Below are 53911 nucleotides of genomic sequence, written 5' to 3'. Positions count from 1 at the left end.
CCGGTCGGCGCGGTCTGGGTGATGCGCACGCGCGAGATCGCGGCGTATCCGTAGCAGGCATTCACCCGCTCGCGGATCTTCTCCTTCTGCATCTCCAGCATCGGCGCCTGCGCCCCGGTGGTCAGCAGCGACAGCGTCGCGCCGAAGCCGCCTCGGCCATAGCTCACGTTGGCCGGGCGGCTGATCCCGGCGACGTCGGGGCCGACGATCTCGGCCCAGTGGGTCAGCAGCCGGGTGACGGCGAAGCCGCGCTGCTCGCCCGCCTCGCGGATGCGGGACTGGAGCAGCGCCGAGGCACTCTGGAATCCCTTGATGCCGCGGCGGGGTGCGGGTGTCTTTCGCTGAACCATGGTCTATATCCGGCGCTGGACGGTGTTGCAGAGCTTAGGCTGGCCGGCACCGCTTACCAACGGCAAAGCCCCTGACGAAAGCATAAAGATTGCGTGAGAGCCGCCTGAGCCGAGAGCTGCTGGACTGGTACGACCGGAACGCGCGGGCGATGCCCTGGCGCACCGGCCCGGCCGAGCGTGCCGCGGGCGTGCGCCCCGACCCCTACCGCGTCTGGCTGTCGGAGGTGATGCTCCAGCAGACGACGGTGGCGGCGGTCCGGGACTATTTCCACCGCTTCACCGCGCGCTGGCCCACCGTCGCCGACCTGGCGGCAGCGGACGACGGGGACGTGATGGGGGAATGGGCCGGCCTCGGCTACTATGCCCGCGCGCGGAACCTGCTGAAATGCGCGCGGGTGGTGACGGGCGAGCACGGCGGGGTGTTCCCGGACGATCCCGCGGCGCTGCGGGCGCTGCCGGGGATCGGGCCGTATACGGCGGCAGCGGTCTCGGCCATCGCGTTCGACCTGCCCGAGGTGGTGGTGGACGGCAACGTGGAGCGGGTGATGTCCCGGCTCTTCGCCGTCGAGACGCCCCTTCCCGATGCGAAGGCCGAACTGACGGCGCTGGCCGCGCGGCTGACGCCGCCGGAGCGACCCGGAGACCACGCGCAGGCGGTGATGGACCTCGGTGCGACGATCTGCACCCCGAAGTCGCCCGCCTGCGGGATCTGCCCTTGGATGACCGACTGCGCGGCGCGGGCCGCCGGGATCCAGACGGACCTGCCGCGCAAGCGCGCGAAGGCGGCGAAGCCCGTGCGCCGCGGCATCGCCTATCTCGCGCGGCGCAGCGACGGCGCCTGGCTGCTGGAGCGGCGGCCGGAGTCGGGGCTTCTGGGCGGGATGCTGGGCTGGCCCGGCGCGCCCTGGGGCGAGGTTGCACAGGAGGCGCCGCCGCTGGAGGCCGACTGGCGCGATCCCGGAGTCGAGGTGCGCCACACCTTCACCCATTTCCACCTGATCCTCGCGCTCCGCGTGGCCGAGGTCGACGCCGAAGCGACGCCGGAGCGCGGTGACTTCCTGCCCCGCGCCGCCTTCCGCCCCTCGGACCTGCCGACGGCGATGCGAAAGGCCCATGACGTGGCGTCCGCGACGCTCGGTCCTTTGTGACTTCGCGCCGGTGCCATTATGGTGCCCGAAAGACCTGAGACAGCTGCGGCCATGACCGACACCACGCCCTCTTTCGCCCCCGCCGCGGGACTGGCCCGCGCCCTGCCCTTCTGGCTGTCGCTGCTGCTGGTGCCGCTGGCCATCGCCGCCGCGGGAACCGGCGGCTGGGCGGTGCTCTTGATGCCGCTCTGCACCTGGGTGCTGTTCTCGGTCGTCGACGCCTTCGCCGGGCTGAACGAGGGCAACGCCGACCCCGGAACGCCGGATGCGCAGCTGTTCTGGTACCGCGCGATCACCCTGGTCTGGTGGCCGCTGCAATTCCTGCTGACCTTCGGGCTGATCTGGTATGCGGTGCGGGCCGACCACCTGGGCGGCTGGGAGAAGGTCGGCCTGTTCTTCGGCGTCGGCGTCATCAACGGCACCATCGGCATCAACTATTCCCACGAGCTGATGCACCAGAAGAACCGGGTCGAGCGCTGGCTGGGCGACCTGCTGCTGGCGATGGTCTTCTATTCGCACTTCCGGAGCGAGCATCTGCTGGTCCACCACCGCTATGTCGCCACCCCGCGCGATCCGGTCACGGCGCGCTACAACGAGGGCTTCCACCGCTTCTTTCCGCGGGTGCTGTGGCAGTGCCTGCGTTCGTCCTTCCGGGCCGAGGCGGCGATGCTGGCGCGCCGGTCCCTGCCCGCCTGGCACCGGAGCAACCCGTTCTGGCGGTATCTGGCGCTACAGGCCGGATACGTCGCGCTGGCGCTGCTGCTTGGCGGCTGGGAGGGGCTGGCGCTGCTGCTCTATTCCGCGCTCGTCGCGGTCTGGCAGCTGGAGCTCGTGAACTATGTCGAGCACTACGGGCTGACGCGCAAGCACCTCGGCGACGGCAAGTACGAGCATGTGAAGCCGCGCCATTCGTGGAACGCGGCGCACAGGGCGTCGAACTGGCTGCTGATCAACCTCCAGCGCCACTCCGACCACCACTACAAGCCCGACCGCCGCTTCCCGCTGCTCCAGACCTATGGCGCGGACGAGGCGCCGCAGCTGCCCTACGGCTATCCGGTGATGACCGTCGCCGCGATGGTGCCGCCCCTGTGGCGGCGGGTGATGAACCCGAGGGTCCGGGCCTGGCGGCGGACCTATTACCCCGAGATCACGGACTGGGCGCCCTACAGGGCGGCGACGAACCCCTGGCCGCGCTGATGCGGCGGCGGTCTGCGGGCGGAGGGTGCGGATGCCTCCGGCGGGAGTATTTGGGCAAAGAAGAAGCCCGGCTTGTGCTTCTTCTTTGCAAAAATACTCAAAATCCGAAATGTCCCATGGGCGCAGTTGCCCGGGGCGGCGTGCCCGTGGCACCATGGCCAGGGGAGGACGCGGCGTGGGCCAAGGACTGGACGGGCGGAAGGAGCTGACATCGGCCGAGATCGGGGCCGTGGCGCATCTCTATCGCGGCGAAGTGTACCGTTCGACGATATGGCGCACCCGGCTCGACACGACGACGAACTGGTCGGTGGTGACGCTGGGGATCGCGCTGTCGCTCTCCTATTCCTCGCCCGCCGCCTCGGCCCTGCCGTTGCTGCTGGTCGGGATCCTGATCATCTTCTTCCTGATGCTGGAGGCGCGGCGGTACCGGTATTTCAACGTCTGGCGGGCGCGGTGCCGGTGGATGGAGAAGCATTTCTTCGCGCCGATGCTGCATGACGGCGACATCCACCTGGAGGAAGGCTGGCAGCGGCGGCTGGCCGAGGATTACTGGCATCCGCGCTATCACGTCTCGACCAAGGTGGCGCTGGGGCGGCGGATCCGGCGGAACTATCTCTGGATCCTGCTGATCCAGACGCTGGCCTACGGCGGCAAGCTGGCGGTGCATCCGAGCCCGATCGAGCACGCGTGGCAGCTTCCGCAGCGGGCGGCGGTGGGGCCGGTGCAGGGGTGGGTGGTGCTGAGCGTCGGCGCGATTTATTGCCTCAGCTGGAGCGCCATCGCGCTCTGGAGCTGGCGCGACGACGCCCGTCGCGCCGCGCTTCGGCACGACGCGAGCGGGATGGGCTGACGCCGCTCAGGGGTCGGGGCCGACGCGCACCAGCTGCTTGCCGAAGTTGCCGCCCTTCAGCATCTCGATGAAGGCTTCGGGCGCGTTGTCGAGGCCGTCGGCGACGGTTTCGCGGTAGGTGAGCCTGCCGTCGCGGATCAGCGCGCCGACCTCCTTCTCGAAATCGGGGCGACGGTCGGCGTGGTCGAACACCAGCATGCCCTGGATCGTCAACCGCTTGGTCAGGACCGTGCGCCAGACCTTCGGCAGCGGCAGCGCCTGGTCGAGGTTCTGGCCGTTGTACCAGGCGATCATGCCGATCACCGGGATCCGGCCGTTCTGGTTCATCAGCGGGATCACCGCTGACAGGGTCTTGCCGCCAACGTGTTCGATGTAGACGTCGATGCCATCGGGGACGGCGGCGGCGAGCTGCTCGGCGAAGTCCTCGGCGTGGTGGTCGATGCAGGCGTCGTAGCCGAGTTCATCGACCGCATAGGCGCATTTCTCGGCCCCGCCGGCGACCCCGACCGCGCGCAGGCCGCGCGCCTTGGCGAGCTGGCCCGCGACGGTGCCGACGGCGCCCGTGGCGGCGGAGACCACGATGGTCTCGCCCTTCTGCGCCTTGCCCACCGTGTCGACGCCGACGAAGGCGGTGAGGCCGGGCATCCCGAGAACGCCGAGGGCAGTCTGGATCGGGGCGATGGAGGGGTCGACCTTGCGCAGGCCCTCGCCCTTCACGACGGCGGCGGAGGCCCAGCCGGTACGGGCGGCAACGATATCGCCCTTGGCGAAGCCTTCGTGCCGCGACTCGATCACCTCGGCCACGCCCTCGCCTTCCATGACACCGCCCAGCGGCACGGGATCGGCATAGGATTTCGCGTCGTCCATGCGGCCGCGCATGTAGGGGTCGAGGGATAGCCAGATGGTGCGGACCAGAACCTCGCCCTCGGAAGGCTCGGGCAGGTCGACCGTCTCGCGGCCGAAATCGTCGGGCGTCGGTTCGCCTTTCGGTCGGCGGGCGAGCGTGATGCGGTGGGCTTCATGGGGCATGGGAAGAGTCCTTCGGTCTGTTCTCCCCCTGATCTAGGCGTCGAAGCGGGGACTGCGAGGGGGAGCGGACGGGTTCCGGACCACGCCGCGGCGTCACCGTGCCGGGCAAAAAAAAGCCCCGCCGAAAGGCGGGGCAAGGTAGGGCCCGCCGATCGAGGGCGATCGGGGGCACCGGCGGTAACTTTTTGGTATTCGGGGGGCTGGCCTCAGGTCATCTCGGCGCGGATCTGCTGGCGCAGGATGTCGATGGGGACCGTCTTGCCGTCGCGCTTGAAGCTCCAGTAGGTCCAGCCGTTGCACGACGGCGCGCCCTCCAGCGCGGCGCCGACCTGGTGGATCGATCCCTTGACCTGGTCGGCGATCAGCGTGCCGTCGGCGCGCACCTTGGCCATCTGGCCGCGGGGGTTCAGCAGCATCTCGCCGGGGCGGAGCAGCCCGCGCTCGACCAGCACGCCGAAGGCGACGCGGGGTTCGGCGCGCTTCGATCCGGTGACGGTCAGCGCCTCGCGGTCGTACTTCCTGACCTTGGCGAGCCGTTTCTCGGCGGCAGCGCGGTAGGCTTCCTCACGCTCGATCCCGATGAAGTCGCGGCCCAGCATCTTGGCCACGGCGCCGGTGGTGCCGGTGCCGAAGAACGGGTCGAGCACCACGTCGCCGGGGTTGGTCGTGCCGAGGATCACGCGGTGCAGCAGCGACTCGGGCTTCTGGGTCGGGTGGGCCTTCTCGCCCGCCTCGTCCTTCAGCCGCTCGTGGCCGGTGCAGATCGGCAGCACCCAGTCCGAGCGCATCTGCACGCCCTCGTTCAGCTGCTTCAGCGCCTCGTAGTTGAAGGTGTACTTGCTGGCCTCCTCGCGCGAGGCCCAGATCAGCGTCTCGTGGGCGTTGGTCAGCCGCTTGCCGCGGAAGTTCGGCATCGGGTTCGACTTGCGCCAGACCACGTCGTTCAGGATCCAGTAGCCCGCGTTCTGGAGCGCGGCGCCGACGCGGAAGATGTTGTGATAGCTGCCGATCACCCAGATCGCGCCGTGGGGCTTCAGCACCCGGCGGGCGGCCTTCAGCCAGGCCTCGGTGAAGGCGTCGTAGCTGTCGAAGCTGGCGAAGCGGTCCCAGGCGTCATCCACCGCGTCGACGCGGGAGTTGTCGGGACGGTGCAGCTCGGACTTCAGCTGGAGGTTGTAGGGCGGATCGGCGAACACCAGGTCCACCGACGCGGCCGGAAGCGCGTTCATCGCGTCGATGCAGTCGCCGGCCAGGATCTGGTTCAGCGGCAGGGCCGGCGTCATGGGATCGGGCGCAGGTTGGGCCTGCGGTGTCTTGGTTTTCATTCTCTGCCTCGTGCCGGCGCCTTTGTTGGCGTCCGTTTGTATTGCAGGCAGGATGAGTCATCGGGGATTCGCGGTCAATTTCTTTTTGAATCAGGCACTTGGATAAATTGTTTGATACAAGATATTGTGGACCGGTTTGAACGAACGCCTATGGTGTGGGGTGACACCGAGGGATTTCAACGCCGCAAGGTGCGCCGCGGTGCCGTATCCCACGTTGGTTTCCCATCCATAGCCCGCGTGCTGTTGCGCGAGGGTCACCATGCCCTGATCCCGCCACGTCTTCGCGACGATCGACGCCGCCGCGATCGAGAGGCAGAGCGTGTCGCCCTTCACCACCGGTTGAGCGCCGCAGGACAGCACCGGCAGGAGATGGCCGTCCACCAGCGCGAAGTCGGGCGGCGCCGAGAGGCCCGCGACGGCGCGCTGCATGGCAAGGTGGCTGGCCCGCAGGATGTTGAGGCGGTCGATCTCCTCGACGCTGGCCTCGCCGATCGACACCTCGTGGTGGGCATGGAGCACGTCGGCCAGACGCCGGCGGGTCTTCGCGCTGAGCTTCTTCGAGTCGTTCAGCCCCTCGGGGATGCGGCCCGGGTCCAGAACCACGGCGGCGGCGGTGACGGGACCGGCCAGGGGGCCGCGCCCGACCTCGTCGATGCCGACGATGCGCAGGTGGCCCCGGGCGCTCAGCCCCTGTTCAAGGATGTAGGTCGGTGCGTCCATGGCGGGCTTATAGCGGCCGACAGGTCGCCCGAACAGCCTAGGGCAGGTAGGGCAGATCGACCCGCGCGTCGCCCGCCTCGGTCAGGCGGCGCCATTCCGACATCAGGTTCCGGTGATCCTCGGCCGGGCGATAGCGCAGCCCGCCGTTCAGCGCGGCCGCGATGTTGTCCTGGATCGCCCGGAACCGCAGCGCCTCGCTGATCGCGACGACGAAGAAACCCAGCGACCGGCGCAGCTCGTCCGGGCGCGTCCCGTCGTAGTGGCGCAGCTGGTCGATCTTGAAGCGGGTGGCATCGGTGAACAGCGTCGTGGCGTCCGGGGTCATCAGCCCCGCGTGCTGTCCGGTGAAGGGCATACCGACCGACCCCGCCCAGGGCAGCGCGTCGCTGAAGCGATAGCTGGGCCCGCCGGGGCGCGTGGTGAAGCCTTCGATGTAGAGGTTGTGCCGGTTCAGCCGCAGCTCGACCAGGTCGCGCTCGCCCTCCTGCGTCCAGAGCGCCACCGGCGTGAAGCCGTTCCTGTTGCGCCGCAGGAGGTTGCGCAGGATGTCCATGGTCTGGACGTAGAGCTCGGGGGTGTAGAACAGGACGACTTCCATGGGGCACCGCCTTGGAAAAGGACCCGGGCGCAGCGGCCCGGGCCAGTCCAACAGGGAGGATCGCACCCGGGCGCCGGTGCGAAGGCGTGTGGCCCGACGGCGACGACGTCCTGGGGAGGGACATCAAGGATGACTGGCGCCGCCGCCGTCCACACCATGAACATGCCGCGAGTGCGCGCACCTTGCCAGTCGGGAAAACCTGACCCTGCGTCAGGCCCACGAAACTAAGAGGCCCTGACACGAATGTCAGGGCCAGGAGGGGGAGTGCGTGTCTATGAACCCGGCACGCAGGGGGGCCACACGGTTTGAAGCCTCGGGACCGGGAGGCCGATCAGGCCACCAGACGGTATCCGCCGCTTTCCGTGACAAGCAAACGCGCGTTGGAGGGATCCGGTTCAATTTTTTGTCGCAGCCGGTAGATATGGGTTTCCAGCGTGTGCGTCGTGACCCCGGCATTGTAGCCCCAGACCTCGTGCAGCAGCACGTCGCGCGCCACGACGCCGTCGGTCGCGCGGTAGAGGAACTTCAGGATGTTCGTCTCTTTCTCGGTCAGGCGGATCTTCTTGTCGGACTCGTCCACCAGCAGCTTCTGGGCCGGGCGGAAGGAATAGGGCCCGAGCTGGAAGACCGCGTCCTCGGACTGTTCGTGCTGGCGCAGCTGGGCACGGATCCGGGCCAGCAGGACGGGGAACCGGAACGGCTTCGTCACATAGTCGTTGGCGCCGGCGTCGAGGCCGAGGATCGTGTCGCTGTCGCTGTCGTGCCCGGTCAGCATGATGATCGGACACTTGACGCCCTGCTTGCGCATCCGGCGGCACAGCTCGCGCCCGTCGGTATCGGGCAGGCCCACGTCCAGGATCACCAGGTCGTAGAGACCGCCCTTCGCCTTGTCCATGGCGTCGGCGCCGTTCTCGGCCTCGAACACGTCGAAGTCCTCGGTCATCACCAGTTGTTCGCTGAGCGCCTCGCGCAGGTCCTCGTCGTCATCGACCAGAAGAATCTTCTTCAGTGTGGTCATGCTCTGGTGCTCCTTGCTTCGGTAAAGCAGATGTGAAGCAGTAACGTTTCGCGCAAGAATTCCGTCGGTGCGATCACGCGGTCGTGTTCTGCGCGATACGAATGTTTCATAAACCGGGCCGGTGGCTTACATCGACCGCTCAGATGCAGGAAAGACGACGATGTCCTTTTCCCCAAGCCCTGCCGAGCGGCTGTCGCGCGCCCGTTTCGACCTGAGGATCGGTCTGCCGGTGATGGTCACGGACGGTGCGGTGTGCTGGCTTGCCGCATCCCCCGAGGTGCTGACCGAAGCGCGGTTCGCCGCGCTGGTGGCAGGCGGCGACGCGGTGCTGGCGATCACCCACTGGCGGGCCGAGACGCTGAAGACGCCGGTCTACGACGGCGACGTGACGCGGATCGCCGTGCCGCCGTCGATGGACCTGGCGCGGGTGCGGGCGGTGGCCGATCCGGCCGACGATCTGCGCGCGCCGCTGAAGGGGCCGTTCCGCCCGGTGCGCGAGGGCGACGCGGGGATCGCGCGGGCGGCGGTGGCGCTGGCGAAATCGGCGCGGCTGCTGCCTGCGGTGCTGCTCTGCCCCCTCGCCGGGGACACGGGCGAATTGTCGGTGCTCGACCTGCGCGACCCCGGCGTGCATCTGGGCGAGGACAGCCCGGTGCACCGCGTCGTCTCGGCCCGCCTGCCGATGGCGGCCGCCACGGCGGGGCGGCTGCACATCTTCCGCCCCGAGGACGGCGGCGACGAGCATTACGCCATCGAGATCGGCCAGCCCGACCGGTCGGCGCCGGTGCTGACGCGGTTGCACTCTGCCTGCTTCACCGGCGACGTGCTGGGCTCGCTCAAGTGCGATTGCGGGCCGCAGCTGAACGGGGCGCTGGCGCAGATGGCCTCGGCCGGGGGCGGGATCCTGCTGTACCTGAACCAGGAGGGGCGCGGGATCGGGCTGGCGAACAAGATGCGGGCCTATTCGCTCCAGGACCAGGGATTCGACACGGTGGAGGCCAATCACCGGCTGGGGTTCGAGGACGACGAGCGGGATTTCCGCACCGGGGCTCGGATCCTCGGGCGGATGGGCGTGGGGCGTGTCCGGCTGATGACCAACAATCCGCGCAAGGTGGAGCGGCTCGTCTCCTGCGGGATCGAGGTGGTCGAACGGGTGCCGCTGGCGGTGGGAGAGAACCCGCTGAACGCGGCCTATCTCGCCACCAAGGCGGCGAAGTCGGGGCATCTGCTGTGACGGTGCGCGCGACGGACATGGTGGTGACGCCGCGGGGGCTGAGGTTCCGCGGGCGGCTGTTTCCCTGCGTGCCGGGGCGCGGCGGAATCTCGGCGGCGAAGCGCGAGGGGGACGGGGCGACGCCGGTGGGCGTGCACCGGATCGTCGGCATGCTCTATCGCCCCGATCGGATGGCGCGGCCCGCCGACTGGGCGGTGCCGATCCGGCCCGGCGACCTCTGGTCCGACGACGTCCGCGATCCCGACTACAACCTGATGGTCCGGGCGCCGCACGGATTCGGGCACGAGCGGCTGAGGCGGGCCGACCGGCTTTACGATCTCGTGCTGCTGACGGACTGGAACTGGCCCGAGGGGGTTCCGGGCAAGGGGTCCGCGATCTTCGTGCACCGCTGGCGGGCACCGGGATACCCGACGGCGGGCTGCGTGGGGCTGAGGCCCCGTGATCTGAGGTGGATCGCGGAGCGCATCGGATACGAGACGCGGCTGGTGGTGCCGGAGACACTGGCGGGGCGGTGAATGACAGGATGTGCGGCTGTCCGACTGCACCAAATGCGGTGAAAGCTTCGGCACGGCCTTTACACGCGGACTGCCGGACGTCGTCCCTCTCCGGAACCCTACCCCGTCACGCGCTCCCCGAAGATGGCCGAGCCGACGCGGACATGGGTGGCGCCGAAGGACACCGCCTTCTCGAAATCCGAGGACATGCCCATGGACAGTCCCCTGAGCCCGTTCCGTTCGGCCATCTTCGCCAGAAGGGCGAAGTGCAGGCTCGGCTCCTCGTCAACGGGGGGGATGCACATCAGGCCGAGGATCGGCAGGTCCATGCCCCGGCACTCGGCGACGAAGGCATCGACCTCGGCGGGCAGGACGCCGGCCTTCTGATCCTCCTCGCCGGTGTTGACCTGGATGAAGAGGTCGGGGCAGGCGCCGGTCTCCTGCGCGATGCGGGCCAGCGCCCCGGCCAGCTTCGGACGGTCGACGGAGTGGATCACGTCGAACAGCTCCATTGCCGCGCGGGTCTTGTTGGATTGCAGCGGACCGACGAGGTGCAGCTCGCATTTGCCGAACCGCTCCTGGAAGGCGGGCCACTTGCCCTGGGCCTCCTGCACCTTGTTCTCGCCGAAGACGCGGTGGCCCTGCTCCAGCACCGCCTCGATTCGCTCGGGCGGCTGGACCTTGGAGATCGCGATGAGCGTCGTGCTGCCTTCCGGGCGGTCCGCGACGGCTTCGGCGGCGTGCAGGCGGGTGGTGATTTCGGTCAGGCTCATGGCGCGGGCTCCCTTGGTCGGCACCAGTTACGCCATCGGGGCCGCGGTGGAAAAGGGGGCCCCACAAAAGAAAAGAGCGGGCGCAGGGCCCGCTCTTTCCGTTCCGAATGATCCTTGTGGGATCAGAAGGAGAACTTCACACCAAGCGAAGCCTGGATGTCTTCGTTGTTGTCGCGGGCCACGTGGCCGGCCAGGGTCGCGCCGCCGAGGTCGTAGTCGGCACCGATGCCGTACACGGTGTCGGTCGGGTTGACGCCGATCGAGTCGTAGTTGGCGACGTAAGCGCGGGCGGTGATCGCACCGAACTTGTAGTTGCCGTACAGGGTCACGGTCGTCTCGTCGCCGGGGGCGCCGAAGTCGGTGTAGTTCACGTGCAGGCCGACAGCGCCGACGTCGTTGAAGGCGTACTCACCGCCCAGGAAGTAGACGTCGTTGTTGTCGATGCCGCTGCCGTTCAGAGCGAAGGCACCCGCCAGGGTGATCGCGCCGAAGGTGTAGTCGGCGGCCATCGAGAACTCTTCGTTCCGGCCGACGGGCAGCGTCGAGGCAGCCTGGTCGGGGGTGATGTACGACATCTTCAGGTTCGCACCGGCGAACGAGTAGGCGGCGTAGACGCCCATGCGGTTCTGCTCACCCGGGCCGTAGGGGTTGGTCGCGAACGAGTAGTAGGACTGGTTGTTGTACGAGCCGAAGGTCTGGCCGATGTAGCCGATTTCCGAGTTGTACAGCAGGGCGACGGAGTCGAACGCGGTGTTGGCGTTACCGACTTCGACGCGCAGACCGGCGTACTCGGCATAGACGTAGGCGGCGGACAGACGGGCGCCCGAGGACACCGGCTGGACACCGGCCGTCGGCGGGATGCCGGCCAGGCCGTTGTAGTTGGAGTCGTACTGCATGCGGATACGACCACCGAAGACCACGCCGCTGTCGGTCTCTTTGCGGGCGTCGAAGTTGAACCGCAGGCGGTTGTTCACCTGGGTGTCGTTCTGGCCCACACCGCGGTTCTCCTGGTACAGAAGACCCACGCGGCCGGTGCCGGAGATGGTCACGTTTTGTGCAGCCGCAGCGCCGGCCGTAAGAACGATTGCGGTGGTCGCAAACAGAACTTTTTTCATTTGAGTTTCCCTTGTGTCTCTAAGCAGGTGTATCAAACCGTGTGGCCGGATTGACTGGATGCTGTTTCGCTCCGCAGGCGGCCATTTGCAACGGAAGTGAGACCGGGCCGATCACCCTGCATCGAAATGGTGCGCGATTGCCACAGTGGCTTCCGGGGCCGCCACGGGCCCCGCCGGGGCCGCATTTGAAAGGGCGCTTGCGACGGAAGGCCCTTGTCCCATTGGACCGCGCTGGCTAGAAAACCCGAAAGGCCCGGGTCCGTCGCACGGTTCGGGCCCCATGGCGCGAGCGGAGGCGGGAATATGTCGGTGATTCAAGGCAGACGGGCCTGGGTGGTTCTGTCGGCGGTTCTCGCCTTCTCCGCCTGCGGCCTGCTTCCGCAGAACGATGCCAAGCCCACGTCGGGGCCGCAGCGCGACGACGGCGCGTCGATCTTCGATCTGTTCGGCAACAAGGACGACCCGAACACGACGATCGAGGTCAACAAGTACATCTGGAACGCGGCCCAGCAGATCCTCGACTTCATGCCCATCGAATCGGCCGACCCGTTCTCGGGCGTGCTGGTCTACGGCTATGGCCGCCCCCCGGGCGGCGGGCGCGCCTATCGGGCGACCGTCTACGTGCAGGACCCGGCGCTCGACGCGCGGTCGCTGAACGTGGCGCTGTCCACCTCTTCGGGGCCGGCCAGCCCCGACACCGTGCGCGCGATCGAGGATGCGATCCTGACCCGCGCCCGCCAGCTTCGCATCCGCGACGGGCGGCTGTAACGGAGTCTCCGGGCGCCGCTCAGTCCCGGCGCACCGCCGACAGGGCCTCGACCCACTCGAACTGCTTCGGCAGGCAGACCTTCGCCAGGTCGTACTCCTCCAGGATCTTGCGGCGCGCCGCCTGCCCCAGCTCGCGCCGCCGCTCGGGATCGCGGCACAGCGCGTCGACCCGTTCGACCATGGCCCGGCCGTCGAAGAAGTTCACCAGAAGCCCCGTCTCGCCGTCCGAGATCACCTCCGTCACCGGCCGCGTGTCGCTGGCGACGATGGCCGCCTCGCAGGCCATGGCCTCCATCAGGCTCCAGCTGAGCACGAAGGGATAGGTCAGGTAGACGTGGACGGTGGAGACGCGGAGCAGGTTCAGGAACTGGTCGTAGGGCACCTTGCCGACGAAATGCACGCGCGCCCAGTCGTCGTCGGGGATGCCTGCCCGGACCTCGGCCAGCATCACCTCCTTCCAGGTCCGTCCGTCCTTCGGCGCCGCGCCGTAGCTGATCCCGTCGCCACCGACGATCACCACCCGCGCCTGCGGCCGCCGCTTCAGCAGCTCGCCGAGCGCGCGCATGAAGACGTGGAAGCCGCGGTAGGGTTCAAGGTTGCGGTTGACGAAGGTGATCACCTCGTCCCCGGTCCCGAGCCGCAGCTCCTCGTGCCGGAACTCGGCCGCCGGGTCGGGCCGGGCGGTGGCGGTGTCGATGCCGTCGTGCACGACGGTGATCTTGTGGCGCAGGTCGGCGGGATGGGTGCTGGCCTGCCAATGGGTCGGGCACAGGGCCATGTCGGCGCTTTCCAGCTGGGTTCGCATCGACAGGTTCCGGAACCGCATCCGCGCCGCCTCGCCGAAGGCGTTGGTCAGGGCGAACTCGGGGTCGAAGCCGATGTCGGCGCCCTCGGCCTGATAGTAGAACTCGCTGAAGGTGCCGAGCCGGACATCGGGCCAGACGTCCCGCACGAACAGCGCCTCGCCCCAGCCGGTGTGGGCGACGATCATGTCCGGGCGATAGCCGCGCTCGGCCAGGGCGTGGCTCGCGCGATAGACGGCGGTGCCGCGATGGGTCGCGGCGTTGAGGTTGGTCAGCCAGGGATGGTGCTTCTGCCCCTCCGGCTCGCTCCAGGCGTAGGGGACGATCTGCACGCCGTTCCAGGTCTGCGCCGTCTTCACCCTCGACGTCAGCGCCAGCACCCGGTGGCCGGACTGCGCCAGGGCCGGTGCGAGATGTTTGAACTGGCCGGGAAAATTCTGGTGTAGGAACAATATGTTCATCGGAAATCCGTGCGCGTCTGCCTGTCTGACCGCAGCCTATACGACATCGCGCGCCCGGGTCACGGAAGAACTGCGGCACGCACGATTTAAGGCCGCGGGGCACTGGACCAACGGGCGGCGGCACCCTATCAATCGCGGGCCGTTGATACGCCTGCAGCAGAAGGTACCGCCGTCATGTCGCGCTACGCCGCCTCCGAGATCGAACCGAAGTGGCAGAAGGCCTGGGACGAGGCCGGGGTCTTCGCCGCGAAGCGGGTGGAGGGGAAGCCGAAGTACTACGTGCTCGAGATGTTTCCCTATCCCTCGGGGGACCTGCACATCGGGCACGTCCGGAACTACACCATGGGCGACGTGGTGGCGCGCTACAAGATCGCCACGGGCCACGCGGTGCTGCACCCGATGGGCTGGGACGCCTTCGGCCTGCCGGCCGAGAACGCCAGCATCGAGCGGGGGATTCACCCCGGCGTCTGGACCCGGCAGAACATCGCCAACATGAAGAAGCAGTTCGCCATGCTGGGCCTGTCGCTGGACTGGTCGCGCGAGCTTGCGACCTGCGATCCCGAATACTATGGCCAGCAGCAGGCGATGTTCCTCGATTTCCTGGAGAAGGGCCTGGTCTATCGCAAGAACGCGGTCGTGAACTGGGATCCGGTGGACATGACCGTGCTGGCGAACGAGCAGGTCGAGGACGGCAAGGGCTGGCGGTCGGGCGCGCAGGTTGAACGGCGCGAGCTTACGCAGTGGTTCTTCAAGATCTCCGACTACTCCGAAGAGCTGCTGGAGGCGCTGGACCGGCTGGACAACTGGCCGGACAAGGTGAAGCTGATGCAGCGGAACTGGATCGGCAAGTCGCGCGGCCTGCAATTCGCCTTCTCGCTGGTCGACGGGCCCGAAGGCCATGACCGGGTCGAGGTCTACACCACCCGGCCCGACACGCTGCTCGGCGCCTCCTTCGTCGGCATCTCGCCGGATCACCCGCTGGCGAAGGCGCTGGAGAAGGCCAATGCCGAGCTGGCCGAGTTCAACGCCGAGTGCCGGAAGATGGGCACCGCCGAGGAAGAGCTGGAGAAGGCCGAGAAGCGCGGCTTCGACACCGGGCTGCGCGTGCGCCACCCGTTCGACACGGCGTGGGAGCTGCCGGTCTATGTCGCCAACTTCATCCTGATGGACTACGGCACCGGTGCGATCTTCGGATGCCCGGCCCACGACGCTCGCGACCTGGAGTTCGCGCGGAAGTACGAGCTTCCCGTGGTCTCGACCTTCGCCCCCGCCATGGGCGAGGCGGGCACCTTCATCCTGCCCGAGAACGGCGGCCCGGCCTACGTGCCGCCGAAGACGGAAACCGTGCGCTACATCAAGGGCTTCGCGGGCGACGAGGCGCAGACCGGCAACGACGCCATCGACGCCGCCATCGCCTTCTGCGAGGCGAACGGGGTGGGCCATGGCGTGACCAAGTTCCGCCTGCGCGACTGGGGCCTGTCGCGGCAGCGCTACTGGGGCTGCCCGATCCCGGTGGTGCATTGCGAGAGCTGCGGCGTGGTGCCGGAGAAGAAGGAGAACCTGCCGGTCGTCCTGCCCGAGGACGTGACCTTCGACCGCCCCGGCAACGCGTTGTCCTGGCATCCGACCTGGCGCGACGTGCCCTGCCCGAGCTGCGGGAAGCCCGCGCAGCGCGAGACCGACACGATGGACACCTTCGTCGATTCGTCCTGGTATTTCGCCCGATTCACCTCGCCCCGCGCAGAGACCCCGACCGAGGCGGCGGAGGCCGAATACTGGATGAACGTCGACCAGTACATCGGCGGCGTCGAGCACGCGATCCTGCACCTGCTCTACTCCCGCTTCTTCGCCCGCGCGATGCACGCCTGCGGCCACCTGCCCGCCTCGGCCATCGAGCCCTTCGATGCGCTGTTCACCCAAGGCATGGTGACGCACGAGATCTACATGACCCGCGACGCGAACGGGCGGGCAGTGTATCATCTGCCGAGCGCGGTGAAGGACGGCAAGCTGGCGGACGGGACGGAGGTGGAGATCATCCCCTCGGCCAAGATGTCGAAGTCGAAGAAGAACGTGGTCGACCCGGTGGATATCATCAACCAGTACGGCGCCGACACCGCGCGCTGGTTCGTGCTGTCCGACTCGCCCCCCGAGCGGGACGTGGAATGGACGGCGAGCGGAGCCGAGGCGACGAGCAAGCACCTGGCCCGGGTCTGGCGGATCGTGACCGAGATCGTGGAGGCCCCGGAGGACGGCGCGAAGCCCGCCGACAAGGACCTGCTGCGCGAGATGCACAAGGCGATCCATGACGTGACCATGGGAATCGAGAGCTTCGGCTTCAACACCTCCGTCGCGCGGCTCTATGCCTTCACCTCGGCGCTCCAGAAGTCGGAGGCCGGGAAGGCGGCGAAGCTGGAAGCGGCGAAGGCGCTGGTCCAGCTGATGTCGCCGATGACGCCGCACCTTGCCGAGGAGCTGTGGTCGGTGCTGGGCGGCGAAGGGCTGGTGACGGAGGCCGCATGGCCGAAAGCCGACCCTGCCATGCTGATCGACGACGAGGTGACGCTGCCAATCCAGATCAACGGCAAGCGGCGGAGCGAGATCACGGTGCCCCGCGACATGGCCAAGGACGAGATCGAATCGCTGGTCATGTCCGACGCCGCGGTGGTGCGGGCGCTGGAGGGCGGCGCCAGCCCGAAGAAGCTCATCGTGGTGCCGGGGCGGATCGTCAATGTGGTCATCTGACCGGCGCACCCTCCTCCTTGGCCTCGCCGCGCTGGCGGGCTGCGGCTTCTCCCCGGCCTACGGGCCCGGCGGGGCGGCGGAGGGGCTGCGCGGGTCGATCGAGGTCGATGCGCCCTCGGACGAGGACGGCTATCGGCTGGTGCGACGGCTGGAGGAACGGCTGGGCCGTCCCGCGGGCGCGCAGTATCGGCTGTCGGCGAGCCTCGCGCTGGGCGAGGACGGGCTGGGGATCACGCCGGACCAGGAGATCACCCGGTATCGGCTCAGCGGAGAGCTGACCTGGGCGCTCCGGCGGCTCTCGGACGACGTGACGGTGTCGAACGGGCTGGTCAGAAACTTCACCGAGTACTCCGCGCCGGTCTTCGGCGCCGCGGGCGCGCCGGTGGCGGGCAATACCGTCTCGGTGCTGACCGCCCGGCGGGACGCGCGCGAGCGGCTGATGGTTATCCTCGCCGACCAGCTGGTCAGCCGCCTGATCGCCACCGCGCCGGAGTGGCGGCGGTGAAACTCTCGCCGCGCGAGGCCGCCGGGTACTTCGCGAAGCCCGATCCGCGCCGCACCGGCCTTCTGATCTACGGCGCCGACGCCATGCGGGTGGCGCTGAAACGGCAGCAGGTGATCGCCGCGCTGATCGGGCCGGAGGGCGATGCCGAGATGCGGCTGACCCGGATTCCCGCGGGCGAGCTGCGCCGCGACGGCGCGCTGCTGCTGGATGCGATCAAGGCGCAGGGGTTCTTTCCGGGGCCGCGGGTGGCCTTCGTCGAGGACGCCAACCAGTTCACGGCCGACCCCCTGAAGACCGCGCTGCTGGAGTGGCGCGAGGGCGATGCGCAGATCGTCGTCACCGCCGGGGCGCTGAAGCCGACGAGCCCGATCCGCAAACTGTTCGAGGCGCATCCGAACGCCTTCGCCGCCGGCATCTACGACGACCCGCCCTCCCCGGCCGAGATCGAGGCGAACCTGGCCGCCGCGGGCCTGACGAAGATCGCCCCCGAGGCGCGGGAGGCGCTGGCCGCGCTTGCGCAGGCGCTGGATCCCGGCGACTTCCGGCAGACGCTGGAGAAGGTCGCGCTCTACAAGTTCGGCGACGAAACTCCGCTGACGACAGAGGACGTGTCGGCCTGCGCCCCGAGTTCGGTCGAGGCGGGGCTGGACGACATCCTCGACATCGTGGCCGAGGGCCGTGCCGCCGCCATCGGCCCGGTCATGGCGCGCCTCCAGGCCCAGGGGGTGACGCCGGTGACGCTGTGCATCGGCGCGACGCGGCACTTCCGCAGCCTGCACGGGGCGGCGATGAATCCGGGCGGCAAGATCTTCTCGCCCCGCGCGTCGGTGATCGCGGCGCAGGCGCGGCGCTGGGGGGCGGCGCGGCTGGAGCAGGCGCTGCACCTCCTGACCGACACCGATCTTGCCTTGCGCTCGGCGGCGCGGGCACCGCAGATGGCGGTGATGGAGCGGACCCTGATCCGCCTTGCCATGCTGGGGGGACGCTGATGTACCGACTGGTCGGAACCGTGAAGAGCCGCGCCTTCCGGGTGCTGTGGCTGCTGGAGGAGCTGGGCCTGCCCTACGAGCATGTCGGCGCGGGGCCGCAGTCCGACGAGGTGCGGGCCCTGAACCCCTCGGGCAAGGTGCCGGTGCTGATCGCCGAGGGCGAGGCGGTGACGGATTCCACCGCGATCCTCACCTACCTCGCAGATTGCCACGGCGCCTTCACCCATCCCGCCGGCACGCTGGCACGGGCGCGGCAGGATTCGCTGACGCAGATGGTGCTGGACGAACTCGACTCCTGCCTCTGGACCGCGGCGCGCCACAGCTTCGTCCTCCCCGAGGCGCTGCGGGTTCCGGCCGTGAAGGAGAGCCTGCGCTACGAGTTCGCCCGCAGCGTCGCCGCGCTGTCCGCGCGGCTGGGCGACGGGCCGTTCCTGACCGGCGAGGCGATGACCGTGCCCGACATCGTCGCGGTCCACTGCGGCACCTGGGCCGTCAACGCGAAGTTCCCGGTCGAGGACGCGCGCTTCCTCGCCTATCTCGAGCGGATGAAGTCCCGCCCCGCCTGGCAGCGCGCCGCGGCGATGTGAGTCTCCTGCTGCGGCGGCCGGGGGGATGTCCCATCCTTCCGGACCCCTCTTGCGCCTGTCGCGGCGGCTGTGCGCCGACCGGAGCGCGCGCGTGCTGCGCGTGAGGGACCGGGGGTTTCACACCCCCGGACCCCCGTGGGATATTTGAAAAGCAAAGATGGGGAGGGGCGGCGGCGCGGCTTCGTCACCCCGGCGTGGCGTCCATCGTGTCGTGCAGGAAGCCGCGGATCTCGTGCAGGACCTGCCCGGCGTGGGTGTGCGGCAGGGCGTGGGTGGCGCCCGGGATCGTCTCCTGGCGGGCGTCGCGGTGGACTTCGGCGAGGCGGCCGACGTTGGAGACCGGGATGACCGTGTCTTCCTCTCCCCAGAGGGCGAGGGTCGGCAGGCGGACCTCCTGCAGCTTGCGGTGTTCCGGCCCGAGGTGTTCGGCGAGCATGTGGCGTCGGGAGGAGAGCACTGCTGGCAGGAAGCCGCGGCGGCGGGTCTGGGCGCGTTGGAGGCGGGCGAGGTCATCGGTTCCGCGTGTCGCGCGGCGCAGGAGAACGCCGCCGAGCACGCGCATGACCCAGTCGCCGAGCACCGGGGTGCGGGCGACGAAGCGGCCGGTCGCCCCGGCGTCGTGGAACAGGCCCGCGGGGGCGAGGAGGACGAGGTGTCCGACCCGGTCGGGGCGGTCGGCGGCGAAGCAGGTGGCGATGGCACCGCCCATGGAATAGCCGATCAGCAGGTCGACGCGCCCGACGCCCTGATGGGCGAGAAGGTCCGCCAGATGGGTGGTGAAGAAGGCGCGGTCCTGGATCCGGTCGGCGGCGGCGGAGAGGCCGCGGCCCGGCAGGTCGTAGGCGAGGACGCGGCAGCCGTCGGCCACGAGCCCCGCGACGATGCGGTCGAAGACCTGGTGGGGCGTGGTCAGGCCGTGGACGCAGACGGCGACGGGGCCGCCGACCCGGCCCTGCCAGCGATAGTACGTGGCGCCCGCGGCGAGGTCCGCGGTTGCGCCCTCGGCGGCGACGCGGGCGGCGGGGTCGAGCGGCGTGCGCAGGCGCTCGGCGACGAAGGGCGCGGCGGCGAGTCCCGCGAGGAGGAGCAGCAGGAGCAGGCCGGCCACTAGCCTCTCCAGACGATCGGGAACCAGTCGTCGCGCAGGCTGTCGCCCGGCTGCATCCCGTGGCCGGGGAAGGGCGGCGAGGTGCGGCCGGGACGCTCGACATAGCGGGCGTCCTGCCCGACGAAGCGCAGCGAGAGGGCGCGGCGGCGGGTGGTGGCGAGGTTGCCGCGGGCGCCGTGGACGGTGCGGAAGTCGAACAGGACCGCGTCGCCGGGCTCCATCGGCCATTCGAGGATCGTGAGGTCGCCCGGATCGGTGTCGGGGTCGGGGACCGGGGTCCAGTCCTGCCTGCCCCGGTAGAAGTCGCTGTCGTCGGCCCAGGAGACCGGGCGGACCATGCGCGGCCAGCGGTGGGAGCCCGCGATGAGGCGCAGCGAGGCCTCGCGCACGGGGTCGAGCGGGATCCAGAGGCTGACGGTCTGGGAGCCTTCGACGAAGTAGTAGGGGGCGTCCTGGTGCCAGGGGGTGGGTTTCGGCGTGCCCGGCTCCTTCACCAGCACGTGGTCGTGGAAGATGCGGGCGATGGGGGACTGCATGGCCTCGGCGGCGAGCCGGGCGGCGGGACTGTGGCGGATGACCTTCTCGAAGGCGGGGATGCGGGTCCAGTTGCAGTAGTCGTCGAAGAACCGTCCCTTGGTGACCTTGTTCTCGCTGGCGTAGGGGCCGGGGTCGGCCATGTTCGTGGCGATGCCCTCGGCCATGGTGTCGAGCCAGTCCGTGAAGGCACCGCGGACCACGAGGGCGCCGTCCTGCTGGAACCGCGCAATCTCGGCTTCGGTGAGCAGGGTCATGCGCAGACGTCGAGGATGTGGCGGGCGGTCATCAGGTCCAGATGGGCGCCGCCGCCGTTCTTGAACAGGGTGATCTGGTCGTCGCTGTCGCGGGCGAAGTGGCCGGAGGGAAGGTCATAGTAGTCGGCGCGGATGTCGTCCCGCTGGATCGTGCCGTCGGCCAGCGGGATCTTCAGCTCGCCGATATGGTCGAGCGTGGTGTCGCGGCTGTCGACGAAGATCGTGGCGCGCTTCAGCGCTTCGTCGTCGGCCTCGCGCATGTCGGGACGGTAGGCGCCGATCAGGTCGAGGTGCTGGCCGGGGCGCAGCCAGTCGCCGCGGATCAGCGGCTCGGTCGCCATGGTGGTGGTGATGACAATGTCGGCGGCGCGCACGGCCTGTTCGAGGTCGGGCGCGGCTTCGGTGTTGTCGAACTCTGCCGCGAAGCTTTCGGCGGTGGCAGGGGTGCGGTTCCAGACGCGGAAGCGCGCCTTGGGGAACAGGGTGCCATAGGCCTCGCGCGCGTTTCTGCCTTGGGTGCCCGCGCCGACGATGAGGATGGTGTCGCTGTCCTTGCGCGCCAGGCGGCGGGCGGCGAGGAGGCTGTCGCCGATGGTCTTCCAGCGGGTGACGAGGTGGAAGTCGATCAGCGCCGTCAGCTCCCCGGTCGCGTCGTCGAAGAGGGTCACGGCGCCGTTGACCATGGGGCGACCTTGCGCGGGGTTGCCCGGGAAGATCGTCGCCGTCTTGACCGCGATGCCGAGGCCGTCGATCCAGGCGGCGCGGGACAGCACCGTGTCCTTGCCGCGGTAGAGGAAGCTGTCCCTGATCTCGGCCTTCGGCAGGGTGTGGCCATGGGCCAGCGCGTCGGTCAGGGGCAGCCATGCGAGCTTCGCCTCGCCCTGTTCGGCGGTGATGGTGACGTGGCTCATGCGGCCTCCTGTGCGCTCAGCAGGCCCTCGGCAACGAGGCGGGCGGCGAAGGGTTCGGGGCCGTCGAAGAGGTGGGTCTGCCAGCCGCGCGCCGCCGCGGCCGCGATGTTCTCGGCCTTGTCGTCGGCGAAGAGCAGGCGGTCCGGGGCGATGCCGCAGTCCCGCTCGACGTGGGCGTAGAGGTTGGGGTCGGGCTTCAGCAGGCGCAGGCGGCCCGAGACGTATTCGCGGTCGAACTCGTTCAGGAAGTCGTACTGGGTCTGGGCGTAGGTGAAGCTTTCGACGCCGAAGTTGGTGAGGGTGAAGACGGGGATGCCCTTCGCCCGGAGCGCGCGCAGGATCGCCACGGACTGCGGGATGGCGGGGCTGGCCAGCTGGATCCAGTTGTCGTGCCAGTCGCGGATCTCGTCGCGCCACTCGGGGTGGGCGTCGGCGGTGGCATAGATCGTCTCGCGGAACGGGGCGCCGCCGTCGATGGAGAGGTTCATCGCCTCGAGCGGCACCGCGTCGAACAGGGCGCGGCGGCGGTCCTCGCCGATCTTGCTGTCGTAGTAGCGGTGCGGGCTCCACTCCAGAAGCACGTTGCCGATGTCGAAGATCACCGCGTCGATGGTCATGTCCGGTCCCTTTCGGCGGCCCGCACGGCGCGGTCCAGCGCGTCGAGGAAACGGGAGCGGTCGGCCTTTGTAAACCCCTTGCCGCCGCCCTGCCGGAACGGGTCGGCCGCGCGCAGATCGCTCATCAGGTCGCGGGTGGCCAGCACGTTGCCGATGTTGGCGGGGGTCAGCGCCTCGCCGTTGTGCTTCAGGACGCGGGCGCCGTTTTCGACCGCGCGGGCGGCGAGAGGGATGTCGCCGGTGACGACGACGTCGCCCCTCGTCGCGCGCTCGGCGATCCACTTGTCGGCGATGTCGGGGCCGTCGGGGACGAAGACCGTCTCGACAAAAGGATTGGCCGAGGGACGCAGGCCGCCGTTGCAGACGAGGAACAGCTTCACCTTCAGGCGGGTGGCCACGGCTTCAGCCTCGGCCTTCACCGGGCAGGCGTCGGCGTCGACGTAGATCATGGGCGTGCCAATGGCGCTGCGGTCATGGAAGGGCCCTCCCCGTTCGGATCACGGGAAGGGCTTTGCCACGATCCGGGGCCGAGGTCAGCGGTAAAGCGCCTCGGCGTGGAAATCGACGTGCTCTTCCATGAAGGTCGAGACGAAGAAATAGCTGTGGTCATAGCCGGGCTGGAGGCGCATGGCGGCCTGCTGGCGGCGGGTGGCCAGCGCCTCGGCCATCGCCCAGGGGCGGAGCAGGTCGTAGAACTGGTCCTTCGTCCCGGTATCCAGCAGGACGGGGCCGTCAAAGCCCTGCTCCTTCATCAGCAGGCTCGCGTCGTGGGCCTGCCATTTCGATTCGTCCGTGCCGAGGTAGCCGGTGAACTGCTTCCGCCCCCAGTCGCTGGCCGTGGGGTTGCAGATCGGCGAGAAGGCCGAGACCGAGCGGAAGCGGCCCGGCAGGCCCATGGCCAGCGTCAGCGCGCCGTGCCCGCCCATGGAGTGGCCGGTGATCGCCTGCCGGTCCCAGTCGATGGGCTGGTCCGCGAGCGCCTTCGGCAGATCCTCGGCGACGTAGTCCCACATCTTGAAGTGCTTCGCCCAAGGCTCCTCGGTCGCGTTGACGTAGAAGCCCGCGCCCTGGCCCATGTCGTAGGCCTCGTCGTTCGCCACGCCCTCGCCGCGGGGCGACGTGTCGGGGAAGACCAGTGCGATTCCCTGCGCCGCGGCGTGGGCCTGGGCGCCGGCCTTAATCATGGCGTTCTCGTGGGTGCAGGTCAGGCCCGAGAGATACCACAGCACCGGCACGGGGCCGTCCTTGGCCTCGGCGGGCAGGAACAGGCCGAAGGTCATCTCGGTGCCGGTGGCGGCGCTGTCGTGGCTGTAGACGCCCTGCATGCCGCCGAAGCAGGCGTTCTCGGATACGGTCTTCATCGCGTGTCTCCCCTTCGGTTTGCGCCATGGCTAGCGGGTGGGAGGGCCCGCGGCAACCGATACGCCCGTCTTAGCCGCCCTGAACCAGCCCGATCACGAGGGAAACGGTCAGCACCGACACCGCCGTCGAGATCAGGATTGAGGCCGAGACCCGCTGCGGCGCGACGCCGTAGTGCTGCGCGATCATGTAGACGTTGCCCGCCACCGGCAGCGCGGCGGCCGAGATCATCACCCCCGCGGTATAGCGGTCGACGGTGAAGACTATGAGCGAGGTCAGCGCCACGGCGGCGGGGTGCAGGACCAGCTTGCAGAACGAGAGCCATCCGGCGATCGACAGCCGCTCGGCCGACTTGTTGGCGAGCGAGGCGCCGATGGCGAAAAGCGCGCCGGGGGTGGCGGCGCCGCCGAGGATGGCGAGGAACTCGTTCATGGGCGCGGGGATCGGCCATTCAAGCGCGGCCCAGCCGAAGCCGAGGACGATGGAGACGATCATCGGGTTCGCGATCAGGCCGCGACCCACGGTGGCAAGGACGGTGCCGACGCCCCGCCCGCCGCGCCCGCCGGTGATCAGGATCACGACGAGGGAGCCGAAGACGATGAGGTCGGTGGCGAGGATCAGCATGACCGGGCCGATGGCGGCCTCGCCCAGGAGCAGCGTCAGCATCGGCACGCCGAGGAAGCCGACGTTGCCGATCACCGCGCATTGCGATTCGATGGCCGCCTGTTCGACCCCGATGCGGCGGCTGAAGGCGACGGCGGTGGCGAGGAGGTAGATCGCGGTGGTGGCGGCGAGATAGGCCAGCACCACCTGCCCGTCGAAGACCCGCCAGAACGACAGGTTGGCCGAGAAGCGGAACAGCATCGCCGAGAGGGCGAAGTAGAAGACGAACTTCGTGAGATAGGCCGTGGCCTCGGCCGTGAAGAACCCCCGCCGCCCGGCGCCGTAGCCGAGGCCGATGATGGCGAAGAAGGGGAGGGTCTTCAGGAAGATGTCGAGCATGCAGCTTCGCTAGCCGCTTGCGCGGGGGGCTGCAATGGTGCCCCGCCCGGGGATGGCTCGGGCAGGACGGTTGATATCACCCATCCTGCGCGATTTTCCCCGTCCGGTCGGCGGCTGGCGGAGGTGCGGCCCCGGCAGCAGGACGACCGCGCAGCGGGAAACGAAAAACCCCGCCAGACACTGACGGGGTTCCCTTGGGATCCGGCGCGCCGGGTGGCGCGCCGTCCTTGCCGTGCCGGGCCCGCCGATCAGGCGTCGGCGTGCTCGACCGCCTTGCGCTCGACCGGAGCGCCCTTGGCGATCTCGATCTGGCGCGGCTTCAGCGCTTCGGGCACCTCGCGCACCAGGTCGATGTCCAGCATGCCGTTCACGTGGCTCGCGCCGGTGACGCGGACGTGGTCGGCCAGGTGGAAACGACGCTCGAACGCGCGGGTCGCGATGCCGCGGTGCAGGTAGGTGCGGTTCGTGTCCTCGGGCGCCTTGCGGGCCGAGACGATCAGGGCGTTTTCCCGGACCTCGACGCTGAGCTCGTCATCGGAAAAACCGGCGACGGCGATCGAGATGCGCCAGGCGTCGTCGGCGGTCTTCTCGATGTTGTAGGGCGGGTAGCTCTGGGTCGACACGTTGTCCGTCAGCACGCGGTCCATGAGATCGGCGATCTGATCGAAGCCGACGGTGGCGCGGTACAGGGGGGCAAGGTCAAAGGTTCGCATGGGTCATCCTCCAGAAAGCGACAACTGCTGTGGGCGGCCTTCCCGTCGGGGGACAGGCCATTTCAGTGTGCCGGACCCGGGTTCGGCGTCCGACAGCGCTTAGGTAGGAAGACGATTTTCGCGCTTCAAGTCATGTGCTTGCGATTTTGGGCCGCGGACCTGCGCTGCGCCCGCGTCCGCCGTTGAAGCTCGATCGCCGCCCCGGGCGAGCAGACCGCGGGGCGGCGACCGGGGGCGGGGCCGCGTCGTGCGGACGCGGGCGCCGCCCTGTCCGGCGTCACGAGGCCGGACCAGCCGAAGCGGAGTCCGGGCCGATCAGGGCCGGTCAGGGCCGGACGAACTTCGCCGAACCCGCGGCGCGGGCGGCCTCGGCGCTCATCCGGCGGACGGTCGGCGCGGCGCGGTGGAACACGCCGTCGCTGCCCGCCATCAGCGCCTTCAGCTCGGCCAGCGGCTGGGTCAGGGCGGTGCCGATGGACACAGTCTTCGACTCGACCTCGGCCATGGCCGAAACCACCGAGACGATCTGCGGCACCCCGTTCTCGATCACGAAGATCGGCGCCCCCGAGGCACCGAAATCCACCGCGCAGGACAGGATCAGCGCGTCGGACTGGCGGGCGAGGACATGGCACACCTCCTGCAGCGATGGAGTCTCGGCCCGGTCGCGGGCATAGGAGACGACACCCACCTCGGCGCCCGGCGCGGGGCCGTCATGGGTGGCGAAGGGCGTGATGCGAGAGGTGCGGATCGGCTGGTCGAGTTCGATCAGGGCGATGTCGTTCGAGATCGTGCCGACCTCGGTCGAGCGGGGGGCATAGTCGGGGTGGGCCATGGCGCGGCGGACACCGCGATAGGCCTCGGCCCGGCCGTCGCGCCAGCCTGCGAGGAAGGTGATCTCGGAGGCCTCGAACGGGCGTCCCGTCTTCTTGTCGAACAGGCAATGCGCCGCGGTCAGCACCAGGTTGTCGGCGATCAGGGCGCCGGTGCAGAAGGCGCGCTCGCCCATGTTCAGCCGCCCGACGCCGTCCCAGCCGCGCCCCGCGTCCGAGGTCGCCAGCGCCTTCAGCGGCGAGGCGTCCGGGTCGAGCGATATCTCGGCCCGCGCCGCCAGCACGCTTCCCAGAAGCGCCGCCGCGCCGAGAAGGATTCCGATCGTCCGCATCAGGGTTCTCCCTTGTCCTGTCCGGACGCTAGGCGCGGCATGGGGCAGATCTGTGTCGCGCGGCCAGCGGAAGCGGGGCATTGTCGCGGCAAGGGGGGCCGGGCCGCACGGTCAGACGACGCGCACCCCGGCCTCGGCCATCCGCGCCTCGGCCGCGGCGAGGGAGCCCGCGGCGTCGATCGCCCGGCAGAGGTCGCGGCGCACCTCGACGGCGAAGCCGAGCCGCGCGCCGTCCACCGCCGACCAGGCCACGCAGAAGTCGAGCGCGAGGCCCACCAGCGTCAGCCGTCCGATCCCGCGGGAGCGCAGGTATCCCTCCAGCCCGGTCGGCGTCTCGTGGTCGTTCTCGAAGAAGGCCGAGTAGCTGTCGAGGCCCTTGTTGAAGCCCTTCCTCAGGATCAGGTCGCCGTCGGTCCGCAGGCCCTTGTGGAAGTCCGCGCCGGGCGTGCCCTGGATGCAGTGATCCGGCCACAGCACCTGCGGGCCATAGGGCATCTCGATGACCTCCAGCGGCGCCTTTCCCGGATGCGACGAGGCGAAGGAGGAATGACCGGCCGGGTGCCAGTCCTGGCTCAGGATCACCGCGTCGAAACCCTCCATCAGCGCGTTGATCCCCGACACGATCCCGTCCCCCCCGGCCACCGCCAGGGCGCCACCGGGGCAGAAATCGCTCTGGACGTCGATGACGAGCAATGCGGAAAGATCGGCCATGGGGGTCTCCGTGCGCTGGATTCGCCCTACCTTACAGCGCAGATGCAAGACGCCAAGGGGCGCGGCCCACGGCACGGAAAGACGAAAGGAAAAGACCCATGGCCATGACCGCCAGCCAGATGATCGACGCCGCCAGGCAGAACGTGCAGGTGATCGAGCCCGCGGATGTCGGCGACAAGTTCATCCTCGACGTGCGCGAGCCGACCGAGCTGACCGAGAAGGGCAGGATTCCCGGCGCCCTCAACATTCCCCGCGGGCTGCTGGAATGGCAGGCCGACCCCTCCAGCGACGGCGGCGCCGCGGACCTGAAGGCGCAGGCGGGCAAGGGCACCGTCTGCGTGCTCTGCGCGGCCGGGGGCCGGGCGGTGCTGGCCGCCGAGACGCTGAAGAAGATGGGCTACGACGCCGTCTACATCCGCGGCGGCCTCGGCGGCTGGAAGGAGGCGGGCCTGCCTACCGAGTAGCGCCCACCTTGATCGGGCGGCGGTGCGGGCGTAGGAGGCGCGCCATGTTCACCGTCGCCGCCCTCTACCGCTTCACCCGCCTCGACGACCCCGCCGGCCTGCGCGCGCCGCTGGCGAAGGTCGCCTGCGCGAACGGCGTGAAGGGCATCCTCCTTCTGGCCCGCGAGGGGATCAACGGCACCATCGCGGGCACGCGAGAGGGGATCGACGCCGTGTTGACCCACATCCGTGCCCTGCCCGGCTGCGCCGACCTCGACTGGAAGGAAAGCGCGGCGTCCGAGATGCCGTTCCTGCGGATGAAGGTGCGTCTCAAGGCCGAGATCGTGACCATGGGCCAGCCCGGCCTCGATCCCGCCACCGGCGCGGGCACCCACGTGGACCCCGCCGACTGGAACGCACTGATCTCGGCGCCCGACGTCGCCGTGATCGACACCCGCAACGCCTACGAGACCGCCATCGGCAGCTTCGCGGGCGCGATCGACCCGGAGACTCCCAGCTTCCGCGACTTCCCCGCCTGGTGGCAGGCGAACCGGGCCCGCTTCGAGGGCAAGCGCATCGCCATGTTCTGCACCGGCGGCATCCGCTGCGAGAAATCCACCGCCTACCTCAAGGCGCAGGGCGTCGAGGAGGTCTTCCACCTCAAGGGCGGGATCCTGAAATATCTCGAGGAGGTGCCCCGCTCCGACTCCCGCTGGCAGGGCGAATGCTTCGTCTTCGACCAGCGCGTGTCGGTCGGGCACGGGATGGAACAGGGGGCGCACACGCTCTGCCATGGCTGCCGCCATCCGGTTTCGCCAGCGGACCGGCAGCACCCGGGCTTCGAGGAGGGCGTCTCCTGCCCCCAATGCATCGACCGCCTCACCGAGGCCGACCGCGCCCGCTACCGCGAACGCCAGCGGCAGGTCGACCTGGCCCGCGTCCGGGGCACCCGCCACCTCGGAGCCTGACGCCGCCACCGTCCCCGGCGAGGGGAAGCGGGGAGCGTGCAATCCCTCTTTCCTGACGGCCCGCGGAGAGTTACCGCCCGAAAGGCGGTCTCTCCGGCGCGCGCCGCTCAGGGCAGCAGCGGCCGCCGCCCCTCCGCCTCCAGCACGAAGCAGTCCCGCCCTTCGAACACCGCCGCCGTCAGCGGCCGGTCGAAACCGGCGCCCGAATCGAGGTCCACCCGGTTGCCGAAGTGCTGCGGCGCCTCCAGCGCCGTGTGACCGTGGACGACGAGGCGCCCGTGGTCGGTCGTATCGTCGAGAAAGCCGGTGCGGATCCACACGAGATCGGTCTCGGCCTGGGACTCGAGCGGTACGCCGGGGCGGATCCCCGCATGGACGAAGACCAGTTCCGGCGTCACGTGCATCGTGTCGAGCCCGGCCAGGAAACGGCGGTGCGCCGCGGGCACCTTCGCCAGCGCCTCGGCATGGACCTCGGGCACCGGGCGTGCGGCGGCATCGGCGACACCGTAGGAGGCGAGGGTCTGCGCGCCGCCCAGCCGCGGGTCGAACCAGGGCAACCCGGCGCGCAGGCCGGGATCGTGGTAGAGCGGATCGTCGAGGTAGCCCGCGAACATACGGTCGTGGTTGCCCTTGAGCACGATCCAGGGCCGCCCCGCGGCAATGCCGCCGATCAGGAAGTCCAGCACGCCCCTGCTGTCGGGCCCGCGGTCGGTCAGGTCGCCGAGATGCACCACCGGCGCGTCCGGCGCGCCATGCTCGGCCCTGTCGGCCGCGATCCGGGCATGGGCGGCCTCGAGCATCCCGCGCTGGCCGTGGATGTCGCCGATGGCATAGATCGTCATCGTCTTCCTTCCGATGGGCGCAACGCCGCCCCGTCGGGGCGGCGTTGCCAGAGAACCCTAGGCCATGGTGAACTGCAAGGGACGGATGGACTGGAACAGCCCCGTCGCCTGCAGCTTGTCGAGCACGGCCTTCGGCGGCTGTTCGTCGAGATAGAGCAGCGCGATGGCCTCCTTGCCGCGATCCGACCGGCCGAGGGTGAAGTTGGCGATGTTGACGCCGTTCTCGCCCATGGTCTGGCCGAGGGCGCCGATGACCCCCGGCTCGTCGTGGTTCGTGGTATAGAGCATGTGCTCGCCGATCTCGGCGTCGATGGTGATGCCCTTGATCTGGATGAACCGCGGCTTGCCGTCGCTGAACACGGTGCCCGCGATGGAACGTTCGCGCCTGCCGGTCACTACGGTCAGCTTGATGTAGCCGTCGAACATGCCGGTCTTGCCCTGCGTGGTGGTCGAGATTTCGATCCCCCGCTCCTTCGCCATGACCGGGGCCGAGACCATGTTCACCTCGGGATTCGCGGCCTGCATGATCCCGGCCATCACCGCCGCGTTCAGCGCCGCCGTGTTCATCTCGGCCGCCATGCCGTTGTAGAGTACGTTCACCGCCTCGATCGGCTCGTCGGTCATCTGCCCGACGAAGCTGCCGAGGTGGCCCGCCAGCTTCAGCCATGGCCCCATGACCATCGCCTCCTCGGCGGTGACGCTCGGCATGTTCAGCGCGTTCGATACCGCGCCGGTCAGCAGGTAGTCCGACATCTGCTCGGCCACCTGCAGCGCCACGTTCTCCTGCGCCTCGGTGGTCGCGGCGCCGAGATGCGGGGTGACGACGACGTTCGGCAGGTTGAACAACGGCGAGTTCGTCGCCGGTTCCTCGGCGAAGACGTCGAAGGCGGCCCCCGCGACATGGCCCGACTTCAGCGCCTCGGCCAGCGCCGCCTCGTCCACCAGCCCGCCGCGGGCGCAGTTGATGACCCGCACGCCCTTCTTCAGCTTGGCGATGTTCGCGGCCGACAGGATGTTGCGGGTCTTGTCGGTCAGCGGAACGTGCAGGGTGATGAAGTCCGACTTTGCCAGCAGCTCGTCCAGCTCGACCTTCCTGACGCCCAGCTGCGCCGCGCGCTCCTCGGACAGGAAGGGATCGTAGGCGATCACCTTCATGTGCAGCCCCTGCGCCCGGTCGATGACGATCGAGCCGATGTTGCCCGCGCCGATCACGCCCAGGGTCTTGGCGGTCAGCTCGACCCCCATGAAGCGCGACTTCTCCCACCTGCCGGCGTGGGTCGAGGCGTTGGCCTCGGGAATCTGGCGGGCGACGGCCATCATCAGGCTGATCGCGTGTTCGGCGGTGGTGATCGAGTTGCCGAAGGGCGTGTTCATCACGATCACCCCCTTCTTGGAGGCGGCCGGGATCTCGACGTTGTCGACGCCGATGCCGGCGCGGCCGATGACCTTGAGGTTCTTCGCCGCCTCCAGCACCTTGGCGGTGACCTTGGTGGCCGAGCGTATGGCAAGGCCGTCGTACTCGCCGATGACGGACAGGAGCTTCTCCTTGTCCTTGCCGATGGAGGGGTCGAAGGTGACGTCGATGCCGCGATCCTTGAAGATCTGCACGGCGGCGTCCGACAGCTTGTCGGAAATCAGGACTCTGGGGGCCATGTCTGGCGCTCCTCTGCGGAAGATGGGGAACGGCGTGCGCGCGGATGCGGCACGGGGAAGGGTCGGGCAGGATGGGTGATATCACCCATCCTGCGGTCAGGCGGTGGCGCGGGCGGCGTCGAGCTCGGCGTGGTAGGCCCATTCGATCCAGGGCAAGAGCGCCTTGACGTCGGCGGTCTCGACCGTGCCGCCGCACCAGATCCTGAGGCCCGGAGGCGCGTCGCGGTAGGCGCCGACGTCAAAGGCGACCTCCTGCCCTTCCAGCCGCTTCGCCACCGCCTTCGCGAAGGCGGCGCCGTCGATCCCCTCGGGGGTCGAGAAGGTGAGGCAGACGCTGGTGTTGCTGCGCGTCGCCGGATCCTGCGCCAGGAAGTCGATCCAGTCGTGCCCTGCGACGAAATCGGCGATCGCCTGCGCGCTGGCGTCGGCCCGCGCCATCAGGCCCTTCAGCCCGCCGACCGAGCGCGCCCAGTCGAGCGCTACCAGGTAATCCTCGACGCAGAGCATCGACGGCGTGTTGATCGTCTCTCCCCTGAAGATCCCCTCGATCAGCTTGCCGCCCTTGGTCAGGCGGAAGATCTTCGGCAGGGGCCAGGCGGGGGTGTAGCTTTCCAGCCGCGCGACCGCCCGCGGGCTGAGGACCAGCATCCCGTGCGCCGCTTCCCCGCCCAGCACCTTCTGCCAGGAGAAGGTCGTCACATCCAGCTTGTCCCAGGGCAGGTCCTGCGCGAAGGCCGCCGAGGTGGCGTCGCAGAGGCTGAGGCCCTGGCGGTCCGCCGGAATGACGTCGCCGTTCGGCACGCGCACGCCGGAGGTGGTGCCGTTCCAGGTGAAGCAGACGTCGTGATCCCAGTTCAGCGCCGCCATGTCCACGATCTCGCCATAGGGCGCCTCGTGCACCGTCGCCTCGATCTTCAGCTGCTTGACCACGTCCGTGACCCAGCCCGCGCCGAAGCTTTCCCAGGCCACCATCTCGGCCGGGCGTTCGCCCAGCATGGTCCACATCGCCATCTCGAAGGCGCCGGTGTCGGACGCGGGCACGATGCCGATGCGGTAGTCGGCGGGGATGCCGAGAATCTCGCGCGTGCCCTCGATCGCGGCAAGCAGCTTGGCCTTGCCGATGGCGGCCCGGTGCGACCGGCCGAGCGCGGCGCCGTTCAGCTTGTCGAGGTGGTATGCGGGGGGTTTGGCGCAGGGGCCGGAGGAGAAACGCGGATTGACCGGCCGCGCGGCCGGGATAGCGGTCACCATCACTGGTATCCTCTCAGATATATGCCCCTCGTTGGGGAGGGGTGTCCCGCCGTCGCAGATACGCGGGCGCCGCAGGGTCGGCAAGGCGCAAAATGCCGCGAAAGGCGCGCGAAGTGCCGCTGGCGCGTCTTCCGCTGAGCCGATCGGAAACTTCGGGGCGCGCGGCGGGAATGTCCTTTCGCCCACTGGTCAAACCGCCGCCTGCGTGGTTTTCAGTCCGCACAACCGAAGGGGCCCTGCCGATGTACGCCGTCACTCTCCTGACCTCTCCCGACCGTCCGTCGCTCGATCCGGCGCTGTCCGACGCCCTGCGCAACGCCTGGGGCGGGGGCGCCGTCCAGTGGCTCGCGCCGGACGAGGCGGCGGAGGTTCCCGTGGCGGAGCGTCCCGCGAATTTCAAGTCGGTGTGGCAGGATCTCCAGGCGCAGGGCGTGGACCTTGCGATCCAGCCTGCCGAAGGGCGGCGCAAGCGGCTGCTGCTGGCCGACATGGACAGCACGATGATCCGGCAGGAATGCATCGACGAGCTGGCCGATGCCGCCGGGGTCGGCCCGCGGGTGGCGGCGATCACCGCGCGCGCGATGAACGGCGAGCTGGATTTCGAGGGCGCGCTGCGCGAGCGTGTGGGGCTTCTGAAGGGCCTGCCCGAGGAGGTAATCGGCCAGGTGCTGGCCGAGCGGATCACGCTGATGCCGGGCGGGCCGGAGCTGCTGGCGACGATGAAGGCGAACGGGGCGCGGGCGGTGCTTGTGTCGGGCGGGTTCACCGCCTTCACCTCCGCCATCGCCACGCGGCTGGGGTTCGACGAGCACCGGGCGAACACGCTCCTGGTGCGGGACGGACAGCTGACCGGCACGGTGGCCGAGCCGATCCTCGGCCGTCAGGCGAAGCTCGACGCGCTGAACGACCTTTGCGAGCGGCTCGGCCTCGCGGCGGCGGAGGTGCTGGCCGTGGGCGACGGGGCCAACGACCTGGCGATGCTGGGCGCGGCGGGGGCGGGCGTGGCGCTTCATGCCAAGCCCGCCGTGGCGGCGCAGGCGCAGCTCAGGATCAACCACGGCGACCTGACCGCGCTGCTCTACCTCCAAGGCTATGCGCGGACGGAGTTCGCCACGCCGCCTGAGCCGGCCTAGGCGATCGCCCTGTCGGCGAAACCCGGCGCGGCGCGGACCATTCCCACCTCCAGCCCGGCGCGGTTCAGGATCGGCGCGTCGAGTCTCTTGCGCGCGGCCGCGCCCGAACGGTCGAGCACGCCGAGCGCCGAGAGCAGCGCGGCGGTGGCGCATTCCGAGGCGCGGGTGGCGCCGTCGGCGATCTTCAGCGCGAAGCCGATCCGCTGCTCGGGCAGCATGCCGACGAACACGCCCTCGGCCCCGGTCTTGATCGCGATGCCCTTGCCCATGGCGCGCATCAGCTCGGTGCAGGCGCGCCCTTCGCCCGCGACGAGCTCGGGGTGCGCCGCCATGGCGTTCCTCAGCGCCTCCATCGCGTCGGCCCGCGCCCCCTGCCCCTTCCGGGCCGCGGCGAAGGCCGCCATCGCGCGGGCCAGGCCATGCACGGTGGTGGCGAAGTTCGGGGCCGAGCAGCCGTCGATGCCGAAGCCCGGGCTCTCCATCCCCGTCACCTCCTCGTGGGCGGCGCGGACGGCCTTCTGCACCGGGTGCGACGGATCGACGTACTCCGGCCCGGCACCGAGGTGGCGGGTGAGCGTCAGGAAGCCCGTGTGCTTGCCCGAGCAGTTGTTGTGGATCTGGCAGGGCGCCTCGTCGGCGCGGATCATGGCGATCCGCAGGTCGTCGTCGCGCGAGATCTCGGTACCGCAGCGCAGGTCGCGGTCGGCCTTGCCGATGGCTTTCAGCCAGGCCGTCACCTCGGCGACATGCAGCGGCGCGCCCTGGTGCGAGGCGCAGGCGAGCGCGAGGTGGCGCGAGGCAAGCCCGTTCGCGGCGGCAGCGCCGGATTCGACCAGCGGCAGGGCCTGGATCATCTTGCAGGACGACCGCGGATAGATGACCGCGTCGGGATCGCCCCAGGCCGCGAGGATGTCGCCATCGGCGCCGCAGACGACGGCATGGCCGGCATGGACCGATTCCAGCAGCGGACCGCGCCAGACTTCGACCATGGGAACAGCTGATAACTTCACGAAATTTCCTTTCACACCTCGGCGATTTTCCGCCTTGGGGGCTTTCACTGACACGCCTTTTACCGTTAAAGTCGCCCGGCAATGAGGTAAAGGGATGCGTATCGCCACAAGGTCTGCACAGAAGGACCGGATACGGAATTTCCGCGAGGCAGAGGCAGCTGGAGGCTGGGATTGACATGAGACCCCATTTCAAGGGCATCTTTGCGGCAGGCATCTTCGCACTGGCGGCGACGGGCGTGATCGCACAGACGGAATCCACCAACCGCGTGGCCGTCGAAACCGCCTGGGCGGTGTTCGTCGAACAGGAGCCGACCGAGTGCTGGGGCGTGTCGAGCCCCAAGCAGACCGTGAACACCAAGGATGGGCGCGTGGTCTCGGTGCGCCGCGGCGACATCCTGCTGTTCGTCAGCTTTCGCCCCGGATCGGGCGCCGACGGCGAGGTGTCGTTCACCGGTGGCTATCCCTTCGCCGAGGGATCGACCGTCAAGATGGACGTGGGCGGCAGCGTGTTCGACCTGTTCGTCGACGGCGAATGGGCCTGGCCGGCCTCGGACGCGGACGATGCCAAGATCGTCGCCGCCCTGCGGCGCGGCTCCGAGGCGGTGCTGACCGCCCGCTCGGCCCGCGGGACGCAGACCGAGGACACGTTCTCGCTCTTCGGGTTCACGGCGGCGATGGAAGAAGCCGCGAAGCGCTGCAACAGCTGAGCCGGACCGTCCGTCGCGGCCGTCGCCTGTCCGGGCCGCCATGGTGGCCCGGCCGCTGACCGCCCCCGCGAATCCCGGACCGCCACAATTCCGCCGGATTCCGCGGGTCTGCTCCCTCTCGAAGGAGAAGGCGCGCCACATCCATGACCCCAGACGTCGGAACCGTCCTCACCTGCGTCCAGCCCGAGGGGGCGTTCGTCCGCTTTCTGCGGTCCCTCACCGATGACCCCTGCACCACGCCGCCGCCGCTCTATCTCCTGCTCGGTTGCGTGGCGATCGGCCTTGTCATCGCGGTGGTCATCACCGTGGCGCGCGCCGCCTTCGGCCGGTCCGGACCGCCGCGCAGCGCCGACCTGCCCGCCACCGACCTGCACGAGCTCGCCGGGCGGCGACGGGACCGGACCGAGCGGGGAAGCGGCTGACTGCGCGCGGCCTTTGTAATCCGCCCGAAACTCCCATATACGGGGCTGTCCCCAAACCCCGGAGGTTTCGCGCCATGGCCGCCACAGCGCCGATCACCCAAGATGTCCTGACCCTGCCCCGCAAGGTGGCGGCCGACGAGTCGGGGCGGGTCAATCTTGTCGGGCTGACGCGGCCGCAGATGCAGCAGGCGCTGCTGGACGCCGGAACGCCGGAGCATCAGGCCAAGATGCGCACCGGGCAGCTGTGGCAGTGGATCTACGAGAAGGGCGTGCGCGACTTCGCCGCGATGACGAACCTCGCCAAGCCCTACCGCGCCCTGCTGGAAGAGCGGTTCGCCATCACCCTGCCCGAGGTGGTCGAGCGGCATCTCTCGTCCGACGGGACGCGCAAGTACCTGGTCCGGATCGCGGGCGGCCACGAGGTGGAAACCGTCTACATCCCCGAGGAGGGGCGCGGCACGCTGTGCATCTCGTCGCAGGTCGGCTGCACGCTGACCTGCTCGTTCTGCCACACCGGCACCCAGCGGCTGGTCAGGAACCTGACCGCGGCCGAGATCGTGGGCCAGATCATGCTGGCGCGCGACGACCTTGGCGAATGGCCCGCGCCGGGACGCAACCCGAAGGACGAGACGCGGCTTCTGTCCAACATCGTGCTGATGGGCATGGGCGAACCGCTCTACAACTTCGAATCGGTGCGCGACGCGATGAAGATCGCGATGGATCCCGAGGGGATCTCGCTGTCGCGCCGCCGGATCACACTGTCGACCTCGGGCGTGGTGCCCGAGATCGCGCGCACCGCCGAAGAGATCGGCTGCCTGCTGGCGGTCTCGTTCCACGCCACGACGGACGAGGTGCGCGACAGGCTGGTGCCGATCAACAGGAAGTGGAACATCGCCGCGCTGCTGGAGGCGCTGCGCGCCTACCCGAAGCTGTCGAACTCCGAGCGGATCACCTTCGAATACGTGATGCTGAAGGACGTGAACGACAGCGACGACGACGCGCGACGGCTCATCGAGCTGATCCGCGGCATCCCGGCAAAGATCAACCTGATCCCGTTCAACGAATGGCCCGGCGCGCCCTACCAGCGGTCTTCGAACAACCGCATCCGCGCCTTCGCCGACATCATCCACAAGGCGGGCTATGCCTCGCCCATCCGCACGCCCCGCGGAGAGGACATCATGGCCGCCTGCGGACAGTTGAAATCCGAGAGCGAGCGGGCGCGCAAGCCGCGCCGCGCGGTGGGCGAAGCGCCGCAGGCGTGAAGGATTTCGGGCCGGTCCGGGAACCGGAGGCACCGGGCCACGTTCCGAGTTCTATGACACAGCCCTTCGCCCCCCTGCCCCGCCCCGAGACGTCCGACAGTTCCCCCCGCAAGACGGGGGTGGAGATCGAGCTCGCCGGCCTCGACGAGGCGCAGACGGCCAAGTGCGTGGCCGATGTGCTGGGCGGCATTGCGCGGCAGACCGACAGCGTGAAGTGGCTGGTGGAGGGCACCGAACTCGGGGACATCGAGGTCTATCTCGACATCTTCCTGCGCGACGCCACGAAAAGCGCCCTGCGCGACGCGGTGCTCGACGCCGGGCGCGACCTCGTCCCGGTCGAGATCGTGAGCCCGCCGCTGGACCGCGACGGGCTGGTGACGCTGGACCGCTGCCGCGAGAAGCTGCGCGAGGCGGGCGCGCTCGGGACCGGGGCGGGCGTGCTCTATGGCTTCGGGGTGCACCTGAACCCGGAGATCGCCAGCACCTCGGCCCGCGACGTGGTCGGTCCCCTGGTCTCCTACGCCCTGCTCGAAGCCTGGATCCGGGACACCAACCCGATCGACCCGACCCGCCGCCTGCTGCCCTTCACCGACCCCTACCCGGCGGCGCTGGTCGATGCGCTGGTCGGGCTCGGCAGCGATCCCGACATCGACACGGCCATCGACATCTATCTGAAGCACGCGGCCAGCCGGAACTATGGTCTCGACATGCTGCCCGCCTTCGCCCACATCGACGAGCCGCGCGTGAAGGCGAAGATGGGCAAGGACCAGGCGGTGCGCCCGACCTTCCACTATCGCCTGCCCGACTGCCGCATCGACGAGCCCGACTGGTCGCTCGACGACAGCTGGCGTGACTGGCGGCATATCGAGGAGGTGGCGGGGGACGCCGCGCTCATGGCGGCGCTGCGCGACGCATGGCGCCACAACCGCGAGCAGACGGCGCTGCTGCGCCCCTCCTGGGCCCACGTCTGCGGCGACGTGCTGCGCGATCACGACGCGGCCCGGATCCCCGCATGAGCCGACCGGTCATCGGCGTGACCACCTCGCGGAAATCGGGCTGGCGCGTCTTTCCCCTGATGCGCCTCAACGTCTGGCTGGCGGGCGGGCAAGCCGTCCGCTGGGTCGCCACGCGGCCCTCGGACGTGAACGACGTCGACGGTGTCATCATCGGCGGCGGCGACGACATCTCGCCCGACCTCTATGGCGGCAAGCTGATCACCAGCGCCACGCTGGATCCCGCCCGCGACGACATGGAGCGACGGGTGGTGGAAGAGGCGTTCTCGCAGAACAAGCCGATCCTCGGAATCTGCCGCGGCTCGCAGATGCTGAACGTGGCGCTTGGCGGCAACCTCGACCAGGACGCCTACGGCACCTACCTGAAAAGCCGGAAATACTGGACGATCCTGCCGCGCAAGGTGGTGCAGGTCGAACCCGGCACCCGGCTGGCCCGGCTGGCGGGGACCGCGCCGATGAAGGTCAACGCGCTGCACTCCCAGGCGGTGGAGCGGCTGGGCCAGGGCCTCCGGGTCAGCGCCCGCGACCAGGGCGGCATGATCCAGGCGATCGAGCGCACCAGCGATCCGGTCGCCATCGGCGTGCAGTGGCACCCCGAACACCTGTTCTACGCCCACCGGCAGCGGGCCCTGTTCCGCGCCCTCGTCTGCGCGGCCGCGGCGCGGCGCGAGGGGGTGAACCAGAGCGCGGCGGTACGCGAGATCCAGGAAACGCAGGAGGCAGTGTGATGTCCGATTACAGCGAAGGTACGAAGGTCCAGTGGTCCTGGGGCAACGGCACCGGGACCGGCAAGGTGGTGAAGAAATACACACAAAAGATCACAAAGAAGATCAAGGGAAGCGAAGTGACCCGCGACGCCTCGGACGACGATCCGGCCTACCTGATCGAGCAGGAGGACGGCGACGAGGTGCTGAAGTCGGGATCCGAGCTGAAGAAGGCCTGAACGCGGGAACCGGGGGCGCCGCTTCCGGCGCTCCTTCTCCTCAGCCGTGTTCGTGGTCCGTCATCCGGGGATCCATCATCCCTTCTTTCACGCCGAACTTCAGCAGCAGCACGTTGACCGGATAGGCCGCGACCAGGCCGGCTGTCAGCGAAATCACCATCGAGGACCAGAACAGCACCTCGCCGATATGGGCCTTCCCGGCGAGAAGCAGGTCGGTGCCGATGGCGACGATCTCCATCACCGCGATGCTCGGCGTCTCCGAGATCAGCGCGTCCTTGAAGGCGGTCGGGAAGGCCACGCCGTCCTGCATCAGCGGCCCCACGGTCAGGGCCACTCCGGCGATATAGGCAAGGATGAAGGTCGTCACCGCCGTCGCCACGTTCGCCCCGGCAAACAGCGCGGCGGCCAGGATGACCCCCACGATCTCGCCCATGCCGCACCCGGAATAGCAGTGCGCGACCGACCGGAAGCCGCGCCGCCAGAGGTGGTCGTCGGAAATCTCCTTGCGCCCGGTCAGCCAGTAGATCGCAAGGCCGAGCGGGCCGGAGTAGATCACCGTCAGCACCCAGACGACCTTCATCAGCGACATCAGGTGGGTGTTGTTCTGCCGGAGGTCGCGGATCAGGATCACGACGCTCGGCACCATGAGCACGGCCCAGAGGACGAGAAACCAGGGGTTGGCGGCGATGGTCTGGATTGCGGTCATGCGGTCCCTCCTTGCGGAGGAAAGCGATCCGATGGGCGCGGGGTTCCGCTCAACGCCCCGGAATGGCCGCGCGGCGCTTTTCCGGCGCCTGCCAGGCGTCGATGGCCGCCACCGCCTCCTCCGCCGTCTCGACGAAGCGGAACAGGTCGAGGTCGCTGGCCGAGATCGTCCCCGCCTCCGCCAGCGCCTCCCAGTTCACGACGCCCTCCCAGAAGGCGCGGCCGAACAGCAGCACCGGCACCGCGTCCATGCGGCCGGTCTGGATCAGCGTCAGCGCCTCGAACATCTCGTCGAGCGTGCCGAAGCCGCCGGGGAAGACGCAGATCGCCTTGGCGCGCATCAGGAAATGCATCTTCCGGATCGCGAAGTAGTGGAAGTTGAAGCAGAGGTCGGGGGTGACGTATTCGTTCGGCGCCTGCTCGTGGGGCAGCACGATGTTCAGCCCGATCGAGCGACCGCCCGCCTCGGCCGCGCCGCGGTTGCCGGCCTCCATCACGCCGGGGCCGCCGCCGGTGGCGATCACGCCCTCGGTCCCGCCCCCGGCCAGCGACCGCTCGGTCATCAGCGCGGCGAAGCGGCGCGCCTCGTCGTAGAAGCCCGCCAGCGCCTTCAGCCCCGGCGCCACCCCGGGCCCCGCCGCACCCGGAGCCAGGATCCGCGCGCCGCCGAACAGCACGACGGTCGAGACCACGCCGGCGTCCGACAGGATCATCTCGGGCTTCAGCAGCTCGAGCTGCAGGCGCACCGGGCGCAGCTCCTCGCGGGCCAGGAAATCGTTGTCCGCGAAGGCCAGCGCATAGGAGGGCGCGCGGGTCTGCGCGGTATCGGGAATGTCCTTGGCGGTGTCGATGTCCTGCCGGGCGTCGCGGAAGGCCGAGCGGTGGTCTGCGGTCATGGAGCGGCTCCTGCTGGTCGCGTCGGCCCCGGAGAGGGACCGCACCGAGGCGCGGGGGCGCCTCCGCGCCTCTATAGCGGGCGGAGGCGGCGGGGAACAGGGCGGGCGCGGCGGATTGCGCGGCGGGTCCGAACTGCCTATGACAGCGCGACATCAGCCGCAGCCGAGCAACGGAGACGCCCATGAGCCAGGATCTTGAAGCCGCCATCGAAGCCGCCTGGGACACCCGCGACCAGATCACCCCCGCCACCGGCGGCGAGACCCGCGAGGCCATCGAGGCCACGCTGAACGCGCTCGACTCCGGGTCGCTGCGCGTCGCCGAGCGGCAGGAGAGCGGCGCGTGGCACGTGAACCAGTGGGCGAAGAAGGCGGTTCTGCTGGGCTTCCGGGTCAAGGACATGGAACAGCAGGCCGGCGGGCCCCAGGGCGGCGGCTGGTGGGACAAGGTCGACAGCAAGTTCGCGGGTTGGGGCGACAACCAGTGGCGCGCGGCGGGCTTCCGGGCCGTGCCGAACTGCGTCGTGCGCCGCTCGGCCTACATCGCGCCGGGCGTGGTGCTGATGCCCTCCTTCGTGAACCTCGGCGCCTATGTCGATTCCGGCACGATGGTCGACACCTGGGCGACCGTCGGCTCCTGCGCGCAGATCGGCAGGAACGTGCACCTCTCGGGCGGCGTCGGCATCGGCGGCGTGCTGGAACCGATGCAGGCCGGCCCGACGATCATCGAGGACAACTGCTTCATCGGTGCCCGCTCGGAGGTGGTCGAGGGCTGCATCGTGCGCGAGGGCTCGGTCCTCGGCATGGGCGTGTTCATCGGCAAGTCGACCAAGATCGTCGACCGGGAGACCGGCGAGGTGATGTACGGCGAGGTGCCGCCCTATTCCGTCGTGGTCGCGGGGTCGATGCCGAGCAGGAACGGCATCAACCTCTACTGCGCGGTGATCGTGAAGCGGGTGGACGAGAAGACCCGCTCGAAGACGGCGATCAACGAGCTTCTGCGCGACTGAGGGCGGGGAAGCGGACTTCTGAAGAAGTCCGCACCGCTTTTCTCGAGAAAAGCGGCTCCCGGGGCCCGACCTCCGGCGCGGGGCGAACGGAATTCTCCAGAATTCCGTCCCGCTTTTCTTCAGAAGAGCGGGCCCCGGACGTCACGCGAGGCGCTTGATCGGCTCCTGGTTGCAGAAGATCACGAACTGTCCCGCGTTCTCCACCACGCCGAAGCCGCGGCGGCGCATCTCTTCCAGGAACGCCTCCACGCCGTAAAACCGCTCGATGTCCCGGCGCTTGCGGCGGATCACGCCGCCCTGCCGGGCCGCCTTGGCCGCGAAGAGATCGGCGAGGAAATGCTCCGGGGCGAGATAGGCGGGCAGGGCCATGGCGAAGCTGTGGCAGAGGATGGTTAACCGATCCTTTCGGAAACCGATCCGGCGCGGCCGAGTTGTCCCCGCGATGGACCTGCCCCGTGATCTCTGACCTGCCGCTGTTCTGGCTTCTGGCCGTCTTCGCCGTCGCCGGTGCCGCCGTGATCGCGGCGTCGATCCGCGCCACGCGCCTGGCCGACATCCTCGCCGACCGCACCCGCATGGGCGAGGCCATGGCGGGCGGGCTGATCCTGGGCGGCGCAACCTCGCTTGCCGGGGTCGTCGTCTCGGTCGACGCGGCCCTCAGCGGCGATGCGAGCTTCGCCTTCGCCAACGCGGTCGGCGGCATCGCGGCTCAGACGCTGTTCCTCGCTGTGGCCGACCTGCTGCACAAGCGCGCGAACCTCGAACACGCGGCGGCCGAGCCTGCGAACCTGTTCCAGGCGGTGATGCTGATCATCCTGCTGTCGCTGCCGCTCTGCGCCGTCGCCGGGCCGGACCTGTCCTATCTCGGGGTGCATCCCGTCTCGGTCCTGCTGTTCCTCGCCTATGTCTGGGGCACGCGCACCGCCTCGGAGGTCCGGGAGGCGCCGATGTGGAAGCCGGTGCAGACCGACGACACCCGCACCGACGAACCCGAGGACGAGGAGGAGAAGAACCGCCCCGTGCTCGGCCCCGCGCTGCGCTTCGCCGCCCTCGTCGCCGTCATGGGGGTCAGCGGCTGGGTCATCAGCCAGGTCGGCGGCGCCTTCATCTCGCGCTTCGGCCTGACGTCGAGCCTCGTCGGCTCGCTCATCACCGCCGTCGTCACCTCGCTGCCGGAACTGGTCACGACCCTCGTCGCGGTGCGGCGGGGCGCGTTGCAGCTGGCCGTGGGCGGGATCATCGGCGGCAACACCTTCGACACGCTGTTCCTCGTCGCCTCCGACGTCGCCTACCGCGACGGCTCGCTCTATCATGCGGTGGAGCCGGGGGATCTCTACTGGCTCGGCACCGGGCTGCTGATGACGGCGATCCTGCTCGCCGGGCTGATCCTGCGGCAGCGGCGCGGCCCGGCGCGGATCGGGATCGAGAGCGTGGCCATCGCCGGAACCTACGGCGCCGCCCTCTGTGTCGAGGTCTTCGGCTGAGCGGGAAATCGCGCGGGCGATCACGGGGAAGTGGAACGCCGCGGCCCCTCGCGACGTTGGCTTCCCGACGCGCCCGATGGTTGGGCGCACCGGAACGGAAGGAATACGGAAATGACTGGTGTAGGCTGGCTTGCAGCGATCATCATCGGCGGCATCGCCGGGTGGCTCGCCGAGCAATTCATGAAGTCCAACATGGGGCTTCTGATGAACATCATCCTCGGGATCGTCGGCGCGATCGTCCTGAACTTCATCCTGCTGACCCTGACCGGCGCCACGCTCGGCGGCTGGATCGGCCAGCTGATTATCGGCTTCATCGGCGCCTGCATCCTGATCTGGGTCGGCCGCCTGGTACGCCGCAAGACCTGACCTTCGCCGCGGCAGACCCCGCTGCAACGGCTTGACAGGGGCCCCCGTCCATCGCAGGTGCAATGCGCACTTCGATGCGGGGGCCCCGATCATGTCCGGAGACCGGAAGAACAGACAGCAGGTCTTCACCCTTCTGGTGGATGTCGGGCGCAAGGCGGGCGACGGGCTGCCCAAGGGCGCCACGGGCGCGGCGCTGATGATCTATGCCTCCGGCGTCGACGAGGCCGAGGCGGTGCGCGAGACGGTCGCGATCCTGAAGCAGGCCGACATGGCGCCGCTCGACGTCTCGGGCTACGGCACGCTCGAGGAGCGGCTGGCCGAGGGGCACGACATCGACGACGAGGAGCGGTCGCTGATGGACCGGGCGCTGGCCGAGAACAGCGTGATCGTCGTCCAGATGACCCCCTTCTACGACACCCCGGACTCCGGCCGCGACTCCGACGCGGGTTGAGCCCCGCGGGCGCCGGCGCTATCGCTATGGCGCCTGCAAGGAGCCCGCCCATGTCCGTCGATCCCGCCGCCCTCACCGCCGACCTGATCCGCTGCCCCTCGGTCACCCCGGAGGAAGGCGGCGCCATCGCGCTTCTGGACCGGTTGCTGAGCGAGGCCGGGTTCACCTGCACCCGCACCGACCGGGGCGGCATCGCCAACCTGCATGCCCGCTGGGGCGGCCTCGGCAACGGGCGGGTGTTCGGCTTCAACGGCCACACCGACGTGGTGCCGACCGGCCCGCGCGAGGACTGGACGCACGATCCCTTCGGGGCCGAGATCGTCGACGGCGTGATGTACGGGCGCGGCGCCTGCGACATGAAATCGGGCGTGGCCGCCTTTGCCGCCGCCGCCATCGACTTCGTGCGCGACACCCCGCCGGACGGGGCGGTGGTGCTGACGATCACCGGCGACGAGGAAGCGGACGGGGTCCACGGCACGGCCGCGATCCTCGACTGGATGGCCGCGAACGGCGAGCGGATGGACGTCTGCCTGGTGGGCGAGCCGACCTGCCCCGACACCATGGGCGAGATGATCAAGATCGGGCGGCGCGGTTCGGTCACCGCCTATTTCACCGCGACGGGGGTGCAGGGTCATTCCGCCTATCCGCACCGCGCGAAGAACCCGCTTCCGGCGATGATGCGGCTGATGGACCGGCTCGCCTCGCGCGAGCTCGATCGCGGCAACGACCACTTCGATCCCTCGACGCTGGCGATCACCACGGTCGACACCGGCAACCCCGCCAGCAACGTGATCCCCGGCGCCTGCCGCGCCACGGTGAACATCCGCTTCAACGACACCCACAGCGCCGAGAGCCTGATCGGCTGGCTCAGGGAGGAGACGGAGGCGGTCGCGAAGGACACCGGCATCCGCATCGGCATCGAGACGAAGATCACCGGCGAAAGCTTCCTGACCCCGCCGGGCGCGCTGTCCGATCTGGTCGGGCGCGCGGTGGAGGCCGAGACCGGCGTGACGCCGGTGCTGTCGACCACGGGCGGCACCTCGGACGCGCGCTTCGTCAAGGATCTCTGCCCGGTGGTCGAGTTCGGGCTGGTCGGGCGCACCATGCACAAGGCGGACGAATGCGTGGAGGTCGCCCATATCCACCAGCTGAAAACGATCTACGGGCGGATCCTGAAGGACTATTTCGCATGACGGAAAGGATCGCGGCGACCGACGACCTTGCCGCGTGCCATGCGCTGCGCCGCGCCGTGTTCATGGAGGAACAGGGGTTCAGCGAGGCCGAGGAGTTCGACGACCTCGATCCCGTCTGCACTCACCTGCTGGCCACGGACGACGGTCGCCCCGTCGGCACGGCGCGGACCTATGTCGACGGGACCGTGGGCAAGATCGGGCGGGTCTGCGTCCTGCCCTCGCACCGCGGCACCGGACTTGGCGCGCGGCTGATCCTAGCCGCGCTGGACGAGCTGCGGCAGCGGGGCGGGCTGTCCGTGGTGCGGGTCAGCGCGCAGGTGCACGCGCTTCCGTTCTACGAGCGGTTCGGCTTCGTCGCGCACGGGCCGGAGTACCTTGACGGGACGGTGCCGCACCGGGACATGGACCTGCCGATTTGACCGGACGGCGGGCGCGCCACCTGATCGTCATGGTGAAGGAGCCGCGCCCGGGCCGGGTGAAGACGCGGCTCGCGCGCGACATCGGCACCGGGGCGGCCGCGTGGTGGTTCCGGCGGCAGGCGCTGACGCTGCTCGCCCGGCTGGACGATCCGCGCTGGCGGCTGCACCTTGCGGTCTCCCCGGACCGGGAGGGACTCGCCAGCCGCATCTGGCCCGCGCACCTGCCGCGCATCCCGCAGGGGCGGGGCGACCTGGGCGCGCGGATGCTGCGGCTGCTGCGCCATCCCGCGCCGGGGCCCGTGCTGGTGGTGGGGGCTGACATTCCGGGCATGACGCGGGCACGGATCGCCGACGCCTTCGCGCAGCTTGGACGGCACGACGCCGTGCTCGGCCCCGCGACCGACGGCGGCTACTGGCTGGTCGGACTGAAGCGCACGGCCGCCCCGCCGCCGTGGCTGTTCCGGGGCGTGCGCTGGTCCTCGCCCCACGCGCTGGCCGATACGCTCGCCTCGGCCCCGGAGCTGTCCTGGGGGCGCGCCGCGACGCTTAGCGACGTGGACACCGCCGCCGACCTGCCCGATTCCCGGTGACGCCCCCCGCCGTGCGTGATACCCAGCGGACATGAGCCAGATCCCCACGAAATCCGAGATCCTGCAATGGATCTCCGACCATCCCACCCAGACCGCCAAGCGCGACATCGCCCGCGCCTTCGGCGTGAAGGGGGCCGCGCGGATCGACCTGAAGCGGCTCCTGAAGGAGCTGGAGGCCGAGGGACACCTGCATAAGCGGCGCAAGACCTACCGCGACCCCGATGCGCTGCCCCCCGTGTCGGTGCTGGGCGTGAGGGGGCCGGACGAGAACGGCGACCTCTTCGCGCGGCCGATGGAGTGGCAGGGCGACGGGCCCGAGCCGAAGATCCTGCTGGTGCTGCGCCAGAGCGACCCGGCGCTCGCCGAGGGCGACCGCATCCTCGCGCGGCTGTCGGAGGTGAAGGACGAGGCGCACCGCTACGAGGCGCGGCTGATCCGGCGCATCCAGACGGGGGCGCGCAAGATCCTCGGCGTGTTCCGCAAGGCCGCAGAGGGCGGGCGGATCGTGCCCATCGACAAGGGGTCGGACCGCGAGTGGCGGGTGGCGCCCGGCGCGACCCACGGCGCGAAGGACGGCGAGCTGGTCGAGGCGGAACTGGCCGGGCCGAAGAACCGGCTGGGCCTGCCCGGCGCGCGGGTGCTGGCGCGGCTCGGCGATCCCACGGGACCGCGCGCCGTGTCGCTGATCGCGATCCACCAGCACGAGATCCCCGACGATTTCCCCGACGACGTGACGGCCGAGGCGGAAGGCGCGAAGCCCGCGACGATGAAGGGGCGCACCGACCTGCGCGACCTGCCGCTCGTCACCATCGACCCCGCCGATGCCCGCGACCACGACGACGCCTGCTATGCCGAGGCCGACACCGATCCCGAGAACCCCGGCGGCCACATCCTGTGGGTCGCCATCGCCGACGTCGCCTACTACGTCCGCCCCGGCTCGGCGCTGGACCGGGAGGCGCGGAAGCGCGGCAACTCCACCTATTTCCCCGACCGCGTGGTGCCGATGCTGCCCGACGTGCTGTCGGGCGACCTCTGCTCGCTGCACGAGGGGATCGACCGGCCGGTGATCGCGGTGAGGATGCAGATTTCCGAGGACGGGCGGAAGCTGTCGCATCGGTTCGAGCGGGCGATGATGCGCTCGGCCGCCTCGCTGACCTACGAGGAGGTGCAGGCGGCGCAGGACGGCGCGCCGTCCGGGCGGCTCGCACCCATGGTCGAAACGGTGATCGCCCCGCTCTACGCCGCCTACCACGCGCTGGCGCGGGCGCGGGAGGAGCGGCAGCCGCTGGGGCTGGAGCTGCCCGAGCGGCAGATCGTGCTGGGGCAGGACGGGCGGGTGGACTCGGTCGCGTTCAAGGACCGGCTGGAGGCCCACAAGCTGATCGAGGAGTTCATGGTGCTGGCCAACGTCGCCGCCGCCGAGGAGCTCAAGAAGCGGCGCACCCCCCTGCTGTTCCGCGTGCACGAGGAGCCGAGCCCGCAGAAGCTCGAAGCGCTGCGCGAGGTGGCGCAGGCCTCGGGCATGACGCTGGCAAAGGGCCAGGTTTTGCAGACGAAGCACCTGAACCGGCTGCTGGACCAGGCCGAGGGCACCGCCTTCGACGAGCTGCTGAACATGTCGACCCTGCGCGCCATGACCCAGGCCTACTACCACCCCGAGAACTTCGGGCATTTCGGGCTGGCGCTGCGGAACTATGCCCATTTCACCTCGCCGATCCGCCGCTATTCCGACCTGATCGTGCACCGCGGCCTGATCTCGGCGCACCGCTGGGGGCCCGATCCGCAGAAGGACGGGCTGTCGGCGGACGACATCGAGCGGCTGGAGGCGACGGGGAAGGAGATTTCCGACACCGAGCGGCGGTCGATGGCGGCCGAGCGCGACACCACCGACCGCTACCTCGCCGCCTACCTGTCGGAGCGGGTGGGGACCGAGCTGGGCGGCCGCGTCTCGGGCATCCAGAAGTTCGGCGCCTTCGTGCGGCTGGACGAGACGGGGGCCGACGGGCTGATTCCCGTGCGCTCGATGGGGGCGGAGTATTTCCACTTCGACGCCGAGGCGCAGACGCTGATGGGGTCGGACAGCGGGCTGACGATCTCGCTCGGAGACCGGGTGCTGGTGCGGCTGACCGAGGCGGTGCCGGTGACGGGCGGCCTTGTGCTGGAGCTGCTGGAGGTGAACGGCGACAGCATCGCCCGCGGGCCGTCCTCCGGGCGCGGCCGACGGGGGCCGCCGCGCAAGGTGGCGAAGGCGCGGGCCAAGGCGGCGAAGGCCAAGCGCAAGGTGACGCGCAAGCGCAGCTGAGGCGGGTGTTGGCGGCAGCCTGCCCGTGCGGCACCGCTGCCCTTTGCGCCCGGGGCCCGATCCGCTAGGCTCGCCCCCAAGATCACCCCCCGAGCAGCCAAAGGTGACCCCATGCGACCGATCGTTTCCCTGTCCGCCGCGATTCTCTGGCTTGGCACGGGCCTTGCCGGTGCGACGCCGGTTCCGGCCTCGCTCAGCGCGCATTCGATCCTCGAGATCCGCGCCAACGCGCCGCGCACCCCGCGCCTGACCGAAGGCCCGGCCCGCGCCGTCCCCGCCATGCGCCCGCGCGCCCGGCCCGATTCCTCCGTCGTGCCGGCACAGGGCGCGCCCGATCCCGCCGTCGACGCCCAGCTTGCACGCAAGGCCCGCGGCTTCGACACCTGGGCGACCCGGTTCCGCGGCCGGGCGCTGGCGCAGGGGATCTCGGGCACGGTCTTCGACCGCGCCTTCGAGGGCGTGACCTACGACCCCGCCGTCATCGAGCGCGACCGCAACCAGTCCGAGTTCACCAAGACGATCTGGGACTACCTCGACACCGCGGTATCGGACCTGCGCGTTTCCAACGGCAAGGCGGCGCTGGCGCGCGAGAAGGCGGCGCTGGACCGGATCGAGGCGAGATACGACGTCGACCGCGAGGTGGTGGTGGCGATCTGGGGGCTGGAAAGCGCCTATGGCACCTTCAAGGGCAGCAACGACGTGGTGCAGTCGCTGGCGACGCTCGCCTATGACGGGCGGCGCGGGCGGTTCTTCGAATCGCAGCTCGTCGCGGCGCTGAAGATCCTGCAGAGCGGCGACGTGGCGCCGCGCGGCATGACCGGCAGCTGGGCCGGCGCCATGGGGCACACGCAGTTCATCCCGACCTCGTACCTGACCTATGCCGTCGACCTGACCGGCGACGGCAAGCGCGACATCTGGGGCGACGATCCGGCCGATGCGCTGGCCTCCACCGCCGCCTACCTGAAGCGCTACGGCTGGACGAAGGGGCAGCCCTGGGGGGTCGAGGTGACGCTGCCGAAGGGGTTCGACTATGCCTCGGCGCGGCGCGACGTGACCAAGCTGCCCTCGGAATGGGCGAAGCTGGGCGTTGTGGGGGTCGACGGGAAACCCGTCAGGGACCACGCCCGCGCCTCGGTCCTGCTGCCTGCCGGGGCGCAGGGGGCCGCGTTCCTCGTCTTTCCGAACTTCGCGGTGATCGAGCGCTACAACACAGCCGACGCCTACGTGATCGGGGTCGGGCACCTGGCCGACCGGATCGCGGGCGGCGCACCGATTCGCGCAGCCTGGCCGAGGGGCGACCGGGCGCTGACCTTCGACGAGCGGAAGGAGATGCAGCGGCGGCTGACGGCGCAGGGCTTCGACACCAAGGGGATCGACGGCAAGATCGGCCCGCTGACCATCGAGGCGGTGCGGTCGTTCCAGCGCGCGATCGGGCAGGCGCCCGACGGCTATGCCTCGCTCGCCATCCTCGAGAAGCTGCGCTGAGGCGGCAGCCGCGCGGCGCCCGCGGCCCCGGCCCGCGCCGCCGCGCGGCGCATCCTGCCGGAAATTGCCGTTAAACCGCGGCTCCTGCGCGGCTTTGTCCGCTGGACCAACCCGCCCCGCGACGCTAAGACACGGGTTTATCGGGCGCCCGGGACGGCGCCCCCCTGATGTGTTCCCGGCAACGGGCAAGAAAATGGAGAATGCCGTGTCTCACGCAGAAGATCCACAAGGCACGCGCCGAGATTTCCTGTACTTCGCCACTGCAGGTGCCGGCGCCGTGGTCGCAGGGGCCGCCGTCTGGCCGCTTGTGAACCAGATGAACCCCTCGGCCGACGTGCAGGCCCTGAGCTCGATCCGCGTGGACGTGAGCGCGGTCGAGGAAGGCACGCAGCTGACCGTGAAGTGGCTGGGCAAGCCCGTCTTCATCCGCAAGCGCACCCCCGACGAGATCGAGCAGGCGAAGGCGGTCGACGTCTCGTCCCTGACCGACCCCAACGCCGAGAACGCGAACCTGCCCGCAGGCGCCCCCGCCACGGACGAGAACCGCGCGATGCAGGGTGCCGAGGAATGGCTGGTGATGATCGGCGTGTGCACCCACCTCGGCTGCGTGCCGCTGGGCAACGCGGGCGACTTCGGCGGCTGGTTCTGCCCCTGCCACGGCTCGCATTACGACACCGCCGGACGGATCCGCAAGGGCCCCGCACCGCGCAACCTCGCCGTCCCCGTCGCCCGGTTCGACGGCGACACCACCCTCGTCCTCGGATAACGGAGGCTTAAATGGCTGGTATCCCCCACGATCATTACGAACCGAAGACCGGCGGCGAGAAGTGGCTCTACAAGCGCCTCCCGGTCGCAGGGCTTCTCTATGACACCCTGATGATCCCGACCCCCAAGAACCTCAACTGGATGTGGATCTGGGGCATCGTGCTGACCTTCTGCCTGGCGCTGCAGATCGTCACCGGCATCGTCCTGGTGATGCACTACACGCCCGACACCTCGCTCGCCTTCGCGAGCGTCGAGCACATCATGCGGAACGTGAACGGCGGCTTCATGCTGCGCTACATGCACGCCAACGGCGCCTCGCTGTTCTTCGTGGCGGTCTATGCGCACATCTTCCGCGGCCTCTACTACGGCTCGTACAAGGAGCCGCGCGAGATCACCTGGATCATCGGCATCCTGATCTACCTGCTGATGATGGGCACCGCCTTCATGGGCTACGTCCTTCCCTGGGGGCAGATGTCGTTCTGGGGCGCCACCGTGATCACCGGCCTGTTCGGCGCGATCCCGTTCATCGGCCCCGAGCTTCAGACCTGGCTTCTGGGCGGACCCGCCGTCGACAACTACACCCTGACGCGCTTCTTCTCGCTGCACTACCTGATGCCCTTCATCATCGCGGGCCTCGTGATCGTGCACATCTGGGCCTTCCACACCACCGGCAACAACAACCCCACCGGGGTCGAGGTGCGCCGGACCTCCCGTGCGGAAGCCGAAAAGGACACCCTGCCCTTCTGGCCCTACTTCGTGATGAAGGACCTGTTCGCGCTGGCCGTGATCCTCGCGGTGTTCTTCGCGGTCGTCGGCTTCATGCCGAACTACCTCGGCCACCCCGACAACTACATCCCCGCGAACCCGCTGGCGACGCCCGCGCACATCGTGCCCGAATGGTACTTCCTGCCGTTCTACGCGATCCTGCGCGCCTTCACCGCGGACGTCTGGGTGGTGCAGATCGCCAGCTTCGTGACCGGCGGCATTATCGACGCCAAGTTCTTCGGCGTGCTGGCGATGTTCGGCTCGATCATCGTGATGGCGCTGGCCCCCTGGCTCGACACCTCGTCGGTGCGCTCGGGCCGCTACCGGCCGATGTTCAAGTGGTGGTTCGCCCTGCTGGTGTTCGACTTCATGGTGCTGATGTGGGTCGGTTCGCAGCCGACGACCGAACCCTATGCCACGATCTCGCTGATCGCGGCGGCCTACTGGTTCGCCTACTTCCTCGTGATCCTGCCGCTGCTCGGCGTCATCGAGAAGCCGCTGCCGCAGCCCGCGACGATCGAGGAAGACTTCAACGCCCACTACGCGCCGAAGACCGGGGGCTCCAAGACCCTCGTGAACCCGGCCGAGTGAGAAAGGACCGCACGACAATGCTGAAGCATCTCGCCACCGCCGCCATCCTCGCGCTGGCGCTGCCCTCCGGGGCGGCGCTGGCCGCCGAGGAAGGCGGGCACCACATCGAAAACGTCGACTTCTCGTTCGACGGTCCGTTCGGCTCCTACGACCGGAACCAGCTGCAGCGTGGCCTGCAGGTCTACACCCAGGTCTGCTCGGCCTGCCACGGGCTCCAGTACCTGACCTACCGCGCCTTGGGCGAAGAGGGCGGGCCGGACCTGCCCGAGGACCAGGTGCGCGCCTATGCCGCCGGGTTCGAGGTGTTCGACCAGTCGCTGGCCGACGGCGCGGGCGATTTCCGCCCGGCCACCCCGACCGACCACTTCAACAAGAGCTCGCTGGCCAACGCGCCGGACCTGACCTTGATGGCGAAGGCCCGCGCCGGGTTCCACGGCCCCTATGGCCTCGGGATCAACCAGTTCTTCAAGGGCATCGGCGGCCCCGAGTACATCCACGCGATCCTGACGAGCTATACGGGCGAGACGAGGGAACAGGCGGGCACCACGCTGTACGAGAACACCGCGTTCCCGAGCGGCTGGATCGCGATGCCCCAGCCCCTCTACGGCGAGGACGTGGAGTTCGCCGACGGCGCTCCGAACGATCTGGACAGCATCTCGACGGACGTCTCGGCCTTCCTGATGTGGACGGCGGAGCCGAAGCTGATGGCGCGCAAGCAGGCCGGTTTCGTCGGCGTGATGATGCTCGCCCTGCTGGCGGCGCTGCTCTACTTCACCAACAAGCGGATCTGGGCGCCGGTGAAGCACCCCGAGCGGCGGCAGACGCCGGCGGAGTGATCGCCGCGGCCTGACGGCCCGAAGAGACGAAGGCGCATCCCGCGGGGTGCGCCTTTTTCGTTGCGGGTGGGGGCGTCAGCCGAGATAGGCGCGCAGGGCCTCGGTGGGATGCTCCAGCGCCTCGGCCACCGGCCGAGGCGCATGGACCGTGCCGTCGGCGACCAGCATCAGCCCGCCGCCAAGCGCCGCGGCGTCGCCGGGGTCGTGGGTGACCATCAGCAGCGTCGCGCCCGTGTCGTCGCAGAGCGCCGCGACCAGCGCGATCATCTCGGCCCGGAGCGCGGGCCCGAGCGCCGCGAAGGGCTCGTCCAGCAGCACCACGGGCCGCGCCTGGAGCAGCATCCGCGCCAGCGCCGCGCGGCTCTGCTGCCCGCCCGACAGGTTGCCGGGCCGACGCGCGCCCATGCCCGCCAGCCCGACGCGGGTCAGGCTGTCCTCCACCCTTGCCCGCTCCGCCCCCTCGAGCCGCCCCGAGGGACGGATGCCGAGGGCGGCGTTCTGCGCCACCGTCAGGTGCGGAAACAGGTTGTTGTCCTGGAAGATCGTGCTGACCGGCCGCTGCCCCGGCGCAACGGCGGTGATGTCCTGGCCCCGCCAGCGAATCGCCCCGCTTTCGGGCGCGAAGAAGCCGCCGATCGCCGCCAGCAGCGTCGACTTGCCCGCGCCGGACGGCCCCATGACGGCCACCCGCGCGCCCGTGGGAACCTCGAGGTCGGCGGCCAGGCGGAAGTCGCCCTGCGCCAGCACCAGCCGCTCAAGCGTCAGCATCGACGCGCCCTCCCCTGTCCAGCAGCCAGAAGGCGGCAAGGCTGAGCGCCAGCAGCAGCAGCGCCACCCCCTCGGCCGGGCCGCTGCGGTAGGCGGCCATCTGGCGATAGAGGTAGAGCGGCAGCGTCGCCTCGGTCGGATCGGCGAAGAGGGCGATCACCCCGAGATCCCCCATCGACAGCGCCGCCGCCAGCGCCGCGGCGAACCCCAGCGGGCGGCGCAGGCGCGGCATGGTCAGCTGGCGCAGGCGGTGCGCGCCGGTCATTCCCAGGCTGTCGGCCAGCGGCCCGAATCGCGCCTCGGTCTCGACTGCGGCGGGGACGAGGGCGCGCAGGGCGAAGGGCAGGCTCATCACCCCGTTGACCAGTGCCGTCACGGGAAGGGCCAGCGCCACGGGATCGGCCAGGGGAAAGATCAGCAGGAACAGCCCGGTGCCGATGACGAGGGGCGAGGTGGCGACGGAGAGATAGACCACCGCCTCGAGCCCCCGGGCCAGGTGCGGGCGGTGTTGGAGCGCGGCGACGGCCAGGGCCAGCGGCAGGGCCAGCGCCAGCGTCACCG

59 protein-coding genes (1 of these 59 cut by a window edge) are annotated in these 53911 nt (G+C 69.6%); 31 read left to right on the top strand and 28 right to left on the bottom strand.

Annotation, left to right across the window (positions count from 1 at the left end):
• Positions 1–350, bottom strand: the 5' portion of a protein-coding gene (locus A7B20_RS13580) for a DUF721 domain-containing protein (protein WP_102109128.1). The gene continues 193 nt to the left of window position 1, outside the view; 350 of the gene's 543 nt are visible here — the first part of the coding sequence; the start codon lies at positions 348–350; its stop codon lies off the left edge, out of view.
• An 89-nt stretch (positions 351–439) separates the two neighbouring features.
• Here A7B20_RS13580 and mutY point away from each other — a divergent pair, with 89 nt between their 5' ends.
• From mutY to A7B20_RS13565, 3 genes are all read left to right on the top strand, one after another.
• Positions 440–1498 (top strand): A/G-specific adenine glycosylase, encoded by a 1059-nt coding sequence (mutY, locus tag A7B20_RS13575; RefSeq protein WP_102109127.1) that lies wholly within the window; start codon positions 440–442, stop codon positions 1496–1498.
• 51 nt (positions 1499–1549) lie between these two features.
• Complete coding sequence (locus A7B20_RS13570) at positions 1550–2695, top strand: alkane 1-monooxygenase (protein WP_102109126.1); 1146 nt, start codon at positions 1550–1552, stop codon at positions 2693–2695.
• A 154-nt stretch (positions 2696–2849) separates the two neighbouring features.
• The gene (locus A7B20_RS13565) at positions 2850–3545 is read left to right on the top strand and encodes a DUF2270 domain-containing protein (protein ID WP_102109125.1); all 696 of its coding nucleotides are present in this window, start codon (positions 2850–2852) and stop codon (positions 3543–3545) included.
• Positions 3546–3551: 6 nt separating this feature from the next.
• Here A7B20_RS13565 and A7B20_RS13560 read toward each other — a convergent pair whose 3' ends face one another.
• The 5 genes from A7B20_RS13560 to A7B20_RS13540 form a co-directional block, all read right to left on the bottom strand.
• Positions 3552–4574 carry an NADP-dependent oxidoreductase gene (locus A7B20_RS13560; RefSeq protein ID WP_102109124.1) on the bottom strand — a complete coding sequence of 341 codons (1023 nt, stop codon included), beginning with the start codon at positions 4572–4574 and terminating at the stop codon, positions 3552–3554.
• A 206-nt stretch (positions 4575–4780) separates the two neighbouring features.
• Entirely contained in the window at positions 4781–5899 is a 1119-nt protein-coding gene (locus A7B20_RS13555) for a site-specific DNA-methyltransferase (protein WP_102109123.1), read from the bottom strand.
• Between the two features lie 90 nt (positions 5900–5989).
• Complete coding sequence (locus A7B20_RS13550) at positions 5990–6619, bottom strand: ribonuclease HII (RefSeq protein ID WP_102109122.1); 630 nt, start codon at positions 6617–6619, stop codon at positions 5990–5992.
• A gap of 37 nt (positions 6620–6656) precedes the next feature.
• Complete coding sequence (locus A7B20_RS13545; protein ID WP_102109121.1) at positions 6657–7217, bottom strand: ribosome-inactivating family protein; 561 nt, start codon at positions 7215–7217, stop codon at positions 6657–6659.
• Between the two features lie 331 nt (positions 7218–7548).
• Positions 7549–8235 carry a response regulator transcription factor gene (locus tag A7B20_RS13540; protein ID WP_102109120.1) on the bottom strand — a complete coding sequence of 229 codons (687 nt, stop codon included), beginning with the start codon at positions 8233–8235 and terminating at the stop codon, positions 7549–7551.
• Between the two features lie 160 nt (positions 8236–8395).
• Between A7B20_RS13540 and ribA the strand changes: the two genes are divergently transcribed.
• Positions 8396–9469, top strand: a complete 1074-nt coding sequence (gene ribA, locus A7B20_RS13535) for a GTP cyclohydrolase II (protein WP_102109119.1) — start codon at positions 8396–8398, stop codon at positions 9467–9469.
• A gap of 2 nt (positions 9470–9471) precedes the next feature.
• The gene (locus A7B20_RS13530; protein ID WP_102109144.1) at positions 9472–9984 is read left to right on the top strand and encodes a L,D-transpeptidase family protein; all 513 of its coding nucleotides are present in this window, start codon (positions 9472–9474) and stop codon (positions 9982–9984) included.
• A 98-nt stretch (positions 9985–10082) separates the two neighbouring features.
• Here the strand turns inward: A7B20_RS13530 and A7B20_RS13525 are convergent, their stop codons facing one another.
• Positions 10083–10736: a YggS family pyridoxal phosphate-dependent enzyme gene (locus tag A7B20_RS13525; protein ID WP_102109118.1), complete on the bottom strand. Its 654-nt coding sequence runs from the start codon at positions 10734–10736 to the stop codon at positions 10083–10085.
• 122 nt (positions 10737–10858) lie between these two features.
• Positions 10859–11851, bottom strand: a complete 993-nt coding sequence (locus A7B20_RS13520; protein WP_102109117.1) for a porin — start codon at positions 11849–11851, stop codon at positions 10859–10861.
• Between the two features lie 303 nt (positions 11852–12154).
• Between A7B20_RS13520 and A7B20_RS13515 the strand changes: the two genes are divergently transcribed.
• Positions 12155–12619, top strand: coding sequence for a DUF3576 domain-containing protein (locus A7B20_RS13515; protein WP_102109116.1), 465 nt, complete (start codon positions 12155–12157; stop codon positions 12617–12619).
• 19 nt (positions 12620–12638) lie between these two features.
• Here the strand turns inward: A7B20_RS13515 and A7B20_RS13510 are convergent, their stop codons facing one another.
• Positions 12639–13883 (bottom strand): glycosyltransferase family 4 protein, encoded by a 1245-nt coding sequence (locus A7B20_RS13510; protein WP_102109115.1) that lies wholly within the window; start codon positions 13881–13883, stop codon positions 12639–12641.
• A gap of 174 nt (positions 13884–14057) precedes the next feature.
• Here A7B20_RS13510 and leuS point away from each other — a divergent pair, with 174 nt between their 5' ends.
• From leuS to A7B20_RS13490, 4 genes are read left to right on the top strand one after another with little or no spacing between them, the layout of a single operon-like run.
• A complete protein-coding gene (leuS, locus tag A7B20_RS13505) occupies positions 14058–16625 on the top strand; it encodes a leucine--tRNA ligase (RefSeq protein ID WP_102109114.1) in 2568 nt (855 codons plus the stop codon).
• Positions 16612–17130, top strand: a complete 519-nt coding sequence (gene lptE / locus A7B20_RS13500) for an LPS assembly lipoprotein LptE (RefSeq protein ID WP_102109113.1) — start codon at positions 16612–16614, stop codon at positions 17128–17130. Before leuS ends, lptE begins: the two co-directional genes overlap by 14 nt.
• Positions 17127–18119: a DNA polymerase III subunit delta gene (gene holA / locus A7B20_RS13495; RefSeq protein ID WP_102109143.1), complete on the top strand. Its 993-nt coding sequence runs from the start codon at positions 17127–17129 to the stop codon at positions 18117–18119. The genes lptE and holA overlap by 4 nt, the downstream gene beginning before the upstream one ends.
• Positions 18119–18706: a glutathione S-transferase family protein gene (locus tag A7B20_RS13490; protein ID WP_102109112.1), complete on the top strand. Its 588-nt coding sequence runs from the start codon at positions 18119–18121 to the stop codon at positions 18704–18706. The genes holA and A7B20_RS13490 overlap by 1 nt, the downstream gene beginning before the upstream one ends.
• Positions 18707–18890: 184 nt before the next feature.
• On the opposite strand, the gene A7B20_RS13485 is transcribed toward A7B20_RS13490, so the two are convergent.
• The 10 genes from A7B20_RS13485 to pncA form a co-directional block, all read right to left on the bottom strand.
• Positions 18891–19814 carry an alpha/beta fold hydrolase gene (locus A7B20_RS13485; RefSeq protein WP_245866907.1) on the bottom strand — a complete coding sequence of 308 codons (924 nt, stop codon included), beginning with the start codon at positions 19812–19814 and terminating at the stop codon, positions 18891–18893.
• Positions 19814–20605: a phytanoyl-CoA dioxygenase family protein gene (locus A7B20_RS13480; protein WP_102109111.1), complete on the bottom strand. Its 792-nt coding sequence runs from the start codon at positions 20603–20605 to the stop codon at positions 19814–19816. The genes A7B20_RS13485 and A7B20_RS13480 overlap by 1 nt, the downstream gene beginning before the upstream one ends.
• A complete protein-coding gene (locus A7B20_RS13475; protein WP_102109110.1) occupies positions 20602–21516 on the bottom strand; it encodes an ornithine cyclodeaminase family protein in 915 nt (304 codons plus the stop codon). The genes A7B20_RS13480 and A7B20_RS13475 overlap by 4 nt, the downstream gene beginning before the upstream one ends.
• Positions 21513–22133, bottom strand: a complete 621-nt coding sequence (locus tag A7B20_RS13470) for an HAD-IA family hydrolase (RefSeq protein WP_102109109.1) — start codon at positions 22131–22133, stop codon at positions 21513–21515. Before A7B20_RS13470 ends, A7B20_RS13475 begins: the two co-directional genes overlap by 4 nt.
• Positions 22130–22582: a YaiI/YqxD family protein gene (locus A7B20_RS13465; protein ID WP_102109108.1), complete on the bottom strand. Its 453-nt coding sequence runs from the start codon at positions 22580–22582 to the stop codon at positions 22130–22132. Before A7B20_RS13465 ends, A7B20_RS13470 begins: the two co-directional genes overlap by 4 nt.
• A gap of 84 nt (positions 22583–22666) precedes the next feature.
• Positions 22667–23494 (bottom strand): S-formylglutathione hydrolase, encoded by an 828-nt coding sequence (fghA, locus tag A7B20_RS13460; protein ID WP_102109107.1) that lies wholly within the window; start codon positions 23492–23494, stop codon positions 22667–22669.
• 70 nt (positions 23495–23564) lie between these two features.
• Entirely contained in the window at positions 23565–24494 is a 930-nt protein-coding gene (locus tag A7B20_RS13455) for an AEC family transporter (protein WP_102109106.1), read from the bottom strand.
• A gap of 248 nt (positions 24495–24742) precedes the next feature.
• Positions 24743–25207, bottom strand: a complete 465-nt coding sequence (locus tag A7B20_RS13450; RefSeq protein ID WP_102109105.1) for an Hsp20 family protein — start codon at positions 25205–25207, stop codon at positions 24743–24745.
• A gap of 325 nt (positions 25208–25532) precedes the next feature.
• Positions 25533–26369 carry a trypsin-like serine peptidase gene (locus A7B20_RS13445; RefSeq protein ID WP_102109104.1) on the bottom strand — a complete coding sequence of 279 codons (837 nt, stop codon included), beginning with the start codon at positions 26367–26369 and terminating at the stop codon, positions 25533–25535.
• 111 nt (positions 26370–26480) lie between these two features.
• Positions 26481–27080 carry a bifunctional nicotinamidase/pyrazinamidase gene (pncA, locus tag A7B20_RS13440; RefSeq protein ID WP_102109103.1) on the bottom strand — a complete coding sequence of 200 codons (600 nt, stop codon included), beginning with the start codon at positions 27078–27080 and terminating at the stop codon, positions 26481–26483.
• Positions 27081–27178: 98 nt separating this feature from the next.
• Here pncA and A7B20_RS13435 point away from each other — a divergent pair, with 98 nt between their 5' ends.
• Together A7B20_RS13435 and trhO are read left to right on the top strand one after the other, a co-directional pair.
• On the top strand, positions 27179–27544 hold the full coding sequence (locus A7B20_RS13435) for a rhodanese-like domain-containing protein (RefSeq protein ID WP_157937681.1): 366 nt from the start codon (positions 27179–27181) through the stop codon (positions 27542–27544).
• A gap of 44 nt (positions 27545–27588) precedes the next feature.
• The gene (trhO, locus tag A7B20_RS13430; protein ID WP_102109101.1) at positions 27589–28491 is read left to right on the top strand and encodes an oxygen-dependent tRNA uridine(34) hydroxylase TrhO; all 903 of its coding nucleotides are present in this window, start codon (positions 27589–27591) and stop codon (positions 28489–28491) included.
• A 107-nt stretch (positions 28492–28598) separates the two neighbouring features.
• On the opposite strand, the gene A7B20_RS13425 is transcribed toward trhO, so the two are convergent.
• The 3 genes from A7B20_RS13425 to A7B20_RS13415 all read right to left on the bottom strand — a co-directional run bounded on the left by A7B20_RS13425 (position 28599) and on the right by A7B20_RS13415 (position 32237).
• On the bottom strand, positions 28599–29333 hold the full coding sequence (locus A7B20_RS13425) for a metallophosphoesterase (protein WP_102109100.1): 735 nt from the start codon (positions 29331–29333) through the stop codon (positions 28599–28601).
• 57 nt (positions 29334–29390) lie between these two features.
• Positions 29391–30986: a phosphoglycerate dehydrogenase gene (gene serA, locus A7B20_RS13420; RefSeq protein ID WP_102109099.1), complete on the bottom strand. Its 1596-nt coding sequence runs from the start codon at positions 30984–30986 to the stop codon at positions 29391–29393.
• A gap of 96 nt (positions 30987–31082) precedes the next feature.
• Positions 31083–32237 (bottom strand): phosphoserine transaminase, encoded by a 1155-nt coding sequence (locus A7B20_RS13415; protein WP_102109098.1) that lies wholly within the window; start codon positions 32235–32237, stop codon positions 31083–31085.
• A 242-nt stretch (positions 32238–32479) separates the two neighbouring features.
• Between A7B20_RS13415 and serB the strand changes: the two genes are divergently transcribed.
• Positions 32480–33370, top strand: coding sequence for a phosphoserine phosphatase SerB (serB, locus tag A7B20_RS13410; RefSeq protein WP_102109097.1), 891 nt, complete (start codon positions 32480–32482; stop codon positions 33368–33370).
• Here the strand turns inward: serB and A7B20_RS13405 are convergent.
• A complete protein-coding gene (locus A7B20_RS13405; protein ID WP_102109096.1) occupies positions 33367–34359 on the bottom strand; it encodes an asparaginase in 993 nt (330 codons plus the stop codon). The two genes, serB and A7B20_RS13405, sit on opposite strands and share 4 nt — an antisense overlap.
• Positions 34360–34556: 197 nt before the next feature.
• Here A7B20_RS13405 and A7B20_RS13400 point away from each other — a divergent pair, with 197 nt between their 5' ends.
• From A7B20_RS13400 to A7B20_RS13375, 6 genes are all read left to right on the top strand, one after another.
• Positions 34557–35087, top strand: a complete 531-nt coding sequence (locus A7B20_RS13400; protein ID WP_102109095.1) for an invasion associated locus B family protein — start codon at positions 34557–34559, stop codon at positions 35085–35087.
• A 143-nt stretch (positions 35088–35230) separates the two neighbouring features.
• Positions 35231–35509, top strand: coding sequence for a hypothetical protein (locus A7B20_RS13395; RefSeq protein WP_102109094.1), 279 nt, complete (start codon positions 35231–35233; stop codon positions 35507–35509).
• A gap of 74 nt (positions 35510–35583) precedes the next feature.
• Positions 35584–36771, top strand: coding sequence for a dual-specificity RNA methyltransferase RlmN (gene rlmN, locus A7B20_RS13390; protein WP_102109093.1), 1188 nt, complete (start codon positions 35584–35586; stop codon positions 36769–36771).
• Positions 36772–36824: 53 nt separating this feature from the next.
• Positions 36825–37787, top strand: a complete 963-nt coding sequence (locus A7B20_RS13385) for an amidoligase family protein (RefSeq protein WP_102109092.1) — start codon at positions 36825–36827, stop codon at positions 37785–37787.
• Positions 37784–38512 (top strand): gamma-glutamyl-gamma-aminobutyrate hydrolase family protein, encoded by a 729-nt coding sequence (locus tag A7B20_RS13380; RefSeq protein WP_102109091.1) that lies wholly within the window; start codon positions 37784–37786, stop codon positions 38510–38512. Before A7B20_RS13385 ends, A7B20_RS13380 begins: the two co-directional genes overlap by 4 nt.
• Positions 38512–38727 (top strand): hypervirulence associated TUDOR domain-containing protein, encoded by a 216-nt coding sequence (locus A7B20_RS13375; protein WP_102109090.1) that lies wholly within the window; start codon positions 38512–38514, stop codon positions 38725–38727. Before A7B20_RS13380 ends, A7B20_RS13375 begins: the two co-directional genes overlap by 1 nt.
• 40 nt (positions 38728–38767) lie before the next feature.
• On the opposite strand, the gene A7B20_RS13370 is transcribed toward A7B20_RS13375, so the two are convergent.
• Entirely contained in the window at positions 38768–39433 is a 666-nt protein-coding gene (locus A7B20_RS13370; RefSeq protein ID WP_102109089.1) for a DUF4396 domain-containing protein, read from the bottom strand.
• 49 nt (positions 39434–39482) lie between these two features.
• Entirely contained in the window at positions 39483–40328 is an 846-nt protein-coding gene (locus A7B20_RS13365) for an LOG family protein (protein WP_102109088.1), read from the bottom strand.
• Positions 40329–40510: 182 nt separating this feature from the next.
• Here A7B20_RS13365 and dapD point away from each other — a divergent pair, with 182 nt between their 5' ends.
• Complete coding sequence (gene dapD / locus A7B20_RS13360; protein ID WP_102109087.1) at positions 40511–41335, top strand: 2,3,4,5-tetrahydropyridine-2,6-dicarboxylate N-succinyltransferase; 825 nt, start codon at positions 40511–40513, stop codon at positions 41333–41335.
• Positions 41336–41476: 141 nt separating this feature from the next.
• Here the strand turns inward: dapD and A7B20_RS13355 are convergent, their stop codons facing one another.
• Entirely contained in the window at positions 41477–41704 is a 228-nt protein-coding gene (locus A7B20_RS13355; RefSeq protein WP_102109086.1) for an N-(5'-phosphoribosyl)anthranilate isomerase, read from the bottom strand.
• Positions 41705–41790: 86 nt separating this feature from the next.
• On the opposite strand from A7B20_RS13355, the gene A7B20_RS13350 reads away from it, so the two are divergent.
• From A7B20_RS13350 to A7B20_RS13300, 11 genes are all read left to right on the top strand, one after another.
• Positions 41791–42819, top strand: coding sequence for a sodium:calcium antiporter (locus tag A7B20_RS13350; RefSeq protein WP_102109085.1), 1029 nt, complete (start codon positions 41791–41793; stop codon positions 42817–42819).
• A gap of 111 nt (positions 42820–42930) precedes the next feature.
• Positions 42931–43185, top strand: coding sequence for a GlsB/YeaQ/YmgE family stress response membrane protein (locus A7B20_RS13345; protein ID WP_102109084.1), 255 nt, complete (start codon positions 42931–42933; stop codon positions 43183–43185).
• A gap of 91 nt (positions 43186–43276) precedes the next feature.
• Complete coding sequence (locus A7B20_RS13340; protein ID WP_102109083.1) at positions 43277–43636, top strand: hypothetical protein; 360 nt, start codon at positions 43277–43279, stop codon at positions 43634–43636.
• A gap of 50 nt (positions 43637–43686) precedes the next feature.
• On the top strand, positions 43687–44829 hold the full coding sequence (dapE, locus tag A7B20_RS13335; RefSeq protein ID WP_102109082.1) for a succinyl-diaminopimelate desuccinylase: 1143 nt from the start codon (positions 43687–43689) through the stop codon (positions 44827–44829).
• Positions 44826–45248, top strand: coding sequence for a GNAT family N-acetyltransferase (locus A7B20_RS13330; RefSeq protein WP_102109081.1), 423 nt, complete (start codon positions 44826–44828; stop codon positions 45246–45248). Before dapE ends, A7B20_RS13330 begins: the two co-directional genes overlap by 4 nt.
• A 29-nt stretch (positions 45249–45277) precedes the next feature.
• Positions 45278–45838 carry a TIGR04282 family arsenosugar biosynthesis glycosyltransferase gene (locus A7B20_RS13325; RefSeq protein WP_102109141.1) on the top strand — a complete coding sequence of 187 codons (561 nt, stop codon included), beginning with the start codon at positions 45278–45280 and terminating at the stop codon, positions 45836–45838.
• 31 nt (positions 45839–45869) lie between these two features.
• Positions 45870–48140 (top strand): ribonuclease R, encoded by a 2271-nt coding sequence (gene rnr, locus A7B20_RS13320; RefSeq protein WP_102109080.1) that lies wholly within the window; start codon positions 45870–45872, stop codon positions 48138–48140.
• 111 nt (positions 48141–48251) lie between these two features.
• The gene (locus A7B20_RS13315) at positions 48252–49625 is read left to right on the top strand and encodes a lytic murein transglycosylase (RefSeq protein ID WP_102109079.1); all 1374 of its coding nucleotides are present in this window, start codon (positions 48252–48254) and stop codon (positions 49623–49625) included.
• 205 nt (positions 49626–49830) lie between these two features.
• On the top strand, positions 49831–50391 hold the full coding sequence (petA, locus tag A7B20_RS13310; RefSeq protein ID WP_102109140.1) for a ubiquinol-cytochrome c reductase iron-sulfur subunit: 561 nt from the start codon (positions 49831–49833) through the stop codon (positions 50389–50391).
• An 11-nt stretch (positions 50392–50402) separates the two neighbouring features.
• Positions 50403–51746, top strand: coding sequence for a cytochrome b (petB, locus tag A7B20_RS13305; protein WP_102109078.1), 1344 nt, complete (start codon positions 50403–50405; stop codon positions 51744–51746).
• A gap of 17 nt (positions 51747–51763) precedes the next feature.
• Entirely contained in the window at positions 51764–52582 is an 819-nt protein-coding gene (locus A7B20_RS13300; protein ID WP_102109077.1) for a cytochrome c1, read from the top strand.
• A gap of 75 nt (positions 52583–52657) precedes the next feature.
• Here A7B20_RS13300 and A7B20_RS13295 read toward each other — a convergent pair whose 3' ends face one another.
• A complete protein-coding gene (locus A7B20_RS13295) occupies positions 52658–53350 on the bottom strand; it encodes a thiamine ABC transporter ATP-binding protein (protein ID WP_102109076.1) in 693 nt (230 codons plus the stop codon).
• A partial coding sequence (locus tag A7B20_RS13290) for an ABC transporter permease subunit (protein WP_157937680.1) occupies positions 53337–53911 on the bottom strand: 575 nt, incomplete at its 5' end. The genes A7B20_RS13290 and A7B20_RS13295, both read right to left, overlap by 14 nt.

Source organism: Oceaniglobus roseus (assembly GCF_002869745.1).
GTDB lineage: Bacteria > Pseudomonadota > Alphaproteobacteria > Rhodobacterales > Rhodobacteraceae > Oceaniglobus > Oceaniglobus roseus.
Note: the sequence above shows the minus strand (reverse complement) of the source record. Positions and strands in the feature narration are given on the sequence as shown.

What these genes read in the sequence shown, in the direction of transcription:
- A7B20_RS13365 (WP_102109088.1), bottom strand. Translation starts at nt 40,328, where the DNA reads ATGACCGCAGACCACCGCTCGGCCTTCCGCGACGCCCGGCAGGACATC.
- ribA (WP_102109119.1), top strand. Translation starts at nt 8,396, where the DNA reads ATGTCCTTTTCCCCAAGCCCTGCCGAGCGGCTGTCGCGCGCCCGTTTC.
- A7B20_RS13550 (WP_102109122.1), bottom strand. Translation starts at nt 6,619, where the DNA reads ATGGACGCACCGACCTACATCCTTGAACAGGGGCTGAGCGCCCGGGGC.
- A7B20_RS13510 (WP_102109115.1), bottom strand. Translation starts at nt 13,883, where the DNA reads ATGAACATATTGTTCCTACACCAGAATTTTCCCGGCCAGTTCAAACAT.
- A7B20_RS13400 (WP_102109095.1), top strand. Translation starts at nt 34,557, where the DNA reads ATGAGACCCCATTTCAAGGGCATCTTTGCGGCAGGCATCTTCGCACTG.
- A7B20_RS13330 (WP_102109081.1), top strand. Translation starts at nt 44,826, where the DNA reads ATGACGGAAAGGATCGCGGCGACCGACGACCTTGCCGCGTGCCATGCG.
- A7B20_RS13405 (WP_102109096.1), bottom strand. Translation starts at nt 34,359, where the DNA reads ATGGTCGAAGTCTGGCGCGGTCCGCTGCTGGAATCGGTCCATGCCGGC.
- A7B20_RS13480 (WP_102109111.1), bottom strand. Translation starts at nt 20,605, where the DNA reads ATGACCCTGCTCACCGAAGCCGAGATTGCGCGGTTCCAGCAGGACGGC.
- A7B20_RS13560 (WP_102109124.1), bottom strand. Translation starts at nt 4,574, where the DNA reads ATGCCCCATGAAGCCCACCGCATCACGCTCGCCCGCCGACCGAAAGGC.
- A7B20_RS13475 (WP_102109110.1), bottom strand. Translation starts at nt 21,516, where the DNA reads ATGAGCCACGTCACCATCACCGCCGAACAGGGCGAGGCGAAGCTCGCA.
- pncA (WP_102109103.1), bottom strand. Translation starts at nt 27,080, where the DNA reads ATGGCCGATCTTTCCGCATTGCTCGTCATCGACGTCCAGAGCGATTTC.
- A7B20_RS13515 (WP_102109116.1), top strand. Translation starts at nt 12,155, where the DNA reads ATGTCGGTGATTCAAGGCAGACGGGCCTGGGTGGTTCTGTCGGCGGTT.
- rlmN (WP_102109093.1), top strand. Translation starts at nt 35,584, where the DNA reads ATGGCCGCCACAGCGCCGATCACCCAAGATGTCCTGACCCTGCCCCGC.
- lptE (WP_102109113.1), top strand. Translation starts at nt 16,612, where the DNA reads ATGTGGTCATCTGACCGGCGCACCCTCCTCCTTGGCCTCGCCGCGCTG.
- A7B20_RS13345 (WP_102109084.1), top strand. Translation starts at nt 42,931, where the DNA reads ATGACTGGTGTAGGCTGGCTTGCAGCGATCATCATCGGCGGCATCGCC.
- fghA (WP_102109107.1), bottom strand. Translation starts at nt 23,494, where the DNA reads ATGAAGACCGTATCCGAGAACGCCTGCTTCGGCGGCATGCAGGGCGTC.
- A7B20_RS13340 (WP_102109083.1), top strand. Translation starts at nt 43,277, where the DNA reads ATGTCCGGAGACCGGAAGAACAGACAGCAGGTCTTCACCCTTCTGGTG.
- A7B20_RS13370 (WP_102109089.1), bottom strand. Translation starts at nt 39,433, where the DNA reads ATGACCGCAATCCAGACCATCGCCGCCAACCCCTGGTTTCTCGTCCTC.
- A7B20_RS13490 (WP_102109112.1), top strand. Translation starts at nt 18,119, where the DNA reads ATGTACCGACTGGTCGGAACCGTGAAGAGCCGCGCCTTCCGGGTGCTG.
- A7B20_RS13445 (WP_102109104.1), bottom strand. Translation starts at nt 26,369, where the DNA reads ATGCGGACGATCGGAATCCTTCTCGGCGCGGCGGCGCTTCTGGGAAGC.
- petB (WP_102109078.1), top strand. Translation starts at nt 50,403, where the DNA reads ATGGCTGGTATCCCCCACGATCATTACGAACCGAAGACCGGCGGCGAG.
- trhO (WP_102109101.1), top strand. Translation starts at nt 27,589, where the DNA reads ATGTTCACCGTCGCCGCCCTCTACCGCTTCACCCGCCTCGACGACCCC.
- rnr (WP_102109080.1), top strand. Translation starts at nt 45,870, where the DNA reads ATGAGCCAGATCCCCACGAAATCCGAGATCCTGCAATGGATCTCCGAC.
- A7B20_RS13565 (WP_102109125.1), top strand. Translation starts at nt 2,850, where the DNA reads ATGGCCAGGGGAGGACGCGGCGTGGGCCAAGGACTGGACGGGCGGAAG.
- A7B20_RS13415 (WP_102109098.1), bottom strand. Translation starts at nt 32,237, where the DNA reads ATGGTGACCGCTATCCCGGCCGCGCGGCCGGTCAATCCGCGTTTCTCC.
- A7B20_RS13425 (WP_102109100.1), bottom strand. Translation starts at nt 29,333, where the DNA reads ATGACGATCTATGCCATCGGCGACATCCACGGCCAGCGCGGGATGCTC.
- A7B20_RS13315 (WP_102109079.1), top strand. Translation starts at nt 48,252, where the DNA reads ATGCGACCGATCGTTTCCCTGTCCGCCGCGATTCTCTGGCTTGGCACG.
- A7B20_RS13385 (WP_102109092.1), top strand. Translation starts at nt 36,825, where the DNA reads ATGACACAGCCCTTCGCCCCCCTGCCCCGCCCCGAGACGTCCGACAGT.
- A7B20_RS13435 (WP_157937681.1), top strand. Translation starts at nt 27,179, where the DNA reads ATGGCCATGACCGCCAGCCAGATGATCGACGCCGCCAGGCAGAACGTG.
- serA (WP_102109099.1), bottom strand. Translation starts at nt 30,986, where the DNA reads ATGGCCCCCAGAGTCCTGATTTCCGACAAGCTGTCGGACGCCGCCGTG.
- A7B20_RS13295 (WP_102109076.1), bottom strand. Translation starts at nt 53,350, where the DNA reads ATGCTGACGCTTGAGCGGCTGGTGCTGGCGCAGGGCGACTTCCGCCTG.
- A7B20_RS13395 (WP_102109094.1), top strand. Translation starts at nt 35,231, where the DNA reads ATGACCCCAGACGTCGGAACCGTCCTCACCTGCGTCCAGCCCGAGGGG.
- A7B20_RS13520 (WP_102109117.1), bottom strand. Translation starts at nt 11,851, where the DNA reads ATGAAAAAAGTTCTGTTTGCGACCACCGCAATCGTTCTTACGGCCGGC.
- A7B20_RS13455 (WP_102109106.1), bottom strand. Translation starts at nt 24,494, where the DNA reads ATGCTCGACATCTTCCTGAAGACCCTCCCCTTCTTCGCCATCATCGGC.
- A7B20_RS13325 (WP_102109141.1), top strand. Translation starts at nt 45,278, where the DNA reads ATGGTGAAGGAGCCGCGCCCGGGCCGGGTGAAGACGCGGCTCGCGCGC.
- A7B20_RS13355 (WP_102109086.1), bottom strand. Translation starts at nt 41,704, where the DNA reads ATGGCCCTGCCCGCCTATCTCGCCCCGGAGCATTTCCTCGCCGATCTC.
- leuS (WP_102109114.1), top strand. Translation starts at nt 14,058, where the DNA reads ATGTCGCGCTACGCCGCCTCCGAGATCGAACCGAAGTGGCAGAAGGCC.
- A7B20_RS13555 (WP_102109123.1), bottom strand. Translation starts at nt 5,899, where the DNA reads ATGAAAACCAAGACACCGCAGGCCCAACCTGCGCCCGATCCCATGACG.
- A7B20_RS13525 (WP_102109118.1), bottom strand. Translation starts at nt 10,736, where the DNA reads ATGAGCCTGACCGAAATCACCACCCGCCTGCACGCCGCCGAAGCCGTC.
- A7B20_RS13465 (WP_102109108.1), bottom strand. Translation starts at nt 22,582, where the DNA reads ATGATCTACGTCGACGCCGACGCCTGCCCGGTGAAGGCCGAGGCTGAA.
- A7B20_RS13570 (WP_102109126.1), top strand. Translation starts at nt 1,550, where the DNA reads ATGACCGACACCACGCCCTCTTTCGCCCCCGCCGCGGGACTGGCCCGC.
- A7B20_RS13450 (WP_102109105.1), bottom strand. Translation starts at nt 25,207, where the DNA reads ATGCGAACCTTTGACCTTGCCCCCCTGTACCGCGCCACCGTCGGCTTC.
- dapD (WP_102109087.1), top strand. Translation starts at nt 40,511, where the DNA reads ATGAGCCAGGATCTTGAAGCCGCCATCGAAGCCGCCTGGGACACCCGC.
- A7B20_RS13380 (WP_102109091.1), top strand. Translation starts at nt 37,784, where the DNA reads ATGAGCCGACCGGTCATCGGCGTGACCACCTCGCGGAAATCGGGCTGG.
- A7B20_RS13540 (WP_102109120.1), bottom strand. Translation starts at nt 8,235, where the DNA reads ATGACCACACTGAAGAAGATTCTTCTGGTCGATGACGACGAGGACCTG.
- A7B20_RS13300 (WP_102109077.1), top strand. Translation starts at nt 51,764, where the DNA reads ATGCTGAAGCATCTCGCCACCGCCGCCATCCTCGCGCTGGCGCTGCCC.
- A7B20_RS13470 (WP_102109109.1), bottom strand. Translation starts at nt 22,133, where the DNA reads ATGACCATCGACGCGGTGATCTTCGACATCGGCAACGTGCTTCTGGAG.
- A7B20_RS13545 (WP_102109121.1), bottom strand. Translation starts at nt 7,217, where the DNA reads ATGGAAGTCGTCCTGTTCTACACCCCCGAGCTCTACGTCCAGACCATG.
- serB (WP_102109097.1), top strand. Translation starts at nt 32,480, where the DNA reads ATGTACGCCGTCACTCTCCTGACCTCTCCCGACCGTCCGTCGCTCGAT.
- A7B20_RS13375 (WP_102109090.1), top strand. Translation starts at nt 38,512, where the DNA reads ATGTCCGATTACAGCGAAGGTACGAAGGTCCAGTGGTCCTGGGGCAAC.
- dapE (WP_102109082.1), top strand. Translation starts at nt 43,687, where the DNA reads ATGTCCGTCGATCCCGCCGCCCTCACCGCCGACCTGATCCGCTGCCCC.